General features: G+C 67.2%; 41 protein-coding genes and 3 pseudogenes (1 of these 44 running past the window's edge). 34 read left to right on the top strand and 10 right to left on the bottom strand.

Annotated elements, in window-relative coordinates:
• On the top strand, positions 1 to 1,782 hold the 3' portion of the coding sequence (locus tag ABB28_RS14725) for a M1 family metallopeptidase (protein WP_057509339.1). The gene continues 150 nt to the left of window position 1, outside the view; the window shows 1,782 of its 1,932 coding nt (coding positions 151-1,932); its start codon lies beyond the left edge, outside the window; its stop codon occupies positions 1,780 to 1,782.
• 174 nt (positions 1,783 to 1,956) lie between these two features.
• Here the strand turns inward: ABB28_RS14725 and ABB28_RS14720 are convergent, their stop codons facing one another.
• Positions 1,957 to 2,580, bottom strand: a complete 624-nt coding sequence (locus ABB28_RS14720) for a TetR/AcrR family transcriptional regulator (RefSeq protein ID WP_057509338.1) — start codon at positions 2,578 to 2,580, stop codon at positions 1,957 to 1,959.
• 79 nt (positions 2,581 to 2,659) lie between these two features.
• Here ABB28_RS14720 and ABB28_RS14715 point away from each other — a divergent pair, with 79 nt between their 5' ends.
• From ABB28_RS14715 to ABB28_RS14695, 5 genes and pseudogenes are all read left to right on the top strand, one after another.
• Positions 2,660 to 3,766, top strand: a complete 1,107-nt coding sequence (locus tag ABB28_RS14715) for an MBL fold metallo-hydrolase (RefSeq protein WP_425479558.1) — start codon at positions 2,660 to 2,662, stop codon at positions 3,764 to 3,766.
• Positions 3,767 to 4,129: 363 nt separating this feature from the next.
• A pseudogene (locus tag ABB28_RS14710) lies at positions 4,130 to 7,487 on the top strand (autotransporter domain-containing protein).
• A 187-nt stretch (positions 7,488 to 7,674) separates the two neighbouring features.
• Complete coding sequence (locus ABB28_RS14705) at positions 7,675 to 11,031, top strand: autotransporter domain-containing protein (RefSeq protein ID WP_057509337.1); 3,357 nt, start codon at positions 7,675 to 7,677, stop codon at positions 11,029 to 11,031.
• Positions 11,032 to 11,145: 114 nt separating this feature from the next.
• Complete coding sequence (locus ABB28_RS14700; RefSeq protein ID WP_057509336.1) at positions 11,146 to 11,874, top strand: hypothetical protein; 729 nt, start codon at positions 11,146 to 11,148, stop codon at positions 11,872 to 11,874.
• A gap of 11 nt (positions 11,875 to 11,885) precedes the next feature.
• The gene (locus tag ABB28_RS14695) at positions 11,886 to 12,494 is read left to right on the top strand and encodes an HAD family hydrolase (RefSeq protein ID WP_259169788.1); all 609 of its coding nucleotides are present in this window, start codon (positions 11,886 to 11,888) and stop codon (positions 12,492 to 12,494) included.
• An 85-nt stretch (positions 12,495 to 12,579) separates the two neighbouring features.
• Here the strand turns inward: ABB28_RS14695 and ABB28_RS14690 are convergent, their stop codons facing one another.
• On the bottom strand, positions 12,580 to 13,518 hold the full coding sequence (locus tag ABB28_RS14690; RefSeq protein ID WP_057509334.1) for a carbohydrate kinase family protein: 939 nt from the start codon (positions 13,516 to 13,518) through the stop codon (positions 12,580 to 12,582).
• A gap of 370 nt (positions 13,519 to 13,888) precedes the next feature.
• Between ABB28_RS14690 and ABB28_RS14685 the strand changes: the two genes are divergently transcribed.
• The 8 genes from ABB28_RS14685 to ABB28_RS14650 all read left to right on the top strand — a co-directional run bounded on the left by ABB28_RS14685 (position 13,889) and on the right by ABB28_RS14650 (position 24,074).
• Positions 13,889 to 14,935 carry a rod shape-determining protein gene (locus tag ABB28_RS14685; RefSeq protein ID WP_057509333.1) on the top strand — a complete coding sequence of 349 codons (1,047 nt, stop codon included), beginning with the start codon at positions 13,889 to 13,891 and terminating at the stop codon, positions 14,933 to 14,935.
• Between the two features lie 118 nt (positions 14,936 to 15,053).
• Positions 15,054 to 16,094, top strand: coding sequence for a rod shape-determining protein MreC (gene mreC, locus ABB28_RS14680; protein WP_057509332.1), 1,041 nt, complete (start codon positions 15,054 to 15,056; stop codon positions 16,092 to 16,094).
• Entirely contained in the window at positions 16,091 to 16,576 is a 486-nt protein-coding gene (mreD, locus tag ABB28_RS14675) for a rod shape-determining protein MreD (protein ID WP_042615453.1), read from the top strand. Before mreC ends, mreD begins: the two co-directional genes overlap by 4 nt.
• A 1-nt stretch (position 16,577) precedes the next feature.
• Positions 16,578 to 18,680: a penicillin-binding protein 2 gene (gene mrdA / locus ABB28_RS14670; protein WP_057509331.1), complete on the top strand. Its 2,103-nt coding sequence runs from the start codon at positions 16,578 to 16,580 to the stop codon at positions 18,678 to 18,680.
• Positions 18,677 to 19,789: a rod shape-determining protein RodA gene (rodA, locus tag ABB28_RS14665; RefSeq protein ID WP_057509330.1), complete on the top strand. Its 1,113-nt coding sequence runs from the start codon at positions 18,677 to 18,679 to the stop codon at positions 19,787 to 19,789. The genes mrdA and rodA overlap by 4 nt, the downstream gene beginning before the upstream one ends.
• Before the next feature lie 465 nt (positions 19,790 to 20,254).
• Positions 20,255 to 21,403: a lytic murein transglycosylase B gene (gene mltB, locus ABB28_RS14660; protein ID WP_057509329.1), complete on the top strand. Its 1,149-nt coding sequence runs from the start codon at positions 20,255 to 20,257 to the stop codon at positions 21,401 to 21,403.
• Complete coding sequence (locus ABB28_RS14655; RefSeq protein ID WP_057509328.1) at positions 21,400 to 22,755, top strand: septal ring lytic transglycosylase RlpA family protein; 1,356 nt, start codon at positions 21,400 to 21,402, stop codon at positions 22,753 to 22,755. The genes mltB and ABB28_RS14655 overlap by 4 nt, the downstream gene beginning before the upstream one ends.
• 107 nt (positions 22,756 to 22,862) lie before the next feature.
• Complete coding sequence (locus tag ABB28_RS14650) at positions 22,863 to 24,074, top strand: D-alanyl-D-alanine carboxypeptidase family protein (protein ID WP_057509327.1); 1,212 nt, start codon at positions 22,863 to 22,865, stop codon at positions 24,072 to 24,074.
• A 255-nt stretch (positions 24,075 to 24,329) separates the two neighbouring features.
• Here the strand turns inward: ABB28_RS14650 and ABB28_RS14645 are convergent, their stop codons facing one another.
• Positions 24,330 to 25,391, bottom strand: coding sequence for a lipid A deacylase LpxR family protein (locus ABB28_RS14645; RefSeq protein ID WP_057509326.1), 1,062 nt, complete (start codon positions 25,389 to 25,391; stop codon positions 24,330 to 24,332).
• A 353-nt stretch (positions 25,392 to 25,744) separates the two neighbouring features.
• Between ABB28_RS14645 and ABB28_RS14640 the strand changes: the two genes are divergently transcribed.
• From ABB28_RS14640 to gnd, 8 genes are all read left to right on the top strand, one after another.
• Positions 25,745 to 26,737: a CsgG/HfaB family protein gene (locus ABB28_RS14640; RefSeq protein ID WP_057509325.1), complete on the top strand. Its 993-nt coding sequence runs from the start codon at positions 25,745 to 25,747 to the stop codon at positions 26,735 to 26,737.
• A 237-nt stretch (positions 26,738 to 26,974) separates the two neighbouring features.
• Positions 26,975 to 27,253, top strand: coding sequence for a DUF493 family protein (locus tag ABB28_RS14635; RefSeq protein WP_057509324.1), 279 nt, complete (start codon positions 26,975 to 26,977; stop codon positions 27,251 to 27,253).
• Positions 27,241 to 27,933 carry a lipoyl(octanoyl) transferase LipB gene (lipB, locus tag ABB28_RS14630; RefSeq protein WP_057509323.1) on the top strand — a complete coding sequence of 231 codons (693 nt, stop codon included), beginning with the start codon at positions 27,241 to 27,243 and terminating at the stop codon, positions 27,931 to 27,933. The genes ABB28_RS14635 and lipB overlap by 13 nt, the downstream gene beginning before the upstream one ends.
• Positions 27,934 to 27,974: 41 nt before the next feature.
• Positions 27,975 to 28,988 (top strand): lipoyl synthase, encoded by a 1,014-nt coding sequence (lipA, locus tag ABB28_RS14625; protein WP_042615463.1) that lies wholly within the window; start codon positions 27,975 to 27,977, stop codon positions 28,986 to 28,988.
• A 242-nt stretch (positions 28,989 to 29,230) separates the two neighbouring features.
• Positions 29,231 to 31,408 carry a carboxy terminal-processing peptidase gene (locus ABB28_RS14620; protein ID WP_057509322.1) on the top strand — a complete coding sequence of 726 codons (2,178 nt, stop codon included), beginning with the start codon at positions 29,231 to 29,233 and terminating at the stop codon, positions 31,406 to 31,408.
• A gap of 120 nt (positions 31,409 to 31,528) precedes the next feature.
• Positions 31,529 to 32,116, top strand: coding sequence for a DUF2242 domain-containing protein (locus ABB28_RS14615; protein WP_057509321.1), 588 nt, complete (start codon positions 31,529 to 31,531; stop codon positions 32,114 to 32,116).
• Between the two features lie 2 nt (positions 32,117 to 32,118).
• Positions 32,119 to 33,411 carry a hypothetical protein gene (locus ABB28_RS14610; protein WP_057509320.1) on the top strand — a complete coding sequence of 431 codons (1,293 nt, stop codon included), beginning with the start codon at positions 32,119 to 32,121 and terminating at the stop codon, positions 33,409 to 33,411.
• Between the two features lie 5 nt (positions 33,412 to 33,416).
• Positions 33,417 to 34,322 (top strand): phosphogluconate dehydrogenase (NAD(+)-dependent, decarboxylating), encoded by a 906-nt coding sequence (gene gnd / locus ABB28_RS14605; protein ID WP_057509319.1) that lies wholly within the window; start codon positions 33,417 to 33,419, stop codon positions 34,320 to 34,322.
• A gap of 45 nt (positions 34,323 to 34,367) precedes the next feature.
• On the opposite strand, the gene ABB28_RS14600 is transcribed toward gnd, so the two are convergent.
• On the bottom strand, positions 34,368 to 35,405 hold the full coding sequence (locus ABB28_RS14600) for an oxidoreductase (RefSeq protein WP_057509318.1): 1,038 nt from the start codon (positions 35,403 to 35,405) through the stop codon (positions 34,368 to 34,370).
• A 172-nt stretch (positions 35,406 to 35,577) separates the two neighbouring features.
• Between ABB28_RS14600 and ABB28_RS14595 the strand changes: the two genes are divergently transcribed.
• The 3 genes from ABB28_RS14595 to ABB28_RS14585 all read left to right on the top strand — a co-directional run bounded on the left by ABB28_RS14595 (position 35,578) and on the right by ABB28_RS14585 (position 38,079).
• Entirely contained in the window at positions 35,578 to 35,955 is a 378-nt protein-coding gene (locus ABB28_RS14595) for a BON domain-containing protein (protein WP_057509317.1), read from the top strand.
• 125 nt (positions 35,956 to 36,080) lie between these two features.
• Complete coding sequence (locus ABB28_RS14590; protein WP_148049395.1) at positions 36,081 to 36,440, top strand: hypothetical protein; 360 nt, start codon at positions 36,081 to 36,083, stop codon at positions 36,438 to 36,440.
• 121 nt (positions 36,441 to 36,561) lie between these two features.
• On the top strand, positions 36,562 to 38,079 hold the full coding sequence (locus ABB28_RS14585) for an ATP-binding protein (RefSeq protein WP_057509342.1): 1,518 nt from the start codon (positions 36,562 to 36,564) through the stop codon (positions 38,077 to 38,079).
• Positions 38,080 to 38,141: 62 nt separating this feature from the next.
• Here ABB28_RS14585 and ABB28_RS14580 read toward each other — a convergent pair whose 3' ends face one another.
• A complete protein-coding gene (locus tag ABB28_RS14580) occupies positions 38,142 to 38,882 on the bottom strand; it encodes a proteasome-type protease (protein ID WP_057509315.1) in 741 nt (246 codons plus the stop codon).
• 86 nt (positions 38,883 to 38,968) lie between these two features.
• Between ABB28_RS14580 and folK the strand changes: the two genes are divergently transcribed.
• On the top strand, positions 38,969 to 39,466 hold the full coding sequence (folK, locus tag ABB28_RS14575; protein WP_057509341.1) for a 2-amino-4-hydroxy-6-hydroxymethyldihydropteridine diphosphokinase: 498 nt from the start codon (positions 38,969 to 38,971) through the stop codon (positions 39,464 to 39,466).
• A gap of 113 nt (positions 39,467 to 39,579) precedes the next feature.
• Here folK and ABB28_RS14570 read toward each other — a convergent pair whose 3' ends face one another.
• The gene (locus ABB28_RS14570) at positions 39,580 to 40,317 is read right to left on the bottom strand and encodes a pteridine reductase (RefSeq protein ID WP_057509340.1); all 738 of its coding nucleotides are present in this window, start codon (positions 40,315 to 40,317) and stop codon (positions 39,580 to 39,582) included.
• A 57-nt stretch (positions 40,318 to 40,374) separates the two neighbouring features.
• On the opposite strand from ABB28_RS14570, the gene ABB28_RS14565 reads away from it, so the two are divergent.
• Both ABB28_RS14565 and ABB28_RS14560 read left to right on the top strand, forming a co-directional pair.
• Positions 40,375 to 41,559 carry a class I SAM-dependent methyltransferase gene (locus ABB28_RS14565; RefSeq protein ID WP_057509314.1) on the top strand — a complete coding sequence of 395 codons (1,185 nt, stop codon included), beginning with the start codon at positions 40,375 to 40,377 and terminating at the stop codon, positions 41,557 to 41,559.
• Positions 41,556 to 41,942, top strand: a complete 387-nt coding sequence (locus ABB28_RS14560; RefSeq protein WP_057509313.1) for a VanZ family protein — start codon at positions 41,556 to 41,558, stop codon at positions 41,940 to 41,942. Before ABB28_RS14565 ends, ABB28_RS14560 begins: the two co-directional genes overlap by 4 nt.
• A gap of 34 nt (positions 41,943 to 41,976) precedes the next feature.
• Here the strand turns inward: ABB28_RS14560 and ABB28_RS14555 are convergent, their stop codons facing one another.
• The 3 genes from ABB28_RS14555 to ABB28_RS14545 all read right to left on the bottom strand — a co-directional run bounded on the left by ABB28_RS14555 (position 41,977) and on the right by ABB28_RS14545 (position 48,316).
• On the bottom strand, positions 41,977 to 44,379 hold the full coding sequence (locus ABB28_RS14555) for a family 20 glycosylhydrolase (RefSeq protein ID WP_057509312.1): 2,403 nt from the start codon (positions 44,377 to 44,379) through the stop codon (positions 41,977 to 41,979).
• 120 nt (positions 44,380 to 44,499) lie between these two features.
• On the bottom strand, positions 44,500 to 47,130 hold the full coding sequence (locus tag ABB28_RS14550) for a TonB-dependent receptor (RefSeq protein ID WP_057509311.1): 2,631 nt from the start codon (positions 47,128 to 47,130) through the stop codon (positions 44,500 to 44,502).
• 166 nt (positions 47,131 to 47,296) lie between these two features.
• The gene (locus ABB28_RS14545) at positions 47,297 to 48,316 is read right to left on the bottom strand and encodes a glucokinase family protein (RefSeq protein WP_057509310.1); all 1,020 of its coding nucleotides are present in this window, start codon (positions 48,314 to 48,316) and stop codon (positions 47,297 to 47,299) included.
• Positions 48,317 to 48,679: 363 nt separating this feature from the next.
• Between ABB28_RS14545 and ABB28_RS14540 the strand changes: the two genes are divergently transcribed.
• The 6 genes and pseudogenes from ABB28_RS14540 to ABB28_RS18495 form a co-directional block, all read left to right on the top strand.
• Positions 48,680 to 49,969: a sugar MFS transporter gene (locus ABB28_RS14540; RefSeq protein ID WP_057509309.1), complete on the top strand. Its 1,290-nt coding sequence runs from the start codon at positions 48,680 to 48,682 to the stop codon at positions 49,967 to 49,969.
• A 42-nt stretch (positions 49,970 to 50,011) separates the two neighbouring features.
• A complete protein-coding gene (locus ABB28_RS14535; protein ID WP_042614153.1) occupies positions 50,012 to 51,079 on the top strand; it encodes a LacI family DNA-binding transcriptional regulator in 1,068 nt (355 codons plus the stop codon).
• A gap of 8 nt (positions 51,080 to 51,087) precedes the next feature.
• Complete coding sequence (locus ABB28_RS14530) at positions 51,088 to 52,116, top strand: SIS domain-containing protein (protein ID WP_057509308.1); 1,029 nt, start codon at positions 51,088 to 51,090, stop codon at positions 52,114 to 52,116.
• The gene (gene nagA, locus ABB28_RS14525; RefSeq protein WP_057509307.1) at positions 52,116 to 53,264 is read left to right on the top strand and encodes an N-acetylglucosamine-6-phosphate deacetylase; all 1,149 of its coding nucleotides are present in this window, start codon (positions 52,116 to 52,118) and stop codon (positions 53,262 to 53,264) included. Before ABB28_RS14530 ends, nagA begins: the two co-directional genes overlap by 1 nt.
• Positions 53,261 to 54,328: an acyltransferase family protein gene (locus ABB28_RS14520; protein WP_057509306.1), complete on the top strand. Its 1,068-nt coding sequence runs from the start codon at positions 53,261 to 53,263 to the stop codon at positions 54,326 to 54,328. Before nagA ends, ABB28_RS14520 begins: the two co-directional genes overlap by 4 nt.
• A 76-nt stretch (positions 54,329 to 54,404) precedes the next feature.
• Positions 54,405 to 57,179 (top strand): annotated as a pseudogene (locus ABB28_RS18495) (beta strand repeat-containing protein); the annotation flags it as partial.
• A 276-nt stretch (positions 57,180 to 57,455) separates the two neighbouring features.
• On the opposite strand, the pseudogene ABB28_RS18465 reads toward ABB28_RS18495, so the two are convergent.
• A pseudogene (locus ABB28_RS18465) lies at positions 57,456 to 57,593 on the bottom strand (autotransporter outer membrane beta-barrel domain-containing protein); the annotation flags it as partial.
• Between the last annotated feature and the right edge of the window lie 78 nt (positions 57,594 to 57,671).

The raw sequence follows: 57,671 nt of genomic DNA, 5'->3' as shown, positions 1-57,671 counted from the left end.
TCCTATGCCGAGCCTGAGAAGGTCGTCATCAAGGACATCGCGCTGGACCTGAAGCTGGATTTCGACGCCAAGCAGATCGGCGGTACCGCGACCTACACCCTGGAATGGAAGGACAAGGACGCCAAGCAGCTGGTGCTGGACACCCGCGAGCTCAACGTGGCCAAGGTGGAGGCGGTTGCCGCCGACGGTGCGCGCAGTGCGCTGCCGTTCGTGCTGGCGCCGGTCGACAAGGTCTTCGGCAGCAAGCTGACCATCGAAGCGCCGGCCCAGCCGACCAAGGTCGAGATCAGCTACCACACCGCACCGACCGCCTCGGGCCTGCAGTGGCTGGAGCCGTCGATGACCGAAGGCAAGCAGCTGCCCTTCATGTTCAGCCAGTCGCAGGCCATCCACGCCCGTTCCTGGGTGCCGCTGCAGGACACGCCGAGCGTGCGCTTCACCTACAGCGCGCACGTGACCAGCCGCCCGGACGTGATGGTGCTGATGAGCGCCGACAACGATCCCAAGGCCACGCGCGACGGTGATTACACCTTCAAGATGCCGCAGCCCATTCCGTCCTACCTGCTGGCCATCGCGGCCGGTGACCTGGTGTTCGAGCCGATTTCCGGCCGCTCCGGCGTCTGGGCCGAACCGACCATGGTCGGCAAGGCCGCCAAGGAATTCGAAGACACCGAGAAGATGATCGGCGCGGCTGAAAAACTGTACGGCGAGTATCGCTGGGGCCGCTACGACATGCTGGTGCTGCCGCCGTCGTTCCCGTTCGGTGGCATGGAAAACCCGCGCCTGACCTTCGCTACCCCGACCGTGATCGTCGGCGACAAGTCGCTGGTCTCGCTGGTGGCCCACGAACTGGCGCACAGCTGGTCGGGCAACCTGGTGACCAACGCCAGCTGGAAGGACATCTGGCTCAACGAAGGCTTCACCACCTACGTGCAGGGGCGCATCACCGAAGCGCTGTACGGCAAGGAGATGGCCGAGATGGAGCGCCAGATCGACCAGACCGACCTGCTGGCCGAGGTGAAGGACATGAGCCCGGCCGACCAGGCGCTGGCGCTGCCGCCGTTGAACGAGCGTGACCCGGACGAAGCCCTGAGCCAGGTCGCCTACGTGAAGGGCTCCTGGTTCCTGGAGTTCCTGGAACAGCGCTTCGGCCGTGAAGTGTTCGATCCGTTCCTGCGCGGCTGGTTCAATGACCATGCCTTCCAGAGCGCGAACACCGACCAGTTCGTCGAGTACCTGAAGAAGAACCTGCTGCCGAAGAACCCCAACGCGGTGACCGAGGCTGAACTGACCGCCTGGCTGGACCAGCCGGGCATTCCGGCGTTCGCGGCCAAGGCGCAGTCGCGCAACTTCAGCAACGTGGACACCGCGCGCATCGCCTGGGAAGGGACCGGCAAGCTGCCGACCAACCAGCTGACCGCCGAGTGGAGCACCCAGGAATGGGTGCGCTTCATCGACGGCCTGGGCGCCACGCAGCCGCTGGACAAGCTGGCCGCGCTGGATCGCGTGTTCAAGTTCACCGGCACGCCGAATGGTGAGATCGCCATGCGCTGGTACCCGCTGGCCATCCGCAGCGGTTATGCCGAGGCCACCCCGGCGGCTTCGGCGTTCATCGAGCGGGTCGGTCGTCGCAAGCTGATCATGCCGATCTACGCTGAACTGGTGAAGACGCCGGAAGGCCTGGACGTGGCCAAGGCCGCATTTGAAAAGGCCAAGCCGGGCTACCACCCGATCACCACCGGTTCGGTGCAGGACATGCTGTCCAAGGCCGAAGCCAAGTAAGCGGCCGATCGCCGCGGTAGTGACGGCCGCTGGCCGTCATGCCGTAGCGTCTGGTGGGTGACGACCGTTGGTCGTCACGCCGCAGCGTCTGGTGGGTGACGACCGCTGGTCGTCACGCCGTAGCGTCTGGTGGGTGACGACCGTTGGTCGTCACGCCGTCACGCCGTCACGCCGTCATGCCGTTGCGCGCAGCGCCAGGAACATGTCCACGCAGTCTTCCATCAGCCGCTGCTGCGCCTCCGGCGACAGCGGCGCCTGGCCCATCGTCACCTGCGGCCAGAACGCGAACGCCTTCAACATTCCCTGCAGTTGATGCGCCGCTTCGGCAGGCGTGACGTCCGCGCGCAGCCGGCCATCGGCCTGCGCTGCACGTAGCCACGTCGCCAGCCCTTCTTCCTTCTCCGCCAGCTTGTCCATCATCGCCCGTGCCCGTTCCGGGGCATGCACGAGCTCGGCGATCGCCACCCGCGACAGATCGATGAAGCTGGCATCGGACATCAGGCGCATTTTCTGCCGGGTGAACCGCAACAGCTGTTCGCGCAGCGGCTGTGCCGGCGCGTAAGCCACTGCCTCCACCGCCTGGCTGGCTTCCCACAGTTGCCACAGGATGGCGGTGAACAGCTCGTCCTTGCTGGCGAAATGGTTGTACACCGTGCGCTTGGACACCCCCGCCGTGGCAGCGATGCGGTCCATGCTGGTGGCCGCGAAACCGAAGCTGCGGAACTCGGCCACGGCCGCTGACAGGATGTCGGCACGCTTGCGGTCGGTCAGGCGGGAAGGGCGGATATCGGTACTCATCTCGATATTTTACACCGTTCAGTTTACTTTCCCTGAAATGGAAGTAGACTCGCCAGTGTACTTTTCAGGGCAAGCCCGAATGACCCGTCGCCTGCCGCGCTTCCTCCTTCTTTCAACGGTGTTGATCGCCATGACCCTTGGCCTGCTGACCTGCGGTGCACGTCCTGCCGCTTCCTACGAACAGTCGCCGCAGTTCCACGATGGCCGTTTCCACAATCCTGCCGGCAAGTCATCGCTGGGCTTCGTCGGCACGCTGGGCGTGTTGTGGCGCTTGATGGTGGACAAGCCGAAAGATGCCACCCCGCCTGCCCCGATTCCGGTGCAGCCGCTGACCCGCCAGGCGCTGCTGGATGCGCCGGATGACAGTCTGTGGCGGCTGGGCCATTCGACCCTGCTGATGAAGCTGGATGGCCACTTCTGGCTGACCGATCCGGTGTTCTCCGAACGTGCCTCGCCGATGTCGTTCATGGGTCCCAAGCGCTTCCACGCCCCGCCGCTGGACATCGCGGCGCTGCCGCCGCTGACCGGCGTGATCATCTCCCACGACCATTACGACCACCTCGACCACCATGCGATCCGCGCGCTGGCGCCGAATGTCGAACACTTCGTCACTGCGCTGGGCGTGGGCGACCGCCTGATGGCCTGGGGGGTGCCAGCGGAAAAGATCCAGCAGCTGGACTGGTGGCAGGAGACCGGCGTGCAGGGACTGAAAGTCACCGCCACGCCGGCGCAGCATTTCTCCGGCCGCGGCCTGTCCGACGGCAACCGCACGCTGTGGGCCTCGTGGGTGATCGACAGCGGCAGCAGGCGCATCTTCTTCAGCGGCGACAGCGGTTACTTCGACGGCTTCGCGCGCATCGGCGAACGCTACGGTCCGTTCGACCTGACCCTGATCGAAACCGGGGCCTACGACGCAGACTGGGCCGATGTGCACATGCAACCCGAGCAGAGCCTGCAGGCGCACCTGGACCTGCGCGGAACGGTGATGATGCCCATCCACAACGGCACCTTCGACCTGGCCCTGCACCCGTGGACCGAGCCCTTCGAGCGCATTACTGCGCTGGCCGCGGAACGCGGGGTCATCCTGGCTGCTCCACAGATGGGCGAGCGGCTGGATATCGGTGCACCCGCGCCGTCCGGCCATTGGTGGCGGCAGGCAAGCGGGACCGCAGCACCGGAAGGCTGAGCGACGCGATGCGGTGGAAAGTGGCGCGACAGGTGAACGCGTCGTACTGCTGCAGGCTGCCGGCGTCCAGCCCAGCCAGAGGCCAGGAAGGGGCTTCGGTCGGCGTCACGTGAGGTGTGCCTCTGCAGCAGCGGCGGGCCAGAAAAGCGGAGCGTGGCCTGTCGGAAGCTGCCCCGTGCGTGGGTACGTCGGCCAGCCAGGTCACGCTCCGGAAAGGCCTATGGGGAGGCATCTGCAGCGAAGCCTGACGTTCCGCGTCAGTGCTGTTTGGATCTTGGGCGCTCCTGCGCGTTCTGCTGCGGAAAATCGGTAAGTTCGGCGGCGTCCGCGCGTGGTCGCGGCTCCAACACCGAGGTCGTTGCCATGTCGAGTAACATTCGCGCGCTCCGTTCACATCTTTCCTGTCACATCTCCGCTGCCTTGTTGCTGGCAGGATTCAGTTCCTCCGCCATGGCATCGGCGTCCTTCGTGGGGGACACCGAGCAGCAGCGTCGCCTGCAGTCGGGCTGGAATCGAGAGCTGTCAGGCAGCCGTGTGGTCGACGCAGTCGTGGATCCGCACCTGGAGATACGGTCGGCCGCCAGCACGGCGCGCGCGTCCACCGATCGTACTGCGTGGCAGACCGACGAGTTCGCGTCCAATTGGGGGCTCGGCGCCATCAACGCCGACGCGGCCTACGCACGGGGGCTTACCGGCAAAGGCGTGCGGCTGGGCGTGCTCGATGCTGGCACTGATCTTCTCCATCCGGAATTTGCCGGTAAGGATCATCGCCGCCTGCGCGCGGCATCGCTTCTTCCTGATGGCACGCGGTGTGCGGCGACGGAACCTGCGATCGGACCGATGGCCTGTGCGTTCACCGAAGGCGATCAACCTTTTGTGGACGGAGTGATATTCGCTGATGATGTACCGGATGGCATTCGCCGCAGGATCGGCGAGCAATGGGGTCTGCCTGATGGACATGAATATAATCCACACGGCACCCACGTCGCTGGCACCATCGTTGCCAACCGCGATGGGCACGGTATGCATGGGGTGTCATTCGCCAGTGATCTTGTCGTCGGCAAGCTTCTTGCGGACAGCCTCATCTATGTGGACATGCATGCAGGCCAGGCCCGGGTCCGGGTAGCGCCCAGCGTCCCACGTGGCGACCATCTCGAGCAGATGTACGCGCAGTTCGCGCTGCAGGGGGCGCGCGCGGTAAACCAGAGCTGGGGTTCTGCGTTCCCGGAACCGTCGACAGAGGAAGCAATGGATGCGTTTCTCGCCTCCGAGGACAACCGTGCGCTGATCGACGCGCTGGCAGCAGGCTCCCGCGGCACCGGTGTTCTCCAGGTATGGGCAGCAGGCAACCAGAATGGACAGGATCTCCCACCGGAGGAAAGTCCAGTGGCAGGCCTGCACGCCAGCGCACCTCGCGTTCGCCCGGAGCTCGAACCCTACTGGCTGAGCGTGGTCAATATCAACGCCGACAACGTGCTGCAAGCCTCCATGCGCTGCGGCAACACCGCGCAGTGGTGCATCGCTGCACCGGGCACCGATATTGCCTCCACGGTGCTGGATGCGCATTCGCCCCTGGAATACGCGATTCATGCCACGGGTGATGGCGGGCTGCAGATCGCGCTCGAACGCCTTCCGCTGTATGGGTATGCAACTGCAAGCGGCACGTCGATGGCGGCCCCGCATGTCACCGGCGCGCTGGGCCTGCTGTTCGAACGTTTCCCGTACCTGGACAACGCGCAGGTGCGCGACGTGCTGCTGACCACCGCCACCGACCTCGGCGCCGAAGGCGTGGACGATGTCTACGGCTGGGGCCTGGTGAACCTGGAAAAGGCCATCGAAGGCTATGGCCAGCTGCGGGTGGACACGAACGTGGTGATGAACACCGCGGCCGGCGGCCTGAAGGTATGGGAAGGCGATGCATGGGATGACTGGACCAACGACATCGGCGGCCCGGGTGCGCTGACCAAGTCCGGCATCGGCTGGCTGCGCCTGAGCGGCGACAACAGCTTCAACGGTGCCGTGCTGCGCGAAGGCATCCTGGAGCTGGACGGGGTCAACACGCTGACCGATGCGGTGGTGGTGCAGGGTGGCCAGCTGCGCTTGAACGGCAGCCTGGTCGGCACCGACCTGGACATGCGCGGCGGCAGTGCGCTGATCGCCACTCAGGGTGTCCTTCAGCGCGGTGCGCTTTCGATCGACAATGCAGCGGTTTCCTTCCATGGTGCACAGGTCGGTGGATCGACCCGTGTAGGTATCGATGGACTGCTGCAGGGGGCTGGCACGCTGGGCAGCACCCGGGTCGATGGCACCATTGCAGCGGGCAACTCGACCGGAAGGCCGACGATCAACGGCGACTACGTGCAGACCGCCAGCGGACGCTTTCTGGCCGAGCTGGGGCACGATGAGCGCAGCGATCTTCTGCGTGTAATGGGCCATGCCAGCCTGGACGGTGCGTTGCAGGCGCTGCCGGAGCCGGGAACCTATTATCTGGGCGAGCAGTTCCGGGTGCTGCAGGCAGACGGCGGCGTGCAGGGCAGGTTCGCAGAGGCGGACTTCACGGCCTTCTCGCCGTTCCTGCAGTTCGGCGTGGGCTACGCCAGCAACGGCATCAACATCGAGGTCACCCGTGGCCAGTTGCTGGCTACCGCAGCGACCACCGCCAACCAACGCGCTGTGGCCGGCTCGGCCGATGCGCTCGGCGTGGACCAGGGCCTGCCGCAGCCGCTGACCCTGCTGTTCCCACAGCAGGTCGGTGCAGCACTGGACGGCCTGAGTGGTGAACTGCATGCCGCCACGCCGCTGGCGCTGGTGGAAAGCAGCCGTTACGTGCGCGATGCGGCTCTGAGCCGTGCGGTCGGCGCGCGTTCGCCGCAGGACGACGCCAGCCAGGCCACCGGGGCGTGGGTGCAGGCCATCGGCGGCAGCGGCAAGCTGGATGGCGATGCCAACACGGCACGTACCCAGTCCAACACCAGCGGGTTGCTGGTGGGCATCGATCGTGACATCGGCGGCTGGCAGCTCGGCCTGCTGCTGGGCAATGGCCGCACCGACACGAAGCAGGCGCAGGGAAGGTCGGCGAAGGCGCGCATCGACAACACCCACGTGGGCCTGTACGCCGGCCACAGCTGGGGCGCGTTCGGCCTGCGCGGTGGCCTCCGGTTACAGCCGCCATGACATCGACAGCAGCCGCCAGGTGGCCTTCGCCGGCTACAGCGACGGGCTGAATGCCAGCTACGACGCCAAGACGAAGCAGGCCTTCCTTGAAGCCGGCTACCGCTTCGGCGGTACGCAGGGGGGACTGGAGCCGTACCTGCAGCTCGCCCGTGTCGAAGTGGACGTGGACGATGTGCGCGAGCAGGGCGGTGCCGCCGCGCTGACCGGCCGGGTGGCCGACACCGCGACCACCGTGGCCACCGTCGGCGTGCGTTTCGACAAGGGCCTGAAGGCCGCGTTCCAGCAGGATGCGTGGCTGCACGTGGTGGGCGGGGTGGGCTATCGCCGCGCTTCCGGTGACCGCGATGGACTGGCGCAGCTGGCCTTCGATGGCGGCAGCCGCTTTGCCGTCAGCGGCGCGCCGATCGCCGACAGCGCGGTAGTGGCCGAACTGGGCCTGTCGGCCTGGCTGAGCCCGCGCCAGCAGCTGGAGCTGGGCTACACCGGCCAGTTCGGCGATGAGAGCCGTGACCACGGCGTCACCGCGCGCTGGTCGGTGCGGTTCTGAGCAGGCTTGCCGGCCAGCGGCCGGGCTTACCCCAGGATATGCCACCGATGTTTTCGAACCTCGCCTGACGCCGCTGCTACTGGTGTTGGCAATGAGCGAAATCCGTTCGTCCACTCGAAGATCCACTGGCTAATGTCGCGGGCAGTCGCACGCCTGTGCGGCCTTCTCATCTCTCGAGGTTGTGTTGATGCTGTCTTCCTTTCCGCTCTCCCGTTCGCGTCTTTCTTTGCACATCGCTACCGCACTGATGCTGGCCGGCTTCAGTCCTGCTGCGATGGCCTCACCTTCTGCCGCGCTGGAGGCGGAGCAGCAACGCAGGCTGCAATCGGGGTGGAGTCGAGGTACGCCTGCGGTCACCTCATCCAGTACCGCGCCCCCTCTTTCATCCCCTTCGTCGCCTACTGCAGCAGGAGTATCGCGCGCCAGCCTGGACCGCAGCGCTTGGCGCACGGAGGAATTCAACGCCGACTGGGGGCTGGGGGCGATCAACGCCGACGCAGCTTATGCCCGTGGACTCAGCGGCAAGGGCGTGCGGCTGGCGGTACTTGACACGGGAACCGATCTCACGCATCCGGAGTTCGCAGGCAAGGATCATCGCAGCCTGCGCCTGGCCCAGCTTCTTGCCGATGGCAGCCGATGTGCCGCGACACGCACGTCGATCGGACCGGACGCTTGTTCCTACACCGAAGGAGATGAGGTGTTCGTCGAACTGACGGCGTTTTCCAAGGACATGCCGGAAAGTGTTCGCAGGGAGCTGGAGCGCGATGGCTGGCACGAAGGCTATGAGCTCATACCGCATGGTACCCATGTGGCCGGTACGATCGCCGCCAACCGCGATGGCGTCGGAATGCACGGGGTGTCCTTCGGCAGCGATCTGGTCGTGGCCAAAGGGGAGCCCGATCACCTTACCTACATCGCCATGCAGGATGGCCAGGTCCGCATCAGCTCATCGCCTGGCGACCTTGTAGACCAGTTTCTGCCGCAGTTCTACGACTTGCTGGCACAACAGGGCGTACGTGCCGTCAATCACAGCTGGGGCTTCACCAAGCCACAGCCCGAAACCGAGGCCGGGATGGATGCATTCCTCGCCTTGCCAGAGCACCAGAGCCTCATCGATACCTTGGCGACAGGATCCAAGCGTGCTGGCCTGATACAGGTGTGGGCGGCGGGCAACCACGACAACGACGGCGCTGAGCCCGAAGAGAGTCCGGTGGCAGAGCTGCACGCCAGCGTCCCCCTTGTGCGGAAGGAGGTTGAGCCTTACTGGCTGAGTGTGGTCAATGTAGATCGCAACAACCGTCTTGATGGATCCATGCGCTGCGGCAACACGGCGCAGTGGTGCCTTGCTGCACCCGGCACCGACATCCTGTCCACCGTGGTGGATGAGCACTCTGGTCTGGAATACAGGATCGAGGCCGGTGCTGACGGCGGTGTGGAGGCGGCTACCAAGCGCATGCTGGAGCACGGCTACGTTGCTGCGAGCGGCACCTCGATGGCGGCCCCGCATGTCACCGGGGCGCTGGGCCTGCTGTTCGAACGTTTCCCGTACCTGGACAACGCGCAGGTGCGCGACGTGCTGCTGACCACTGCGACTGATCTCGGCGAAGAGGGCGTGGACAAGGTTTACGGCTGGGGCTTGATGAACCTGGAAAAGGCCATTGAAGGGTACGGCCAGCTGCGCGTGGACACCGATGTGGTGATGAACACCCGGGCCGGCGGCCTGAAGGTGTGGGAAGGCGATGCCTGGGACGACTGGACCAACGACATCGGCGGTCCGGGCGCGCTGACCAAGTCCGGCATAGGCTGGCTGCGCCTCAGTGGTGACAACAGCTTCAACGGCGCCGTGGTGCGTGAAGGTATCCTGGAACTGGATGGCCGCAATGCGCTGGCGCGTGAGGTGGTGGTGGAAGGCGGCCAGCTGCGCGTGAATGGCAGCCTGGCAGGTGTCGATCTCGACGTGCGCGGCGGCAGTGCACTGATCGCTGCCAGCGGCGTGTTGGAGGATAGCTCGCTGGCGGTCGACAACGCGGCCGTGGTGTTCAATGGCATGCAGCGCGGTGGCTCCACCTGGGTGGGTGTCAACGGTCTGTTGCAGGGCACCGGTACGCTCGGCGATACGCGTGTTGCCGGCATCATCGCGCCGGGCCATTCGATCGGCACGCTCACCATCAACGGTGACTATGTGCAGACCGCCAGCGGCCGCTACCTGGCTGAGCTGGCGCCGGGGGAGCGCAGCGACCTGTTGCAGGTCAGCGGCACGGCGACCCTGGGGGGCACGCTGCAGGCGCTGCCGGAACCGGGCATCTATTATCTGGGCGAGCAGTTCCGCGTGCTGCAGGCCGATGGCGGCGTGCGGGGCAGGTTCGCCGATGCGGACTTCACGGCCTTCTCGCCCTTCCTGCAGTTCGCGGTGGGCTACGCTGCGAACGCCGTCAACATCGACGTCACTCGCGGGTTGCTGCTGGCCAGCGCGGCCAGCACAGCCAATCAGCGCGCCGTGGCCGGCTCGGCGGATACGCTGGCCATACACCAGGGCCTGCCGCGTCCGCTGACGATGTTGTTCCCAGAGCAGGTCGGTGCGGCACTGGACGGATTGAGTGGCGAACTGCATGCGGCCATACCCCTGGTGTTGGTGGAAGCAAGCCGGCATGTCCGCGATGCCGCGCTGGGTCGTGCCGTCGGCGCGCGTTCGCCGCAGGACGAGGCCAGCGAGGCCAGCGGGGTGTGGGTGCAGGCGATTGGCGGCAGTGGCCAGCTGGACGGCAGTGCCAACACCGCGCGCACCCGCTCCAACAGCACCGGCATGCTGCTGGGCATCGAGCATGAGGTCGGTGGATGGCAGCTGGGCGCGTTGCTGGGCAACGGCCGCACCGATACCCGGCAGGCCCAGGGACGCGCGTCGAAGGCCCGCATCGACAACAGGCACGTGGGGCTGTACACCGGCAATCAGTGGGGTGGCTTCGGCTTGCGCGGCGGGGCTGTCTACAGCCGGCATGACCTTGATACCGCTCGTCAGGTTGCCTTCGCTGGATACAGCGATTCGCTGACGGCCCGTTACCGGGCGAAGACCACGCAGGCGTTCATCGAGGCTGGCTACCGGCTGGGCGATGCCAACGCCTCGCTGGAGCCCTACCTCCAGGTCGCCGGGATAAAGGTGAAAGCGGACGATGTGCGCGAGGCGGGCGGGGCGGCTGCGCTGCGTGGCAGGACAGCGGATGCCCGCACCACCGTGACCACCGCCGGGGTGCGGTTCAGCAAAGGGCTGGCAGCCTCGTTCCAGCAGGATGCCTGGTTGAACGTGGTCGGCGGCGTAGGCTATCGCCGCACCGCAGGTGACCGCAACGGGCTGGCCCAGCTGGCCTTCGATGGCGGTAGCCGCTTCGCTGTCAGCGGTGCGCCGATGGCCGATCACGCGGCAGTGGCCGAACTGGGATTGTCGGCATGGCTGAGCCCGCGCCAGCAGCTGGAACTCGGTTACAGCGGCCAGTTCGGCAGCGACAGCCGCGACCACGGCGCCAACGCGCGCTGGTCGTTGCGGTTCTGAGCAGGGACGGGGTGATGGCAGCGTGCCGTCACCCCGGCTGCACGGCCGAAAATGGACGTGCAGCGGACGAATGTCGGCTCTACAGTAGCAGGCCATCCTTTCTGCGGAGCCCGCATGAAACACCTGATCCTCGCCGTTGCCTGCGCAGTGTCCCTGGCCGCCTGCAGCGATCCTGAAGCCGAACGCCAGGCGCAGCAGGCCGCCGAGGCCGCTGCCCAGGCGCAGAAGGAGGCCAAGGCTGACGACGTGGCAAAGCAGTACGACACCGCCGTCGCGGCCAAGGACTGGGAGCGTGCGCGCATGCATGGCGGCTCGCTGCTGGACATCTACAAGGGCACCGCAGCGGCAGCGCGGATCGAACCGGGCTTCGCCGACGTCAAGGCCCAGTCGGACCAGGCGCGCAACCTGCGCCGCATGCAGGGCCTGTGGCAGTACAACCAGATCCCGGTAGGCACCAAGGGCACGCAGCGCTCTGCGTCGATCTACGGCAAGGAGCGCGTGGATGTCGACGGCAGCGGTCCCAAGCCCGTGCAGTTGGTGTTCCGCGACCATCCGCAGTGGAAGCAACACGCCTATCTGGTGCTGCAGGCCGGGGATTTCCGCTGCCCCGGCGGCTGCCGGGTGCAGGTGAGCGTGGACGGTGGCAAGCCGCGCGCGATGGCCGCGTGGCGCCCGGACACGGACGAAGCGATCGCCATGTTCATCACCGACCACGCTGCGCTGTGGAAGCTGGCGCGGCAGGCACAGGCGGTCAGCATCGAGTTCCCGGTGAAGGCCGGTGGCACGCGCACCGTGGTGTTTGAAACCGGCGGCGTGGACGCCAGCCAGATGCCATGGAAGTGAGGCCGCACGCGGTGCGGGCTACGCAGCCGGGACTGGATGAAGTGCGCCACTGGGTGTTCGACATGGACGGCACGCTGACCGTGGCCACGCACGATTTCGCGGCGATCAAGCGCGCGCTGGACATAGCCGCGGACGAGGACATCATCGCCCACCTGGCGGCGCTGCCCGACCCGCAGGCGCGCGCCAAGCGGGCCTGGTTGTTCGAGCACGAGCGCGCGCTGGCCGAGGCGGCCGTAGCGGCAGAGGGCGCCGTGGATCTGCTGCGCGCGCTGGCCGGGCAGGGAAGCCGGCTGGGCATCCTGACCCGCAACGACCATGCGCTGGCACAGCTCACGCTGGATGCGATCGGGTTGGGTGATCTTTTCCAGGCTGCGGACATCATCGGTCGCGACGAGGTGGCCCCGAAGCCGGCGCCGGACGGGCTGCATTACTTCCTGGGGCGCTGGGGCATCACGGCCGCGCAGGCGGTGATGGTGGGCGATCATCGGATGGACCTAGCCGCCGGGCGTGCCGCCGGCACCCCTACGGTGCTGGTCAATACGCCGGGTGATCCGTGGCCGGGCATGGCCGACTGGCGCTTTGCCGATTGCCGCGCGCTGCACGCAGCGCTGCAACGGTGACACGGTAGCGCCGAGCCATGCTCGGCGAGCGCAGCGGCGCTTCGGGCATTGCGCCGAGCATGGCTCGGCGCTGCCGGACTCCGGGTCAGGCGTTCAGCGCGTAACCGAACTGCTGCTTGAACTGTTCGTTGAACTCATCGAAGGTGAAGCGCTGGTTCTGGGTGCCCGGGTGTTCCACCTTCAGCGCGCCCATCAGGTTGCCCATGCGGCCGATGGTCAGCCAGTCGAAGCCCTTCTGGATGCCGTAGATCAGGCCGGCGCGGAACGCGTCGCCACAGCCGGTCGGGTCGACCACGCGGCGCTCATGCGCCGGCGGGATGTCGTAGCTCTTCTCCGGGGTGTGGATGACCGCACCCTTCGGACCGCGGGTGGTGATGTAGGCCTGCACCCGGCTGACGATTTCCTTTTCGTCCCATCCGGTGCGTTCCTGCAGCAGATTGGACTCGTAATCGTTGACCACCACGTAGTCGGCCTGTTCGATGAAGGTGCGCAGTTCGGGACCGTTGAACAACGGCATCGCCTGGCCCGGATCGAAGATGAAGGGAACGCCGTCTTCATGGAACTCCAGTGCGTTCTGGATCATGCCTTCGCGGCCATCCGGGCCGACCAGTCCAAGGCTGACGCCGGGCACGTCGCGCACGTGGTTTTCATACGAACGCATCATCGCGCCGGGATGGAAGGCGGTGATCTGGTTGTTGTCGTGGTCGGTGGTGATGAAGGCCTGCGGGGTGAACAGTTCTTCGATCACGCGCACGCGCGACAGGTCGATGCCCAGCGCGTCGAAATGCTCGCGGTACGGGCCGAAATCGGTACCCACGGTGCCCATGGGGATCGGGTTGCCGCCCAGCAGGTGCAGGTTGTAGGCGATGTTGCCGGCGCAGCCGCCGAACTCGCGACGCATGCGCGGCACCAGGAACGAGACGTTCAGGATGTGCACTTTGTCCGGCAGGATGTGGTTCTTGAACTGGTCCGGGAACACCATGATGGTGTCAAAGGCAAGAGAACCACAGATCAAAGCGGACATCGATGTAAGCCTATGCGGGAATGAGTGGAGTGCTGGCCGCAGCGGTGGGCAAGCAAACGGCGCCCATGGGCGCCCGACGGCGCAAAGGTTACCGGCTGGAGCCGCCGAAGGGTAGCGCCGGACCGTGCCGGGCGGGTCATCGGCCGGTGCCGGGGCACGCGCCGGGCGCGCCGGCCGGTGCGCGGTCCCGCTGGCGTGCGGGATCGCCGCCCAACCTGTACCAATCGTGCCGAAAGCTAGTGAATACGCGGCTCCGGCTGGAAATATCCTTGCCCGCACGGGGGCGGGTTGTTAGGCTTGTCTGTCTAAATTTTGCCCACGATTCCCCATTCCAGGCCGGAATTGCGCACCCCTCAGGATCACCACCTCGATGTTGAAGAAACTCCGCGGCATGTTCTCCAATGACCTGTCCATCGACCTGGGCACGGCCAACACCCTCATCTATGTGCGCGGACAGGGAATCGTCCTGAACGAACCGTCCGTGGTCGCCGTGCGCCAGGACCGCGCCATCGGTGGCACCCGCTCGGTGGCTGCCGTCGGCGCCGAAGCCAAGCAGATGCTCGGCCGTACCCCTGGCCACATCACCACCATCCGCCCGATGAAGGACGGCGTCATCGCCGATTTCACCTACACCGAGGCCATGCTGAAGCACTTCATAAAGAAGGTGCACAAGTCGCGCTTCCTGCGCCCGAGCCCGCGCGTGCTGGTCTGCGTGCCGGCCGGCTCGACCCAGGTCGAGCGCCGAGCGATCAAGGAATCGGCCGAAGAGGCCGGTGCGCGCGACGTGTTCCTGATCGAAGAGCCGATGGCCGCCGCGATCGGTGCCGGCATGCCGGTGACCGAAGCCCGCGGCTCGATGGTCATCGACATCGGCGGCGGCACCACCGAAGTGGCGGTGATCTCGCTCAACGGCATCGTCTATTCGGCTTCGGTGCGCATCGGCGGTGACCGCTTCGATGAATCCATCACCAACTACGTGCGCCGCAACCACGGCATGCTGATCGGTGAAGCCACCGCCGAACGGATCAAGGTGGAGCTGGGCTGCGCCTACCCGCAGGCGCAGGTGATCGAGATGGAAATCTCCGGCCGCAACCTCGCCGAGGGCGTGCCGAAGATGATCAAGATCACCTCCAACGAGGTGCTTGAAGCCCTGCACGAGCCGCTGTCCGGCATCGTCAGCGCGGTCAAGCTTGCCCTGGAGCAGACCCCGCCGGAACTGTGCGCCGACGTCGCCGAGCGCGGCATCGTGCTGACCGGTGGTGGCGCCCTGCTGCGTGACATGGATCGCCTGATCTCCGAGGAAACCGGCCTGCATGTGCAGGTGGCCGACGATCCGCTGACCTGCGTGGCCCGCGGTGGTGGTCGTGCGCTGGAGCTGGTGGACATGCACGGCAACGAGTTCTTTGCGCCGGAGTAAGTCCCCCCGGTGGTACGTGAGCGCCGCGCCCTTCCGGGGTGCGGCCCGCCTGCGCGGCGGGCCGGCACCGGCAGGGCGCCGTCGTGTTTCTCCTTTGATTCCTAGCTGAAGCTGCATCGTGCCGCCCTACGCCGGACCTCCCATTGCTTCCCGCTCCGGCGATGCTGCCAGCCCGCTGCGGCTGCTGGCCTACCTGGTGCTGGCGATCACCCTGATCGTGCTGGACGACCAGGCCGGTTGGCTTGCGCGCCTGCGCGACCAGGCCAACGTGCTGGTGCAGCCGGCCTGGAACCTCGCCGGCCTGCCCGGGCGCCTGGGCAACCAGGTGCGCGACAACGCGGCCAGCCATGGCCAGCTGGTGGCCGAAAACCGCCAGCTGCGCAACAACCTGCTGGTCGCCAACGCGCGGCTGACCCGCCTGCAGACGGCGGCGCTGGACAACGCGCAGCTGCGCGAATTGCTGAACGTGGCCGAGCGCAGCGGGCTGGACGTGCAGCTGGCGCCGATCCTGGACATCGACCTGGACCCGGTGAAGCAGCGGCTGGTACTGGCTGCCGGCAGCCGCGAAGGCGTGCACGTGGGGCAGGCGGTGATCGATGCCGGCGGCCTGATGGGGCAGGTGATCAGCGTGACCGCCAGTACCTCCACCGTGCTGCTGCTGACCGACCCGGACCATGCCGTGCCGGTGACGGTGGCGCGCAACGGTGTGCGCCTGATCGTCTACGGGCGTGGCGATACGCTGGAACTGCGCGACATTCCGTTGAGTGCCGGGGTGGAAGTGGGCGATGAGATCGTCACCTCCGGGCTCGGCGGGCGCTTCCCGGTCGGCTTCCCGGTGGGCAGCATCGCCGCCCTGCGGCCCGATGATACGCACGCCTTCCTGGTGGGTGAGCTGAAGCCTGCTGCGGCGCTGGATCGCGGTCGCGATGTGCTGCTGCTGCGGCCGGGTTCGCCGATCCGGATCCCCCCGGAACCTGCCGCGCAGGGCGGTGACGACCAACAGTCATCACCCACCTCGGCAGCTGCTGCTCTGGTAGCGCCGAGCCATGCTCGGCGGGAACCGGCCAGTCAACCTGCCAATGCTGACGGCCAGCGGCCGTCACTCCCTTCATCGGCTGACGGCCAGCGGCCGTCACTCCCCCCCGAGGTGCGCCCGTGAGCCGCCTGCGTGACAACCGCTGGGTGCTGCCGCTCAGCCTGGTGGTGGCGCTGCTGCTGGGGTTGCTGCCGCTGCCGGCGCTGCTGCAGCCGCTGCGCCCCTACTGGCTGGCGCTGGTGCTGGCCTACTGGGTCATCGAAGCGCCTGACCGGGTAGGCCTGGGCGTGGCCTTTGCCAGCGGCGTCATCGCCGATTTCCTGTACGGCGGCGTGCTCGGCGAACAGGCGCTGCGGCTGGTGATCATGGCCTTCATCCTGCAGCGCTTCCGCGCCCGCATCCGCTTTTTCCCGATGTCCCAGCAGATCCTCGCCATCGGCGGCCTGCTGTTCAACGACCGCATCGTCAGTGCGGTGGTGCACGTGGTGGTAGGCGAGCCGACCCTGCCGTGGGCCTACTGGTGGGCACCGCTGTTGGGCATGGCGCTGTGGCCGCTGGTGTTCGTGCTGCTGGATGCCGTGCGCTTCGGACGGCGCGGACGCTGACATGAGCTCGCGCCGCGCGGTCAAGAATCCGCATGCCGAAGCCGAGCAGTTCCGCCGTCGCGCGGCACTGGGGTTCCTCGGCGTGCTGCTGTGCCTGGGGGGACTGGGCGGCTGGTACTTCAAGCTGCAGGTGATGGACCACGAGATCTACGCCACGCGTTCTGAAGCCAACCGCATCAAGCCGCGTCCGGTGGTGCCCGGCCGCGGCATGATCTACGACCGCAACGGCCGCCTGCTGGCCGAGAACGTGCCGGCGTTCCGCCTGGACGTCACCCCGGACAAGGTCAAGGACATGGACGCCACCCTGGCCGGGCTGGCGAAGATCTTCCCGCTGAGCGAGGAGGAGATCGAGGCGTTCAACAGATCGCGAAAGGCGCGTCGCAGCTTCCTGCCGGTCACCCTGAAACTGCGCGTCAGCGAAGAGGAGATGGCACGCTTCGCGGTGGATCGCTGGCGCTTCCCCGGCGTCGAGCTGGAGCCCTACCTGACCCGCCGCTATCCCTTCGGCGACCTGTTCGCGCATGTCATCGGCTATGTCGGTCGGGTCGATGACAAGGACCTAGAGATGCTGGGCGAGGGCAACGCGGCGCTGACCCACATCGGCAAATCCGGGCTGGAACGCTACTACGAACAACAGCTGCGCGGCCGGGTCGGCTACGAACAGGTGGAAACCAACGTGCAGGGCCGCGCGATCCGCACCGTAGGCCGGGTGGCCGCGCAGTCCGGCACCGACCTGCGGCTGTCCATCGACGCCGACCTGCAGCGGGCGATGGTGGCCGCCTTCGGCATCCAGGAAGGCGCGGCGGTGGCGATGGACCCGCGCACCGGTGAAGTGCTGGCGATGGTCAGCCTGCCTTCGTATGACGCCAACCTGTTCGTCAACGGCATTTCGCATACGGATTTCCGCGCGCTCAACGACAACCCTTCGCGGCCGCAGTTCAACCGGCTGGTGCTGGGCGGGGTGGCTCCCGGTTCCACGTTGAAGCCGCTGATCGGCCTGGCCGGTCTGGATTCGGGGGTGCGCAAGCCGGAGGACAGAATCCTGTCCACCGGCATGTTCTACCTGCCCGGCACCAGCCGTGGCTGGGGTGATGCCAACCGCGGTGGCCATGGCTGGACCGACCTGCGCAAATCCATCGCCCAGTCGGTCAATACCTATTACTACCGGCTGGCGCTGGACCTGGGCATCGAGCGGTTCGACCAGTACATGGGCAGTTATGGGTTCGGCGCGCCGACCGGCATCGACCTGACCGGCGAGATCGGCGGCATCCTGCCTTCGCCGGCCTACAAGGCCAAGACCCGCAAGGAACGCTGGTATCCCGGCGACACGGTGAATGTGAGCATCGGCCAAGGCGACTGGAAAGTGACGCCGCTGCAGCTGGTACGCGGCGTCAGCGGCATCGCCAATGGCCAGCTGCGCACGCCGCACCTGGTGATGCAGCAGCGCGCCGGCTTCGACAGCGACTGGACCCTGGCCCCGGCGGGCGAAACCCGGCCGATCAGCCCGAACCCGAACAATCTGCAGGCGGTGCGCGAAGGCATGATGGCGACCATGCAGCCGGGCGGCAGTGGCGCGCGCATGGCCGCCGGGGCGCCTTATGTCATGGCCGGCAAGACCGGTACCGCGCAGGTGGTCAGCCGCAGGGGTACGGCTGCCGTGGACCCGCGCAGCCTGCCCCTGCACCTGCGCCATCGCTCGCTGTTCGTCGGTTTCGCGCCGGCCGACAACCCGGTCATCGCCATCGCGGTAGCGGTGGAGGGCGGCGGCTACGGGGGTTCGGCGGCCGCGCCGATCGCGCGCAAGGTGTTCGATGCGTGGCTGCTGGGCAAGATGCCCGAAGGCGTGCTTCCGCTGGACGTGGAGCGTGGCAGCGTGGCCTTCGGTCCCACCGCCTTCGACAACGAAGACAGCAGCGCACGCGCCAATGGCGATGCCGCGGCGATGGAGGCCGGCGAGCTGCCGGTGCAGGTAGGGCCGCCGGTCGCGGCGCCCGCCACCCCGGTAGCGCCGAGCGATGATCGGCGGATCCCTTCCCCAGCGCCCGCCGCCCCGGTAGCGCCGATCCATGATCGGCGGACGCCCTCCCCGGAGCCTGCCCGATGAAGGACTTCCTGCGCTGGGCCGGCGAGATGCTGGTGCGCTTCTTCAGCACGCTGGACTGGATGCTGTGCGCGGCGCTCGGCGCGTTGATGGTGATCGGCCTGGCCACGTTGAAGAGCGCTGGTGGCGATGGTCTGGTATTCGCCCAGGGGGCGCGTTTCGCCGTCGGCCTGGCGGCGATGTGGGGCATTTCGCGGGTGCCGATCCTGCGCATCCGCTCGGCCACGCCGATGATCTACGCCATTTCGATGATCCCGCTGCTGGCCGTGTTCGCCATCGGTACCGGCAAGTACGGCCGCCAGTGGCTTGACCTCAAGCTGTTCTACCTGCAGCCGGCCGAGTTGTTGAAGGTCAGCCTGCCGATGATGGTGGCCTGGTACCTGCACCGGATGCCGCTGCCGCCGCGCTTCAACACCGTGCTGATCAGCCTGCTGATCATCGGTGCGCCGACGGCGGCGGTGATGCTGCAGCCGGACTTCGGTACCGGCGTGCTGATCGCCGCCAGCGGCGTGTTCGTGCTGCTGCTGGCCGGCCTGCCCTGGTGGTGGGTGGGGCTGGGCGTGGGAGGCGTGGCTGCGATCGCGCCGGTGGCCTGGTTCTGGCTGCTGATGCCGTACCAGAAAGACCGCATCATGATGTTCCTGGATCCGGAAATGGATGCGCTGGGCGCGGGCTGGAACATCATCCAGTCCAAGATCGCGATCGGATCCGGAGGGCTGGATGGTAAAGGCTGGGGGCAGGGCTCGCAGTCGCACCTGAACTTCATTCCCGAGCAGACGACGGACTTCGCATTTTCGGTGCTGAGCGAAGAGTTCGGCTGGATCGGCGTGGCGCTGGTACTGGCCCTGTATCTGGTGGTGATCGGCCGCTGCCTGTGGATCGCCAGCCAGTCCCGCGATTCCTATTCGCGCCTGCTGGCCGGTGCGACCGGGCTGGCGTTCTTCGTCTATGTGCTGGTCAACGGCGGCATGATTTCCGGCCTGCTGCCGGTGGTGGGCGTGCCGATGCCGCTGATCAGCTACGGCGGCACCTCGGCGGTTTCCCTGCTGGCCGGCTTCGGCCTGGTGATGGCGGTGCGCAGCCACAACCCCGTGCACGGCGGCTACCGGTAACGCCCGGTAGCGCCGAGCCACGCTCGGCGATCGCAGCGGCGCGTCAGCATCCCGCCGAGCCACGCTCGGCTTTGCCGCAGTCCGATTCGTTTCCCCTCGATGAAGATTTCACACTTCAAGTGCGAATTGCGTCACAGTTCAGAATACTGTTGATCCGAATCAATGGATTTGACGCAAACGGCCTGCACAATGGCGCCCGTCAGGCAGGGCGCGTTCATTTACTACGCCGACCACCTGACGAACCGCAGCACGACCTCACGTTTTGCCACCTGCCCTGGGGAGATGCAGGGGGCAGCATTGGATGGTCCGTCAGGCCGGTTGCGCCCATCGGGGGATGGGGGCGCAACCGGCTTGCTCGTTGCCGGTTTTCACGCAGGTTTTACAAAGCAGCGGTGGATTAACCAATCCTTTGCTATTCATGGTGTTAGGGGTTTTATTTCATCCATGACCTGCTAACCTGCGGCGATGATCCGACGTACTCTGGCCTGCATGCTCACCCTCGGCCTGGTCGCCTGCGCGACCCAGCCGTCGAGTCCTCCATCGCCTTCGCAGGCAACCGTGGCGCCGCACAAGCCGGCATCCGGACAGAACAAGGGACCGGCTGAAGCCGCGCCCGAATCGGCTGCGTCCAGCGCACCGCCGGTCGACCTCACACCGGTGCCGTTCGAAACGGCGCGCGCCAACTTCATCCGCGACACCGCCGCCGCGCACAGGCTCGATCCCGCCTACATCGCCAGCGTGCTGGACCAGGCGCAGGTACGCCAGCCGATCATCGCCGCCATGTCGCGCCCGGCGGAGCGGGTGAAGCCGTGGAACGAATACCGTCCGATCTTCATCAGCCAGGCGCGCATCGACGGCGGGAAGAAGTTCCTCGCCGAACACCGCGATGAACTGATGCGCGTGCAGCAGCGCACCGGCGTGCCGGCCGAAGTCATCGTGGCCATCATCGGCGTGGAAACCAGCTACGGCGGCAACACCGGCAACCACCGCGTGCTGGATGCGCTGTATACCCTGGCCTTCTATTACCCGCGCAGCGGCGACCCGGCCAAGCTGGAACGCGAAGTGCGCCGCGAACTGTTCTTCCGCGACGAACTGGCCAAGGCCTTCGTGCTGGCGCGTGATGAAAAGCTGGACATCACCACGCTCAAGGGCAGCTATGCCGGGGCGATGGGCATGGGCCAGTTCATGCCCTCCAGCTACCTTGATTTCGCCGTCGATGGCAACGGTGACGGTCGCCGCGATCTGTTCAACAGCTACGACGACGTGTTCTCGTCCATCGCCAATTACTTCGTCAAGAAGGGCGGCTGGGTACGCGGCGGACAGGTGGCCGTGCCGGCCACGCTGGCGGCCGGGCGCGAAGAATTCAATCCGACCGAATGGACGCCGAGCTGGTCGTTGCAGGACCTGGCCGCGCGCGGCTACACGCCCAACGCGGCCGTGCAGCCCGGCGCCACCGCCACCCCGATAACCCTGGAAGGCAGCACCGGCAAGCAGTACTGGCTGGGCTTCCAGAACTACTACGCCATCACCCGTTACAACATCTCCAAGATGTACGCGATGGCGGTGTTCCAGCTGTCGCAGGCCATCGCAGGACAGGAGCTGCCACCGGCATGAACATCAGATGGTGGGTCCCCGGAGCGTTGATCCTTGCGCTGGCCGCATGCAGCAGCGCGCCCAAGAAACCCGGTGGAACCGCCAGCACGGGCGGCAAGCCGGCCACCACGGTGGTGCAGCAGGGCAAGGGCGGCAGCCGTCCGGCGCACTGCCCGGAAGGATCCCCGTACGCGGCCGCGTCGGAAGACCTGGCCACCCGCGGCAACTACACCGCCGGCGGCCTGTACAAGCCGGGGGTGAAGGACACCACGCCGACCTATGTCCCCAACGTGGCCTGCATCCCGGAACCGGAAGTGCAGGACCTGGCGCGCTCGGCGATCGGCAACAAGACGCCCTATGAAGTGCTGGGCAAGCAGTACAAGGTAATGGACAGCACCCGTGGCTACGCCGAACAGGGCACCGCCTCGTACTACGGTGCCAAGTTCCATGGCCGGCTGACCTCCAACCGCGAGGTCTATGACATGTACCAGTTCACCGCCGCGCACAAGACGCTGCCGCTGCCGAGCTTCGCCCGGGTGACCAACCTGGACAATGGTGAATCGGTGATCGTGCGCGTCAACGACCGTGGCCCGTTCCACGATGGCCGCGTGATCGATCTCAGCTACGCGGCCGCCGTGCGCCTGGGCATCACCCAGCGCGGCACCGGCAACGTGGAAGTGCGCGCGCTGCAGCCGGGCGAGGGCAACCTGCTGGCCGATGCCAAGCCTACCCGCGCCGAACGCCGCGCCACGACCATGGTGGCTGCCACGGCGGCCGCGCCGTCGGCCATCGATGCCCTGGTGAACCGCCTGCCGGCACAAGCGCCCGCCGCAGCCACGCCCGCCCCGGCGCCTGCAGCCGCGCCGCGTGCGGTGGCTGCCGCCGCAAAAACGCCCACCGGCGCCGAGGCCTACCGCTACCGCGTCGCCGACAGCGCCAAGCCCGGTTCAGCCGACAACTTCGACCGCTGGATGCGCGACAACAATGTGCGCGTGGCCACCGGCAAACCCGCTACCCCCGTCGTGACGGCCGCTGGCCGTCAATCCGATAAACCATCCGCAACCGCCCGCCCCGCCGCGATCGCAGCCACTGCTGCGCCCCTCGCCGCCCCCGCATCGGCCACCCTGTCCCAGCAGGTTCTCGGCAACGTCCTGCTGCAGGTGGCCAGCTTCGCCAGCCGCGACAATGCCACCCGCGCCCAGGGTCAGTTGACCGCTGCCGGCATCGTCGGTGCGACCATCAGCGACATCGCCGCCGGCGGCCGCACGCTGTGGCGCCTGCGGGTGCCGGCCAACGACCACGCCAATGCCGCGGAACTTGCCGGCCGCATTGCCGGTCTCGGATTCGGCTCCCCGCAGATCGTCAAGGAATGACGCCCGGCGGCGCGGCCTGACGGCCCGCCGCGTCCCGCTTGCCGACCGCCTACAATGGCGGTCGTTTTCCCCTTCCGACCTTGGCCGCTCCAGGAGCCTGCCCTCCCATGAAATTCCGTTTTGCCGCCACCGCGCTGGCCGCCACCCTGCTGGTGGGCCTGGCCCACGCCCAGACCGCGCTGCCGACCCCGGCCGCTCCGGCTGCGGCCTCTGCCCCGGCCACCGTCGCCACGCCGCCCGCGCCGGTGCCCAGCGTATCCAAGGCCTGGATCCTGATGGACTACGCGTCCGGCCAGATCCTCGCCGGCGAGAACGTCGACGCCCAGCTCGCCCCGGCCAGCATCACCAAGGTGATGACCAGCTATGTGATCGCCGCCGAAGTGAAGAACGGCAAGGTCAAGCCGGACGACCAGGTGATGATGAGCGAACGCGCCTGGCGCGAAGGCGGCGCCGGCACCGATGGCAGCTACAGCGGTTTCCCGGTCAACCAGACGGCACGTCTGGAAGACATGGAAAAGGGCATGGCGATCCAGTCCGGCAACGATGCCGCGATCGCGCTGGCCGAGCACGTGGCCGGCAGCGAAGAAGCCTTCGCTTCGCTGATGAACAGCTATGCCGCCAAGATCGGCATGAAGAACTCGCACTTCCTCAATGCCCACGGCCTGACCGCCGAAGGCCACCACAGCACCGCGCACGACCTGGCGCTGCTGGGTCGCGCGTTCGTGCGTGATTACCCGGAAACCTACGCCTACAACAAGGTGAAGGAATTCACCGTGGGCAACATCAAGCAGCCCAACCGCAACCTGCTGCTGTGGCGCGATGGCAGCGTGGACGGCATCAAGACCGGCCACACCGCCGCTGCCGGCTACTGCCTGATGAGCTCGGCGCAGCGCGGTGACCAGCGCCTGATCGCGGTGGTGCTGGGCGGTGCTTCCGAAAAGCAGCGTGCCGATGACAGCCTGGCGCTGTTGAACTGGGGCTTCCGCTTCTTTGAAACCCATCGCCTGTACGAGCCGGGCAAGGTCGTGGCCGAGCACAAGGTGTGGAAGGGCACCACCGACACCGTGCAGCTGGGCGTGGCCCAGCCGATGCTGGTAAGCCTGCCGCGTGGCCGTTACAACGATCTGAAGCCGAGCATTGACGTGCCGAAGTCGCTGGTGGCGCCGTTCACCGCCGGCCAGCAGATCGGCACGTTGAAGGTGACGCTGGATGGCAAGGTGGTCGCGCAGGCACCGCTGGTGGCGATCGCTGCGGTGGAAGAAGCCGGCTTCTTCAAGCGCCTGTGGCACAGCTTCTGGATGTGGTGGGAATCGGAATAACCGACGGCGGTAGTACGGCCGCCGGCCGCATCCTCCTGGTCTTCCCGGAAAGCCCGCGATGCGAATCGCGGGCTTTCTGCTGCGGCGGTGCGCCGGGCCGCGCTCGGCGAGCGCAGCGGGAGACGTCAGGAGCATGACGGCCAGCGGCCGTCGCTACCGGATCAGTCGCGCCTGATGGACGAGGCGGCCCGCTTGCGTAGCATGGGTGGTCGAGGGGGCGGCAGGTGGGTATCCGCCGGTGGCCTTCCCACCGGCTTACAGCGAACGGCTGATGGTGAAGCTGCCGAAGATCGGCGACTGGCGCTGTCCGTCGAATTCCTTGGTGCTGTGGTAGCGCGCCAGCGCGAACTTCCAGCGCCCGCGCATCACTGCCACACCGTAACCGCCCTGGGCCACCACGGCTTTCTTGTCCACGCTGTGGCTGTTGCGGAAGGTGTTGCCATCCAGGGTGATATCGCGGATCACCCAGGCCGCGTCGGTGGTGGCGAACAGGTGCCACGACCATCCACTGGGCCGGCCGCCGCGCGATGGCGCGGTGTTCTCGCCCGCCGGGCGCAGCGGCGTGCTGCCGAAATCGTCCGGCAGTTTCCAGCCGAAGCGGACTTCGCCACCGGCATTGAGGTGGGTGGCCAGGTTGCCGACGGCACCGCCGTAGTGGCTGATCGCATCCCACCCCCAGCCGCTCGCGTTGTCGGTGGCATCGCGCGGCCAACGGTTCATCCGCTCGTGGGTCAGCATCACCACCGGCTCGTTGTGCAGCTGGTTGTCCCAACCCTGGAATTTGTCGTCGTCCAGCAGGTCATGTACCGCGTCCTGCACTTCCTTGCCCTGCGCCCACGGACCGACCACGCCCAGCGTCAGCTGGGTGGTCTGCAGGTAATTGCCGCGCCGCGCGTTGTACCCGAAGCTGCCGACCAGCACACCGGCATACGGGCGATCATCTTCGATGACGTCCCTGCGGGTGAAATCGGTGGGCGTGAAGATGCCCTGGGCCACGCTGAAGATCATGTTCTGCTGTTCGAACTCACCCGGATGCAGTGCCTCCAGGTGGCTGTTCACCCAGCGCGCCAGCCGCGGCAGGCACGGGTCGTTGGTGAAGTCCACCAGGTTCGGTGAAACGAAGGTGATCTGCGCTCCGTTGGTGTACCCCTGGTCCTGGTCGGCACCACCGAACAGGTCATTGTCCACGCGGAAATTGATCTGCGGGGGATGATCGGCCAGCGCACTCTGGCTGCATTGATCGGCGGCATGGGCGGGGAGGGCAAGGGCCATCAGGCTGGTCAGCCCGAGGGCTGCCGCGATACGCGTGGGGTGCATGGAAGTCCAGAGGGCTGTTTTGACGTTTTTCTCCTAAATACGGTAGCGCCGATGTGAATTCGGGTCGACGTCCGTGGCCGGTCTGATCCGTTCCGTACGTGGACTTCTGCGCCACGCGTTCGTATCGTCCCGCTGGCGGGCCGTAAAACGTGACGAGCATCACGGCTCCGCGGGCCCGCGCCCGCTGGATTGGACCGTTGTTCAGCTGCGGTTGCCGTCGGCAGAGCGGTGTTTTATCCTCTGCGCCGGCGCCAGAGGGCGCTGTTCAAGGATTCCGGCCTGCCACCACCGGCCTCTCTCAAACCAATGGATTGCGCGCCGCCTGCAACGGGCAGGCGCGCTGGACAACAGACATGACCCAACAGAATTCGTTCGCCACCCTCGTGGTCACCGCCGTGCTGGGCGTTGGCCTGATGGCTGTCAGTGCGCCTGCCTCGGCCGGCCTGCGCGACAGCTTCAGCTCCAGCCGTACCTCCGCGCAGGAGCAGAGCAAGCAGGGCCAGGCGCAGATCCCGGTGTGCACCAAGCCGCTCGGCTCGATTTCGGTGATCGAACCGGAAGACGTGGTGAACTGGTGGACCGGCCAGCAGCTGCCGGCGCCGTCCAAGCTGATCAAGGTGTTCGTCAACAAGTCCAAGTGCTTCACCCTGGTCGACCGTGGCGTCGGCATGGCCGCGGCCCAAGCCGAGCGCGCGCTGGCTTCGGAAGGCGAGCTGCGTGGCCGTTCGAACATCGGCAAGGGCCAGATCCGCGCGGCCGACTACGTGCTGGTGCCGGACCTGATTTCGCAGAACAACAACGCCAGTGGCAATGCGATCGGTGGTCTGTTGGGCGGGTTGATTGGCGGCAAGGCCGGTGCGGTGGTGGGCGGGCTGAACTTCCGCAGCAAGACCGCTGACGTCACCCTGACCCTGACCGACGTGCGTTCGTCCGAGCAGGTCGCGATCGTGGAAGGTAACTCGAAGAAGACCGACCTGGGCTGGGGCGCCGGTGGCGGCCTGTTCGGCGGTGGCGGCATCGGCGCGATGGGCGTGGGCGGCTATGCCAACACCGAACTGGGCCAGGTCATCACGCTGGCCTACCTGCAGGCCTACACCAACATGGTGAATGAACTGGGCGGCCTGCCGGCCGATGCGTCCGCTGCCAACAGCAGCCAGGCCGTGACCATGCTGAAGGCCGGTCGCCTGCTGTCCAATTCCAAGGGCACCGGCGCGGCCGTGCGTGACCTGGAACCGGGCATGCTGCTGTACCCCACCGGCCAGAAGGACGGCACGATGTGGGAAGTGGAAGACGAAATGGGCAACAAGGGCTGGGTCAACTCCACGTCCATGCAGTTGGCCAAGTAACAGGGGCAGTGACGGCCGCTGGCCGTCATCCACCGGTGCCGGTCAGAACGGCCGGCACCGCCGTGCGCGGCGAGCGCCGGGGCAGGTAGCGCCGACCCATGGTCGGCGAGCGCAGCGGCAGGTAGCGCCGACCCATGGTCGGCGAGCGCAGCGGTGAGAAAACATGACGGCCGGCGGCCGTCACTGCCGCTTCGCCCACCCCTTGGGTTTGATCCGCTGCGGCCCGATAATGGGCGGATGGAAATCAAGTCCGACAATCCCGAACACGGCTTCCAGTTTCCCGGGCAGTTCGAGCTCAGCGCCATGGGCGCGGCCAACTCCGGGCTGGAAGTGGAACTCCCCAAGCTGCTGATGGCCGCTGGCATTGACGTGCTCAACGAGCAGATCAGCTGGAAGCACTCGTCCAACGGCAAGTACGTTTCGGTGCGCGTGGCGTTCACCGCCCGCGACCGCGCCCAGTACGACCTTGCCCACGAGGTGCTGCGCGAGCACCCGGAAGTAAAGTGGACGCTCTAGCACCGGTAGTGACGGCCGCTGGCCGTCAGCTTCCGTCCGCGATCGTCCGCGACCTCGGCCGCCAGCCCTACGAGCCGGTCTGGCGCGCCATGCAGCGGTTCACCGACCAGCGTGACGACGACACCGCCGACGAACTGTGGGTGGTCGAACACGACCCGGTGTTCACCCTGGGCCAGGCCGGCAAGCCCGAACACGTGCTTGCCCCGGGTGACATCCCGGTGGTGAAAGTGGATCGCGGCGGGCAGGTGACCTACCACGGCCCCGGCCAGATCGTGGTCTACCCGCTGCTGCGCCTGCCGCGGCTGGGCATCGGCGTGCGTGATTACGTATGCCGGATCGAACAGGCCATCATCGATACCCTTGCCGAGTGGAATATCGGCGCTGAACGCCGGGACGGCGCCCCGGGCGTGTACGTGGGCGGGGCCAAGGTGGCCGCGCTGGGCATCCGGGTCCGCCGCGGCTGCACCTTCCATGGCCTGGCCTTCAACGTAGCGATGGACCTGGAACCCTTCCGCCGCATCAATCCCTGCGGCTACCAAGGGCTGCAGGTGACCACGATGGTAGACTTGGGCGGGCCTTCCGGCATGGCAGCCGTCAAGCCCGTCCTGCTGGACCACCTGGCGCGCCAGTTCGGCCTGCACCTGCAGCCGTCCTCCACGCAGCCGGACCTGTCTGCCTGACCGAACCCATACCACGCGGCCCTGTTGCCGCCGGGAACACCATGACCGAACAGACTGCCCGCACCATTCCCCTGCAGATGCTGCAGGGCGATTCCGCTCCCGCCGCCGCGCCGTTGCAGGCCGGCGTCAAACAGCTGGGTGGTGACAAGATCAACCGCTCGCCGGTGCAGTTCGCCGACGCGCCGGTGCTGCGCAAGCCGTCGTGGATCCGCGTGCGCATTCCTTCCGGCAATGCGGTGCAGAACCTGAAGGCCAAGCTGCGCGAGAACCGCCTGGTGACGGTCTGCGAAGAGGCCAGCTGCCCCAACATCCACGAGTGCTTCAGCCACGGCACCGCGACCTTCATGATCCTCGGCGAGGTCTGCACCCGCCGCTGCTCGTTCTGCGACGTGGCCCACGGCCGTCCCAAGCCACCCGATGCCAACGAGCCGGCCACCCTCGGCCAGACCGTCGCCGACATGGGCCTGAAGTACGTGGTGGTGACCAGCGTGGACCGCGATGACCTGCGTGACGGCGGTGCCCAGCACTTCGTCGACTGCATCACCGCCATCCGTGCGAAATCGCCGGGCACCCGTATCGAAGTGCTGACCCCGGACTTCCGCGGCAAGGGCCGCATGGAACGCGCGCTGGAGATCCTGGCGCAGAACCCGCCGGACGTGTTCAACCACAACATCGAAACCGTGCCGGACCTGTACCGCAACGTGCGTCCCGGTGCGGATTACCAGTGGTCGCTGACCCTGCTGAAGAACTTCAAGGCGCAGCACCCGGGCGTGCCGACCAAGAGCGGCATCATGCTGGGGCTGGGCGAGGAATTCGAGCAGATCAAGGCCACCATGCGCGACCTGCGTGCGCACGACGTGGACATGATCACCATCGGCCAGTACCTGCAGCCGACCGCGCACCACCACCCGGTGCTGAAGTACTGGACCCCGGAAGACTACAAGGCGCTGGAAGACTACGGTTATGCGCTGGGCTTCAGCCACGTGGCGTCCGGCCCGATGGTGCGCTCGTCGTACCACGCCGACGTGCAGGCCAAGGGCGCCGGCGTCGCCTGACCGGGCAGGGACGGCCGCGCTTGATCCGGTAGGGACGGCCGCTGGCCGTCCGCTTCAAATGCCTGACGGCCAGCGGCCGTCACTACCCTGCTGTTCCTCATTCACATCCTGCTACAGGCCCCCGTCTAGGCTGGAAACACGCGTTCCATGAACGCGGGTGACAAAGCGCGCAACTTTCGGCACTGTCGTGGTGTCTGAAACGCACGCAGTCTTCCTTTCGGCAAGGTGCCCTGAGCAATTCCATGAAATTCAAAGCCCCCGCACTCCTGATTGCCCTGGCACTCACCGCACCGCTGGCGTTGTCGGCGCAGGCCGATGGCCCGGCCCTGCCGGCCGCCGCCACGGCCGACCAGGCGACCACCTCCAAGCTGGTGTACGGGCTGCTGTCCGACAGCCGTTACGCCTACCGGCCGCGCGCGCTGGACGAGGCCACCTCCAAGGACGTCTTCAAGCGTTACCTGGAGACCCTCGACGGCGGCAAGCAGTTCTTCACACAGGCCGACGTGGCGAAGTTCGCCCCGTTCGAAGCCGGCATCGCCACGGCGATCCGGGGCGGCGAGCTGGAGCCGGCCTTCCAGGTGTTTTCCGTCTACAAGCAGCGCGTCGGCCAGCGGGTCGGCTATGCACGCAACCTGCTGAAGCGCGAACCGGATTTCAGCACCGATGAACGGTTCGAGTACGACCGCAAGGACGTACCGTGGGCGGCCAGTGATGCCGAGCTGGACGAGCTGTGGCGCAAGTCGGTGAAGAACGATTGGCTGCGCCTGAAGCTTGCCGGCAAGAAGCCGGACGAGATCCGCACCACGCTGGACAAGCGCTACGCCACGCTGGAAAAGTCGGTCAACGAGCTGAAGGGCGAGGACGTGTTCCAGTTCTTCCTCAACGCCTATACCAGCGCCGTGGACCCGCATACCGATTACTTCACCCCGCGCACCGCCGAAAACTTCAACCAGGCCATGTCGCTTTCGCTGGAAGGTATCGGCGCGCAGCTGCAGCGCCAGGACGACATGGTGGTGATCCGCGAGATCATTGCCGGTGGTCCGGCGGCAGTGAATGGCAAGCTGAAGCCCGGTGACCGCATCGTCGGCGTCGGCCAGGGCACCTCCGGCCCGATCGAAGATGTGATCGGCTGGCGCATCGACGACGTGGTGGCCAAGATCCGCGGCAGCAAGGACACCCAGGTCCGGCTGGAGTTCATCCCGGCCGAAGAAGGCGTGGACGGCAAGCACCACACGCTGGTGCTGACCCGCCAGAAAGTGCGCCTGGCCGAGCAGGCAGCCAAGGGCGAGACGCTGACCATCCCGGCCAAGGACGGAGCGCCCGAGCGCAAGGTCGGCGTGATCAAGCTGCCGACCTTCTACCAGGATTTCGAAGGCCGTCGCCGCAACGCGACCGACTACGCGTCCGCTACCCGCGACGTGGCCAAGCTGCTGGCCGGTTTCAAGACCGACAAGCTCGATGGCGTGGTGCTGGACCTGCGCAACAACGGCGGCGGTTCGCTGGATGAAGCCATCGAACTGACCGGTCTGTTCATCGAGCAGGGTCCGGTGGTACAGGTGCGCGAGTCCGGTGGCCGCGTCACCGTCAACAGCGATCGCAGCGAAGCGGTCGCCTGGGACGGTCCGCTGGCGGTGCTGATCAACCGCGGCTCGGCCTCTGCCTCGGAGATCTTTGCCGGCGCCATCCAGGACTACGGTCGTGGCCTGGTGATCGGTGAGACCACCTTCGGCAAGGGCACCGTGCAGAACATCGTCGACCTGGACCGCTGGCCCAGTGGCGAAGCCCAGCGCTTCGGCCAGGTCAAGCTGACCATCGCCCAGTTCTTCCGCGTCAGCGGCAGCAGCACCCAGCACAAGGGCGTGGTGCCCGACCTGGCCTTCCCGGCCAGCGTGGACGCCAGCGAGTTCGGCGAAAGCACCTATGACAATGCGCTGCCGTGGACCCGCATCGCCGCCGTGCCGCACACCCAGTACGGCAACTTCGGCCCGCTGCTGCCCAAGCTGGAAAGCCGCCACGATGCCCGGATCGCCGCTGACAAGGAGTTCCAGTGGTGGAACGAGGACGTGCAGCAGTTCCGCGAAGAGAAGGCAAAGAAGTACATCTCGCTCAACGAAGCCGAACGCCGCACCGAACGTGAGCGTCAGGACAAGCAGCGCGTGGACCGCCAGGCCGTGCGCAAGGAACTGGGCCTGGACCTGGATCCGCTGGCCGACGACAGCAACGATGATGGCCTGACCGGCAACGAGCGCGACATCGTCAAGGATGCCGCGCGGGAGAAGGCTGCCGAAAAGCGACCCGACCCGCTGCTGCGCGAATCGGCGGCAATCCTGGCCGATGCCGTGAACCTGCTCGAAGAGGACCGCCCGCTGTCCGCCCAGGTGCTGCCGCAGTCCACCGGGGCAGGTCGCTGGGCCGACTGAGGCGGGTGCTGAACCCGCACCAACCCGTAGCGCGGTGCCGAGCATCGCGCCACGGCTGTAAACCTGCCGCTTACGCCAGGCGCGCTATGCTGCGCTGAGTCAATCTGTGCAGGAATGTCCATGCGGACTGCGGTCTTCCTTACTCCCGTGTTGCTGATGGCCGGCCTGTCCGGCTGTGGTGGACGTGCGGCCGACAGTACGTTGCTGCGCGAATCCTTCGACTCCGGTGACATGTATTCGCGCACCGTCGATGGCTCCGCCGCCGAGGCCTGCGAGGCCGCCCGGCGCACCCTGCTCAGCCAGGGCTATGCGATCGCCCGTGCCGACGGGACCGGCGTGGAAGGCAGCAAGAATTTCCAGCCCCGCGATGACGACCACGAACAGCTGGTGCTGCGTATTTCCTGTGCGCCACGCGGTGAGCAGGCGCTGGTGTTCATCAGCGCGGTGCAGGACCGTTACGCGTTGAAGAAGAGTCCGACCTCGGCCAGTGTCGGCGTAGGCGCGCTGGGCTCGGTGTCGTTGCCGTTCGGCAGCAATGACGATTCGCTGGTGAAGGTCGCCAGCAGCACGGTGCAGGACGGCGATTTCTACGGCCGGTTCTTCCAGCGGCTGCAGCAGTACCTGCCGGTGGTGGCTGCGCCGGCAACGGCGCCCGTGCCCGCAGCGGATCCACCACCGACCGACAGCACGGACGACGGGCTGCGCTGAGCATGCGCGCAGTCGCTGCGCTGCTGGGGGCCCTGCTGGTCCTTCCGGGGACGGCGCTGTCGGCCGCGCCGGATTGCACGCAGGGGCTGCTGGAGCGTCTGGGATGGCGATTCGCGTCGGCTGCGGTGGCGGTGCCCGATGTGCACGGCGGCCCCGTCTGTACCCGCGAGGATCTACGGCAGGCGCACGCGCAGGGCGATCTGCGCGCCACGCTTCCGCGCGACTGGAAGCCTGCCGAGCGCGCGGAATTCATGCAGCGCCTGCTGGACGACCCGGCCAGTGTCTGCGCCTACGCGATGCGGGTGGGCGAAGCAGCGCGGCGTGCGGCGCGCGCGCTGGAAAGCAATCCGGGCTATCGGTTCTCCGGGCTGCAGCTCGGCTGGATCGGTTTCGGCGCGCGCGGGGCACAGGCGCAGGGCTGGCAGCGTACGCGCAGCCTGGGGCGGGGGTACCAGCCTGCGGCCAGCAACAGCCAGGCGCTGGCAACTTTCTACACCGGCAAGGTGCGCAGCGAATGCGGCGTCGGCCGCCAGGTCGCCCAACTGGCCACCCAGCGCGAACTGCACGGGGATGCCTCGTTCGACACTGCGTTCGACCACGATGAACTCGGCATCGGCACCTTCCTCGGCCTGCATGACACCGACAGCATCCTGCTCGGCGCGCACGCGGGCGAACTGTTCGCCGACGGCAAGGCCGTGCGCACCTCGGCGATGGGCCGGCAGGCCTTCATGGGGGCGCCGGGTTACATCACCCACGCGCTCGGCCGGGAAACGCTGGACGACCTGAACAACCAGGCCGAGAATTTCATCGTGGTGGACGTGGGCGCGGAGGCGGCCGACGCGCTGCGCCGGCACGGTGGATTCGGCTGGTACGACCAGCGCAACCGGGAACTCTGGGAACTGTCCCGGCAGCTGCCGCGGCGCGGGGTGCGCTTCTTCGAACGACTGCTGGCCGATCAGGATCCCTCCCTGCGCGCATCGCTCACCGATGATGAGGCAGCGCTGGTGGCGCGCATGGATGGCGTGCTGGACGATCCGTTCTACCGGCAGTTCCTGATCTTCGTGCACCCGCGCGGTATAAAGCCCATCGGCTTCCATGTCGCACGCCTGCTGGACCGCAATCCACGCACGCCGTTCACGGTGGAGCTGACGGTGCACAATCTGCATACCACGCTGTACCGGCGCTGGCAGCAGGCGCAGTTGCGCCACTGCGCGGCGACCGGGATGCCAGGCAGCCTGACTTCTGATTCCGGACCCGGTGGCGATGCCGTCCGCGGTTCCTCAACGCAAAGGTGAAACAGATGGATATCGCAATGATCGGCCTCGGCCGGATGGGCGCGAACATGGCCCAGCGGCTGCAGCGTGGCGGCCACCGCGTGGTAGGGCATGACCCGATGGAAGCGGCGCGCGCGCGCGCGGCGGAGTCCGGCCTGGAGGTGTTCGCCACGCTGGCCGAGGCGGTCGCCGCCCTGCCGGTACCGCGCGTGGTGTGGCTGATGGTGCCGGCCGGCGATACCGTCGACCAGACGTTGGCGCAGCTGGTCCCGCATCTCGCCGAAGGCGATGTGGTGATCGATGGCGGCAACTCCAACTACCAGGATTCCGTGCGCCGCGCGCGTTCGTTGGCTGACGATGACATCTTCTACCTGGACTGCGGCACCAGTGGCGGGGTGTGGGGGCTGCAGGAGGGCTACAGCCTGATGATCGGCGGCGATGCGGCCGCCGTGGAGCAGTTGGCGACGGTGTTCCAGGCGCTCGCGCCGGCTGCCGACCGCGGCTGGGCCCGGGTGGGGCCGAGTGGGGCAGGGCACTACACCAAGATGATCCACAACGGCATCGAGTACGGAATGATGCAGGCCTATGCCGAAGGCTTCGCGCTGATGGAGCGGAAGGAAGAGATGGAACTCGACCTGGGCCAGGTTGCCGAGGTATGGCGGCACGGCAGCGTGGTGCGTTCCTGGCTGCTGGACCTGAGCGCACAGGCGCTGCAGCGCAATCCGGCGCTGGACGGCATTGCGCCCTACGTGGAGGATTCCGGCGAGGGCCGCTGGACCGTGGCCGAGGCCATCGCGCTGGACGTGCCTGCGCCGGTGATCACGCTGGCGCTGCTGGAGCGGCTGCGTTCGCGCCAGTCCAACAGCTTCAGCGACCGCCTGCTGGCGGCGATGCGCAACGAGTTCGGCGGCCACGCGATCAAGAAGATCTGATCGCCATGGTGCAGCGCCGTGCGATGCCCGGCGCTACCCGGACCTTTACAGTGCGATGGTGCGGCGCTCGCGCGCACTGAGGCGGCCCGCATCCAGCAGCTGCATCAGCTGCACCGCCTGTTGCGGGGTGACCTCGGCAGGCGCTTGGCCATTGATCGCTGCAGCGAACGCGCTGTACAGCTTCCGGTAGTCGCCCGGCAGGTTGTCCACGGTGGTGTGCTGCAGCTGGCCCTCGGCATCGAAGGCCGAATGGACGCCATGGTGCGGATCCAGGCCCCAGCCGGGCGCACCGGGTGCCTTGCCGGCGGCAAGCTGGGCTTCCTGCACATCCAGTCCGTGTTTGATCCAGCTGCCTTTGCTGCCATGCACGGTGAAGCGCGGCGCCGCGGCAGCCACCAGCGAACCCGCATGCACGATGGCGCGCATGCGCGGGTAGTGCAGCACGGCATGCAGGTAGTCGGTGCTGCCTTCGCCGCGCTGGCAATCCAGGTCGGCGGTGATCGCCTGCGGCCAACCGAACAGCTGCAGCATCTGGTCAAGCAGGTGCGGACCGAGGTCGTACCACAGACCACCGCCAGGCTGGTCGCGCTCGCGCCAGCGGTCGCGCACGTGCGGGCGGAAGCGGTCGAAGTGCGAATGGCATTCGGCGATGTCACCCAGAGTGGCGCTGGCCAGCAGCTGCCGAAGCGTAAGGAAGTCCGCATCGAAACGCCGGTTCTGGAACACGGTCACCACGCGTGCGTGTTCCTCTGCGGTACGCAGCACGGTCTCCGCCTGCGCGGTGTCCAGTGCGAAGGGCTTGTCCACCAGCACGTGCTTGCCTGCGCGCAATGCGGCGATGGCCAGCGGCGCGTGCTGTTCGTTGGGCGTTGCAATGACCACCGCATCCACTGCGGGGTCTTTCAGCGCCTCGGTGGGCGCGGCGCGCACGTGCACGTCGGTGAAGTGGCGGCGCAGTTCATCTCGACGCGAACTGACCACGCTGTGCAGGGTAAGTCCCGGCGTGTGCTGGATCAGCGGCGCATGGAAAACCCGCCCGGCAAGGCCATAGCCGATCAGGGCAACCTGCAGGTCGACAGGCATGGGGCGCTCCGCGTTGGGGTGGGGGTGACCAGCCTAACGGCTCGTCCACGGAGTGCAAAACATGAACGGATGTCGCATGCAGCATCTCGGTTCACCCCAGCATGACGGTACCGGCACGCCGGCTGGACGCCTGTTACGGGACACTCCATCCACCAACGAGGAGGACCGTACGATGAAGACGAATTCCAAGCTGCTTACCGCGACCATTGGCCTGGGCATGCTGCTGGCTGCACCGCTGGCCATGGCCAACGACCCGGCCAAGAAGGACGCCACGATGGCCCACGACCGCACCCATGCGGCGAACCACGACTCCAACGAGCCAGTGACCGATACGTGGATCACCACCAAGGTCAAGGGTGACCTGGCGGTCAGCAGCAATGTGCCGGCCACCGATATCAACGTCACCACCGTCAACGGCGTGGTGACCCTGAAGGGCAACGTGGCCAACAAGGCCGAGCATGACAAGGCGGTCAACACGGCGAAGGGGATCAAGGGCGTTACCCGCGTCGATTCCACCCAGCTGAAGGTCGCCAGCACCGCGTCGAAGTAATCCTGCGCGGTGGCATGACGGAAAGGCAGAGGCGCCCGCTGTGGGCGCCTTTGCCGTTTCTGGCTCTGGCACGGCAGGGGCTGCACTGCTGCACTGTCACGCTGGCTTCCTTCATGGATGGACTGATGATCCGCGCGCCCGACCCGGCTGTCTCGATACCCCTGCAGGCCATTGCCGTGACCCGCCCGCTTGGTGCCGCCGAGACAGGCGCGCTGCTGCCGGTGCGCTTGGGCAACACGGCCCTCCCCGGCGCCGCAGGCGGGGTGGCGCCAACGGCTACCGGGGCCGTCAGTTGGCGCAGGATCCTGGTGGCGGTGGGCACGCTGGTGGCACTCGGCTCGGTCGCCTACTGGACGTTCGGCCAGCCCGTGTTCTCCATCGGATCCCGTTCCCATGGGCGTGCGCCCGCGCCGGGGCCAAGCGGGGGGACCCGGGGCGTCGACTGGGAAGCGATGGATCGGATACTTCGCAAGTCGGTTGGTTGAAAGCAGCGATCCTGGACTATAGTGGCTTCACGCGCCCTTCGCGGGCGTCGTGGTGGTGCGGCGTGGGGGCGGCGTTCTGGAGTGTGCTGGGGGATCGGCAATGTGGGGAGCCAGGGTGAGCATGCCAGTGAAAACCGAGGCGGGCGAGCTGCGTATCCTGCTGGTCGAGGATGTGCCTGAGGATGCCGAGCGCGTCATTGCGCAGATCCTCGCCGCAGGCATGCGCGCAAGCTTCCAGCGCGTTGACGAAGAAGGCCAGCTGCTGGCTGCGCTGCAGGCCTTCCAGCCCGACGTGGTGCTGGCCGAGCTGAACATGGGCGCTTTTTCGGGTTTCCAGGCCCTGGACATCGTGCGCCAGGCGCAACCGGACGTGCCGTTCCTGTTCCTGTCCAGCACGCTGGGCGAAGACGCGGCGGTGGCCGCACTGCAACGCGGCGCCAGCGACTACATCCTCAAGCACCACCCCGCGCGGTTGCCTTCGGCGGTCGCGCGCGCGGTGCGCGATGCGCGGGCCACGGGCGAACGGCAGCGGGTGGAAGGCGAGCTGATGCGGGCGCAGCGGCTGGAAAGCCTGTCGCTGCTCGCGGCGGGCCTCAGCCATGACCTTCGCAACATCCTGCAGCCCTTGCTGATCGTGCCGGAGCTGCTCAAAGTGCGCACGCAGGATCCGCAACTGCTGCACATGGCCGAGGTCATCGCCGAATGCGGGCGGCGCGGCCACGAGATGGCCGAGTCCATGCTGTCCTTCGTGCGCGGATCACCCCGGCCCAGCGAGCGGGTCAAGGTTCACCACCTGTTCGAGGCCGTGCAGTTGCTGCTGCGCGGTACGCTGCCCCGCGACGTCGAACTGCAGGTGGAGACGGCGGGCGGCGCGCTGGCGGTCGATGGCAACTACACCGAGCTGCAGCAGGTGCTGCTGAACCTGGCACTCAACGCGCTGCAGGCGATGCCCGGTGGCGGCACGCTGACCCTGCGCGTGGACCTTGGTGGTCTCCACCACGGACGGCAATGGCTGGTCATTTCCGTGATCGACTCCGGCATCGGCATGGATGCGCCCACCCTGGAAAGGCTGTTCAGTCCGTTCTTCACCACCAAGCCGGATGGCACCGGGCTGGGCCTGGTGTCCTGCAAGCGGATCGTGGAAAGCTGCGGCGGCCGCATCGCAGTTACCAGCGCACCGGGCGAGGGAACACGCTTTGACCTGCACCTGCCGGCCAGCGAACAGGCTGAACTGCCGCAGCCGCCGATCCAGCCAATGGCGGCCGGCACCGGGCAGTCGATCCTGGTGGTGGATGCCGAAGCGACCCGCCTGTCGTTGCTGGGAAATGCCTTGTCCAGCCAAGGCTATCTGCTGCAACTGGCGTCCGATGGTGCCGCCGCGTTGCGGGCGGTGGAGCCCGCCGACGCCATGCCGGCGCTGGTCATCCTGGATGGCGGGGCGCAGTTGTTGACTGCCGGCGCGCTGCTGTCGGAGCTGTCGCAGCGGGGGTTCCGCGGCGCCGCCCTGCTGCTGTGCGATGAGGCCTGCATGCCGCCTGTGGAAGCGCCAGCGGGCGTGTCCCTGCACGTGCTGCGCAAACCCCTGGAGATGCAGCAGGTGTTCCGTTCGGTGGCCAAGGCGCTGCGCACACACGGGTAGTGACGGCCGCTGGCCGTCAAGCCGCTGCCGCGGCGGGCATGACCAGGCGCCACCGGACCGGGCTACGCCTGCTGCTCCCACGGGAAGCGGGGCAGCGCGGCGACTGCCTGTTCCAGCCGGTGCGCCCAGTTGCGGTGGATGTCCGCATACAAGGGCGAATCGCCACTCAGGCGCAGCTGTCCGCCGATCCGCAGCTCATCGCGGCGCACCAGCGCAAGGTCCAGCGGCAGGCCCACCGACAGGTTCGAGCGGATGGTGGAATCCAGCGACACCACCGCGGTGCGGGCGGCATCGTCCAACCGCGTGCGCGGGCGGATGATGCGGTCCAGGATCGGCTTGCCGTACTTGGATTCACCGATCTGCAGGTACGGCGTTTCGGGCGAGGCGGAGATGGCGTTGCCAAGCGGATAGATCATGTAGAGGCCGGGCCGTTCGCCGGCGATCTGTCCGCCGAGGATCAACGTCGCCTGGGTGTTCACCCCGTCGTGACCATGTTCCACATCGCGGCATTTGACCTGGCTGTCCACCAGCAGCGCGCCGACATACTCGGCGACCTCGAACAGGTGGCGCAGGCTGCGCAGGTTGGGCGTGCGCTGCTCTTCCACGTCGCGCTGCAGGCGTGAGACCAGCAGTTGGGTGGTCGCCAGGTTGCCGCTGGCCATCAGCACGAACACGGCCTCGCCAGGGTATTCGAAGGCATGCAGCTTGCGGTGGACGCGTACATCGTCCACCGACGCGTTGGTGCGGGTGTCGGCGGCAAAGACCAGCCCCTCGTCCACCTCGATTCCGACGCAATAAGTCATTGGCATCGTCCCATCAAGTGCGGTCCAATGGTACGGGTGATGCCGTGATGAAGCCATTACCTCCCCCCTGCCACCCGATGACCCGCATGACCACCGTGCTCCTCAGCCTGGGCAGCAATGTCCAGCCCCGCCGCCACCTGCATGCCGCCGTGGCCGCCCTGGCCGAACGTTTCGGCAGCATCACCGTCTCTCCGGCCTATCGCACGGCGGCAGTGGGCTTTGACGGCCCGGCGTTCCTCAACAATGCGGTGGCCATTGAAACCGACATGCCGCTGGAGGCCCTTGATGCCTGGGCCCATGCGCTGGAAGACCGGCACGGGCGCGATCGCAGTGGTCCGCGCTTTTCCGACCGGACCCTGGACATCGACGTGGTGTTCTACGGTGACCTGATCGTGGAGGGGCCGGGACATCTGCGGATTCCCCGCCCTGAACTGAAGCACGCCTTCGTGATCAAACCGCTGGCGGATATCGCGCCGGACTTTGTCGATCCGGTCAGTGGACTGACCCTGGATGCGCTGTGGCGGGCCCACCGCCAGGTGGGCGATGCCTTCGAGGTGGTGGAACTGGGGCCCGGTGCCGATTGAAGGGCAGCGCGGCTCCATGCTCGGCGAGCGCAGCGGCAGGAGCTGACGACCAGCGATCGTCACTACCGAGCAGACGTTGACGACCAGCGGTCGTCACTACCGAAGCCGGTGACTCAGGACAGCGTGCGCCCGCCATCCAGCCGCAGCGTATGGCCGGTGACGAAGCCGGCATCGGCGATCAGCCAGCGCACCGCTTCGGCGATTTCCTCCACCGTGCCGATGCGCGCCAGCGGAGTGCGCGCCAGCAGCGCCTCGCGCGCGAAATCATCCTTGCCGGTTTCCGGCCACAGGATGGCCCCGGGCGCCACCGCGTTCACCCGCACCTTGGGCGCCAGTTCCAGCGCCAGTGAGCGGGTCACCATTTCCAGCGCGGCCTTGGCCATGCAGTAGGCCGGATGGTCGCGCATGGGCTGGCTGCCGTGCAGGTCGGTGAGGTTGATGATGCTGCCGTGGCTGCGACGCAGGTGGGGTGCAGCGGCCTGGGCCAGGAGCAGCGGCGCGCGCGCATTCACCGCGTACAGGTCATCGACCGCTTCGGCGGTGATCTGCCCGAGCGGGGTGGCGAAGAAGTTGGAGGCATTGTTGACCAGCGCATCCAGCCGGCCGAAATGGGCCACCGCCTGCTCGACGAGGTCGGCCAGGGCGTCGCTGTCGCGCAGGTCGGCCTGCAGCGCCAGCACACTGCCTGGCCGCGCCAGTTCGAAGGCGAAGGCTGCCTGCTGCAGCTCGTCGCTGGAGCGATTGGCATGCAGCACGATGTTGTACCCGGCCTGGTGCAGATGACCGGCGATGGCTGCACCGATGCGGCGCGCGCTGCCGGTGATCAGGGCCACGGGGGCGGTGGGGGTCATCGGGTACTCCATGGCTCGGCTATCCTGTGCACCATTGTCACCGCATTTGAAGACGCCATGCAGTCCACCCTTCCCCTGCCCGATACCGACGCCCTGGCCCACAGCGAACAGCTGGCGGCCGCATTGCGCGATGAAATCCGCGCGCAGGGCGGCGCGATCCCGTTCTCGCGCTTCATGGAACTGTGCCTGTACACCCCGGGATGGGGTTACTACAGTGCCGGCGCCAGCAAATTCGGTGCCGGTGGTGATTTCACCACCGCGCCGGAAATGGGCGGATTGTTCGCCGCCACCGTGGCCAATGCACTGGCGCCGGTGTTCGGCCAGCTGGGGCCGCAGGCCCGCCTGCTCGAACTCGGCGGGGGGACCGGTGCCTTCGCCGAAGCGCTGCTGCTGCGGCTGGCGGAGCTGCAGGCACTGCCGGCGCGCTATGCGATCCTGGAGCCCAGCGCCGACCTGCGCCAGCGGCAGCGCGAACGCCTGCAGCAGAACCTCCCGGCAGAGATCGGCGGGCGCGTGGAATGGCTGGACCGGCCGTTCGATGACGACTGGGAAGGCGTGGTGTTCGCCAACGAAGTGATCGATGCGCTGCCCACCCCGCGCTTCGTGATCCAGGCCGGTGAGGTGTACGAAGAGACCGTGGCGCTGGATGCCGATGGCCAGTTCGTGCGCGCCACGGCACCGGCGGACATGCTGCTCAACGGCGCGGTACGGCATCTGGAGCGTTACCTGGACACGCCGTTCGCCGATGGCTACCGCTCCGAGCTGCTGCCGCAGCTGCCGTACTGGCTGCAGGCGGTGGCCGGCGGACTGAAGCGCGGCGCGATGCTGTTCGTGGATTACGGCTACAACCGCGGTGAGTACTACCTGCCCGAGCGCGATGACGGCACCGTGCGTGCGTTCTACCGCCACCACGTACACAACGACGTCCATCTGTGGCCGGGCCTGCAGGACATCACCGCTTCGGTGGACTTTACCGCCATGGCCGAAGCCGGCATGCACGCGGGGTTCGACCTGGCCGGTTACTGCAGCCAGGCCAGTTTCCTGCTCGGCAACGGGCTGGACCAGGTGCTGGCGCTGGCTGATGAGCGCACCGACGACGTGGGCCGGGTGCAGCTGCGCGAGGAGGTCAAGAAGCTCACCCTGCCCAGCGGCATGGGCGAGCGCTTCCAGGTGATCGGCCTGCAGCGCGACGTGGATTTCGAACCATCCTTTGAACTGGGTGACCTGAGCTGGCGGCTGTGAGCGGCGGGTGGCTCAAGCCACTGCGCCATCCGCGGTTGTGGCTGGGTGTGTGGCTGGCCGCAGTGCTGACGGTGATCGTGGTCTGCCTGATCCCGCCGCCGCCGCTGGCGCTGCCCCAGGGCAGTGACAAGGTGGAGCACTTCCTGGCGTATTTCCTGCTGGGGGGGAGTGCGGTGCAGCTGTTCCAGCGCGGCCGCGCGCTGCTGTGGATAGCGGTGGGGCTGGTACTGATGGGTGTTGGCATCGAGTTCGCCCAGGGGGCGCTGACCGAAACCCGGATGGCCGACCCCGCCGACGCGCTGGCCAATACCGTCGGGGTGGTGGTTGGCCTCGCCACGGCACTGACGCCGTGGCGGGACCTGTTGCTGCGCCTGCGCGGCTGAGGGCTGACACGGGCTACCGGGTCTGCTGCGCTCGTTACCGCGCCAGGGTGACTTCGTCCAGCACCCACATCGCCGGCCGGGTGTCACCGGTGAAGCTGATGCACAGATCGCCCTTGCCGGTCGTCTGCTTGGGCAAGGTGGCTTCCAGGGTGACGAATCCATCGGCACCGACGCTGGCGGGCAACGCCACTTCGGCCATTGCCGGGCCGCTGCAGTCGCCGCGGCGGATCTTCATTTCACCGTGTGCCCGCGTGGCCGCTTCGAACCTGCGCTGCGGTTCGTCGTGGGCCAGCTGGAAGTAGTACGGAATACGCCCCGCACGGACCTTCAGCGTGCCGATGCCGGTGAGATCGGCATCGGTCCAGCGCCAGCACGGGTTGAAGATGTTGACGTTGAACACCGCACGGGGGCCGTCGGCCGGGCCATCGTCTTCCAGTCGCAGCAACAACTGTCCCGGGCCGGGGCAGGTCAGCAGTTCGTCATCGCGGCGGGTCAGCAGCGACTGTGCGGTGAACGCGGCCACGCTGGGCGCAGCAGCCAGCGGCTGGCCGTTGAAGAACGCGGCAGCGTGCACGGTCACCGGCACGCGGGCCTGCAGCGGTGCCTGGTACAACGGCGAAGCCGCAGTGACCGGCTGGCCATCGGTGCGATAGCGCACTTCGTAGCCCAGCGGATTGGCCAGGCTGACCTGCACGCTGCCGGCGCGCCGGTCGTCCTGATGCGCGACTGCCACCTCGAACGGCGTCTGTGCATAGGCCAGGCCCCACGCGCGGTAGCGCTGCAGCTGTGCCGGCAGGCGGGCCAGGAAGTCGCGGAAATCGCGCTGCTGCACCGGGCTCCAGCCGGTTTCTGCAACCGCGGCCAGGCGCGGGAACAGGTTGTGCTGCAGCCGGGCGTAGCTGCGCGTGTGTTCGGTGAACATGTTGGCCTGCAGGCCGAGGATGTGGTGCTGCTTGTCCGCTGCCAGCGTGGCCGGCACCGGCTCGAAAGCGTAGGTACGTGCCAGCGTGGTGAGCAACGGACGGCCCGGCGGTTCGTTCGGCGATGACGTCTGCAGATAGTCCATGTACATGTCGGTGACCGGCGACATCACCACGTCGTGGCCTTCGCTGGCAGCCTTCAGGCCACCTTCGGTCCCGCGCCAGGACATCACCGTGGCCTGCGGCGGCAGGCCGCCTTCGAGGATTTCATCCCAACCGATCAGGCGCCGGTCGTGCTGTTCCAGGAAGGTTTCCAGACGCTTGATGAGATGGCTCTGCATCTGCATCTCATCACTGGCACCCAGTTCGCGCATGCGCTGCTGCACACGTGCCGAGGCGATCCACTGGTCCTTCACCGCTTCATCGCCGCCCACATGCACGTAGGTCGACGGGAACAGCGCGATGACTTCTTCCAGCACGTTTTCCAGGAAGGTGAACGTGCTTTCCTCGGTGTTGAACAGGTTGGGGAACACGCCCCATTCGCTCAGCGGTTGCAGCGGCGTATCCAGGACGCCCAGCTCCGGGTAGGCGGCAATGGCGGCCGTGGCGTGGCCGGGTACGTCGATTTCCGGGATGACCTGGATATGCAGCGCGGCGGCATAGGCGATGACGTCGCGGATCTGCTGCTGGGTGTAGAAGCCACAGTACGGACGGGGTGCGCCGGTGGCCGGGTCACGGCCACCGTCACCGGCCGGGATGCGGCAGCTGCCGACCTCGGTCAGTTTCGGGTAGCGCTTGATCTCCATGCGCCAGCCCTGGTCATCGGTGAGATGCCAGTGGAACGTGTTGAGCTTGTGCGCGGCCATTGCATCGAGCACCTGCTTGATCTCGTCCAGGCTCTGGAAATGCCGCGCCGAATCGAGCATCAGGCCGCGCCAGCTGAAACGCGGGGCGTCTTCGATGCGCACCGCCGGGATGTGTCCATCGCTGCCGCCGGTAGCCAGCTGGGCCAGCGTGGCGGCGCCATAGAACAGGCCGGCCTCGGTGGCAGCGCGCACGCTGATGCCGGAGGGTCCCACCTCCAGCGTGTAGCCCTCCGTTGCCGTGGCCGCGGCCGGTGCATCCGGTGGCTGACGACCTGTGCCTGATGGGTGACGACCTGTGCCTGGTGGGTGACGACCGTTGGTCGTCACGCTCTCCAGCACGAAGCGGACCCCACCGGCCGCCTTGCCTACAGACGGTACCAGTGTCGGACCGCCACTACGCGCCAGCAGCGCGGAAAACTGGGCGGCCACGCGCCGGGCGGCGTCGCCCTGGGCGGACAGCGGCGTCGATGCGGTAAGCGTGAAGCCTGCGCCCTGCGTGCGCTGCACGTGGGCCGGGGCGGGAATGAGCGGCAGGCTGCCGTCGCGCAGCAACGGGCCGGGGGCGTTGTCGATGGCCGGTGCATCGGCGGCGCGTGCCAGCGGCGCAATGGCCAGGCACAGCAGCAGCGGGGCCAGGGAGGTGAAGCGCATCAGGTGACTCCTGTGGTGGAGGGGCGCCGACCATCGGCCGGCACCATCCGTTTACCGTCCCCATCATGCAACGGGCCCGGATGACCGGGCCCGTTGCGATGGGACATTGCCAGCTGCAGCTTAGAACTTGAAGTGCACCGTGGCCATGTAGCGGCGGCCACTCTTGTACTTGCCGGCCAAGTGCTCCTTGTCGCCCAGGTACTGGAAGTAGGTCTCGTCCAGCAGGTTCTGAGCGTCGATGTTGAGCGACCAGTTCTCGTTGAAGGTGTAGCCGATGCTCGCACCCAGTTCGGCGTAGTCGTCCACGCTGGCCGGTGCGGCGCCGGCCACGTAGCCGCCGGCCAGGTAGCTGTCACGCCAGTTGTAGGTCAGGCGGGCATTCAGCGGGCCCTTCTCGTAGTAGGGGCTGAAGGCCACGGCGTTGCGCGACTGGTAGGGCAGCGGATCACCGGTGTTGTTCTCGCCGTTGGCGTAGGTGTAGTTGCCGGTCAGGCCGAAGCCGCTTTCGCCGAAGGGCTGCTGGAAGCTCAGGTTGAAGCCCTTGACGTGGCCGCTGCCGGCGTTGCGCGGACGCTGGATGCTGTAGTCGCAGTAACCATCGGCGGTGCAGCCGTTGGTGCCGACGATGCTGTCCCAGGTCAGCGGCGAGGTATCGCGGATCGAGTTGTACTGGCGCTCGATGGTGGCCGAGGTGTCGATGTAGTTCTCGATCTTCTTGTAGAAGATCGACCACGCCACGACGGCCTGCGGCGCGAAGTAGTACTCGGCCGAAGCGTTGAAGTTCCACGACTCATACGGCGACAGGTTGGCGTTGCCGCCCGAACCGGTCAGCTGGGTATCGTTGAGGAAGGTGTTGTTGACCATCTGGTTGTACGGTGCCCAGGCGATTACCTTCGCGCCGGAGAAACGGAACACCCAGTCGCTGTCGGTATCCCAGGCCAGGCTCACCGACGGCAGCACGAAGTCTTCCTTCTTGGACTGGGTCTGCCACTTGCTGTCCAGGTCGGTCAGGGTCGGCGTGCCGCCGTAGACGAAGCCGCTGCCGTCGGTCTTGGAATCGACGTAGCGCACGCCCACGTTGCCGCGCAGCGGGCCGTTGGAGAAGTTCAACTGCGCATAGGCCGCGTTGTTGGTCTGCTCCAGCGCCCAGCTGTTGTTGAGGTAGCTGGACGGATCCGGATTGGCGAAGTCCAGCGGGCTGCCTTTGACCCAGGCCAGCACGTTGTCACGGCCGACCTGGATGTGGCGCGACTGGTCGTCACCGAAGCCCTGGATACCGTCGGTCAGGCCGATGGTGCCGACGTCGGCCAGGGTGCCGGTGCGCACGCCGCCGTACACGTTGAGCTCGAAGTTTTCTTCGTGCTTGCCGTGGCGCACGCCGAACTGCAGCTGGTTGAACACGCTGTCGAACTGCACGTTGAAGTCCAGCTGCGCGTAGGTGTCCTTGCTCTCGGTGGCGAAGATGCCGTTGTTGCCGAGCCAGCCACCGGGAGCGCCCCAGTTGGCCGGGTCACGCGCGCCTGCCGGATCATCGAAGGTCAGGCCATCATCGACATTCCAGCTGTAGCCCCCGTTGTACACCGGCTCGATGAAGTACTGTGCCAGGTTCTTGTTTTCCGACTTGCTCTGGCCGACCTGGCCGTTGACGCCCCAGCCTTCGCCCTTCCAGGCGCCACGCAGGTCCAGGCCCTTGGTGGTGACTTCGGATTCGCGCACGTTGTTGTCATAGATGACCGTGCCGCTGGTGGCATCTGCGTTGGCAGTGGAATGGCCGCTGGTGGCCACGCCGTTGCGCACGTCGCCGAGCTGGTCGATGGCGTTGCGCGTGCCGTCGTTCCAGGTCAGGAAGGAATACATCGACTGGTTGTAGTTGTCGAAGTTTTCCTTGATGTACAGGCCGCTGAGGTTGAACTCCAGTTCCTCGGTCGGCTTGAACTGCAGGTTGACCACGGCGCTGTCGCGCTTGCGCTCCTGCTGGAACCAGGCGGCGTTGATCGAGTTGGGCACGTCGACATCGCCCGCCACCCCCGGTGCGTTGGTGAAGCTGCTGGCCTTGGCGTAGCCGAAGACCTCGATGCCCTGGCGGTCGATCGCTTCCTCGTAATGCTGCGCGGACACCGCGATGCCGAACGTCTCATCGTCGTTCTTCCAGCTGTACAGCGCCGATGCGTTCGGCTTGCCTTCGCTGGCCTGCTGGCTGTAGCTGTAGCCCACCGAGGCAGCCACTTCGTTCTTCTTCAGGTCCAGCGGCTGGCGGGTGTGCATCAGCACGGTGCCGCCGAGGCTGCCTTCGGTCAGGCGGGCTTCGGAGGACTTGATGATCTCCGCGCGTCCGAGGATCTGCGGCGACAGCAGGGTGTAGTCGAAGCCACGGTTGGGCTGTTCGCCATACAGCCAGATCGCCTGGGCGACCGGGTGGCCATCCAGGAAGGACAGGTTGAGGCTGGGGTCGGTGCCGTCGATGCTGACCCGCTCGCCCTGGCCGAAGCGACGGTCAAGGGTGACGCCGGGAATCTGCGACAGTGCTTCAGCCACATTGGTGCTGGGGAACTTGCCGATGTCCTCGGCGGTGATCGCTTCGGACACACCGACGTTGTTGCGCTTGGTGTCCAGGGATTTTTCCAGGCTGGCGCGGATGCCGACCACGGTGATCGTGTCCAGGTCCTGCGGGGTCTGGGTCTGCTGGGCGTGGGCACTGAAGGCCAGGCAGCCGACGATGGCGGCCGAAAGTACGGACTTGCGGGTGTTCATGATGTCTCTCCTCATCACACGAAGTTTCGCCGCGTCGGCGCGTGGTTGTTGCTGTCGTACGACCTCGCCGCGGCCGGCGGGTCGGGTGTTCCGGGTACAGCGTGCCGCGTGTTCCGGGTACCGCGTCGTTCGTCCAGACCGCCGCGCGCTGCAGCGCGCTGCAGCCTCAGCGGGGCTGCTGGCCGAGGTACCAGCTGGCGGCGCCGATGACGCCCAGCTGGCCGTGCTCGACCACCTTCACCGGGATCCGCTGCAGCGCTTCGCTCATCGGGCCCTTGTTGAGATAGCGCGCGACGAAGGTGCTGTCGCGCAGGTAGTCGCGGATCTTCGGCAGGATGCCGCCGGCCAGGTAGACCCCGCCATGGGCGCCGTACATCAGGGCCATGTCACCAACGGTGCTGCCGAGCAGGCCGCAGAACACGTCCAGCGCCCTGCGCGCCAGCGCATCGGTGCCCGCGATGGCCGCAGCGGTCACCGCATCGGGGCTGCCCAGCAGCGCGGGCCGGTCTTCCAGTGCGCACAGCGCGGTGTACAGGTTGATCAGGCCGGGACCCGACAGCGCATGCTCTACCGACACATGGGAACGGCCGCGCAACATGTGGCGCAGGATCGCCATTTCCAGCGCGTCGCTGGCGGCGAGACTGGCCTGGCCGGCTTCGGTCGCAAGCACCACGGGACCGTGCGCGGTCGGAATCCACAATGCCGCTCCCAGGCCGGTGCCAGGGCCCACCACCAGGGTGGGGCCGATGGGCGCGCTGTGGGGCCCGCACAATTGCAGCACGCCGCTTGCATCGACCTGGGCCGCCGCGTGGGCCACGGCTTCGAAATCATTGACGATGTGCACGTGCTGCACGCCGACCTCGGTTTCCAGCTGACGAGCGGACAGCGGCCATGGAACGTTCGCGGTGATCACCGTGCCGTCTTCACGGGCGTAGCCGGCGGTGGCCACCACGCAATGCGCCGGCCGCATGCCGTCGCCGAGGAAGTCGGAAAGAATCGCGCCCAGGCCAGGGTGGTCCGCATTGCGGTACTTGCGGTAGTCCAGCACGCGCACCGGATGCGCTGCATCGCCGCTGGCCTCGACGCGGGCCACCCGGACATGGGTTCCACCCACGTCTGCGGCCAGGAAGCCCGGCGCTGCAGTGGAGAGGGCGTGGGTAGGTGCGGGATGGCTGGCAGCGGTCACGCGGGCTCCTGCGGAGTGCGGGCCATGATTGACCCGCCGGTGAGCGGAATATGAAGCTGTGTTGACAACGATGTCAACGACCTGGTGAATTTTTCGTTGCTGCATTGCAAGGGATGGTTTCCGCAGAAAACGATTACATGTCGGCTCTCCGGCGGGCGGGTAAAGCCCCGCCGCGCAGGCGCTCCAGCAGTCGCGCGCATTCAGCGCCTCCCGCATCCGAACACATGCGGCAATGCAGCAAACAGAGCGCTGCGGATTTTGTGAGTTGACAAAGTCCCCTTGGCCGTCGAAAGAATGTGACAACGTTGTTCCCAGCCACTCGTCGACGACGCCCCGTGCGACGTCGCAGCAGGAGCCTTGCCGATGTCCGCCGTCCACGCTGCAGGTGCGCGTACCAGCGTCACCACGTCCATCGCCATCGTCGGCGTGCTGTTCTTCCTGATCGGTTTCTTCACCTGGCTCAACGGACCGCTGATCACCTTCGTCAAGCTGGCTTTCGAGCTCGACGAAGTCGGCGCGTTCCTGGTGCTGATGGTGTTCTACCTGTCCTACTTCTTCCTGGCGCTGCCGTCCTCATGGATACTGCGCCGTACCGGCATGAAGAAAGGGCTGAGCCTGAGCCTGCTGGTGATGGCCGCCGGTGCAGCGACGTTTGGTGAGTTCGCCACCCAACGTTGGTACCCGGGCGCGCTGGGCGGTCTTTTCATCATCGGCAGCGGCCTTGCCCTGCTGCAGACCGCGATCAATCCGTACATCAGCATCCTGGGGCCGATTGAAACCGCGGCACGGCGCATCGCGCTGATGGGTATCTGCAACAAGGTCGCCGGCATGCTCGCGCCGGTGCTGATCGGCACCCTGGTGCTGCATGGCGTGGGCGACCTTTCCACCGCGGTGGAGCAGGCGGACGTTGCAACGCGCGCGGCACTGCTCAACGACTTCGCCGCCAAGATCCATGCGCCTTACCTGGGCATGGCGGCGCTGCTGGTGGTGCTGTCGGTGGCGGTCCTGTTCTCGCCGCTGCCCGAACTGAAATCCTCCGAGGCCAACGCCGCACCGGCGGGCAAGGGCGGGATCGAGCGCAGCAGCATCTTCCAGTTCCCGCACCTGTGGCTGGGCGTACTGTGCCTGTTCGTCTATGTGGGCGTGGAAGTGATGGCCGGTGATGCCATCGGCACCTACGGCCACGGATTCGACCTGCCGCTGGACCAGACCAAGATGTTCACCTCGCTTACCTTGGGGGCGATGCTGGTGGGCTACGTGGTGGGCCTGCTGCTGATCCCCCGTTTTGTTTCCCAGTCGCGCTACCTGAGCATTTCCGCCTCGCTCGGCGTGTTGTTCTGCGTGGGCGCCTACTTCACCCATGGGTATGTGTCGGTCGCCTTCGTGGCACTGCTGGGATTCGCCAACGCGATGATGTGGCCAGCGATCTTCCCGCTGGCGATCCGCGGCCTGGGCCGCTTCACCGAGACCGGTTCGGCCCTGTTGGTGATGGGCATCGCCGGCGGTGCGATCATTCCGCAGGCCTTTGCCGTGCTCAAGCAGCATGTCGACTTCCAGCTGGTGTTCCTGCTGCTGATGGTCCCCTGCTACCTGTACATCCTGTTCTATTCGACCATCGGGCACCGCGCGGGCCTGCCACGCGACGCTGCCTGATCGGCGATCATGGGCGCCACGGATCAATCGCAGGGAACGGCAATGCGCAGAGCCACCATCAAGGATGTCGCCGAAAAGGCCAAGGTCTCGCTGAAGACCGTGTCGCGCGTCATCAACAACGAGCCGTCGGTGATGCAGGCCACCCGCGCGCGGGTGCTGCGAGCGGTGGCGGAACTGGATTACGAGCCGGATCCTTCGGCGCGCAACCTGCGCAGCGGCACCACCTTCGTGGTGGGTCTGGTGTATGACAACCCCAACCCGTACCACATCATCGGCGTGCAGAACGGCGTGCTGGCGGCCTGCCGCGAAACCGGCTTCGGGCTGCAGATCCACCCCTGCGATTCCAGTTCGCCGCTGCTGGCCGAGGAGCTGGCCGACTGGGTGCAGCGCTCGCGGCTGGCCGGGCTGGTGCTGACCGCACCGATGTCCGAGCGCCGCGACCTGGTGCAGGCATTGACCGCGCGCGGCATCAAGCTGGTGCGCATCATCGCGGCCACCGAAGACCCGGCCGATGGGGCGTGCGTGTTCGTGGACGACCGCGAGGCCGCCTACGAGGTCACCGAGCACCTGATCCAGCTCGGCCACCAGCGCATCGGCTTCCTGTGGGGCGGCAGTTCGCACCGATCTTCGGTGGAGCGCCACGCCGGTTACGAAGCCGCGTTGAAGGACTACGGCATGACCGTGGACAAGCACCTGGTGGTGCAGGGCGACTACACCTTCGACGACGGCTTCCGCGGTGCACGGCGCCTGCTGGCGCTGCGCGAACCGCCGACCGCCATTTTCGGCTCCAACGACGAAATCGCCGCCGGCGTGCTGGCGGCAGCGAAGTCGGCCGGCATGAACGTGCCCTATGACCTGTCCATCGCCGGCTTCGAGGACAGCCCGTTCTCGCGCCAGTCCTGGCCACCGCTGACCACCGCCAAGCAGGCCACCGAAGACATCGCCCGGCATGCCGCGCGCCTGCTGATCGCACAGCTGCGCAGCGATGCGTATGACGATGCGCCGTCGCCGCTGCACAACCAGGGCTTCGTGCCGCAGCTGGTGGTGCGCGGTTCGACCGCGCCGATGCGTCCGGCCGCCGCGCGCGCCCTTCCTTCCGATCCCCCTTGAGTACCGCCATGACCCTGCCAGCCCCTGCCGACACGTTGATGTTCCGCGAAGCCGCCGAGGCGGCCGATGTCATCGCAGCCCAGTTCGCGCGCAACCATGGCGTGATGGAGACGCTGGCTGCCAGCCTGCGCGCTGCGCCGCCGCCGTTCGTGGTGACCTGCGCGCGCGGCAGCTCCGACCATGCCGCCACCTATGCCAAGTACCTGCTGGAAACCCAGCTCGGGCTGGTGGTGGCGTCCGCTTCGCCATCGGTGGGTTCGGTGTATGCCGCGGCGTTGCACCTGCGCGGTGCATTGTTCATCGTGATCTCCCAGTCCGGCAAGAGCCCGGACCTGCTGCGCAATGCCGAAGCGGCCAAGGCCGCGGGCGCGCGCGTGGTGGCGCTGGTCAACGTGGAAGATTCGCCGTTGGCGCAGCTGGCCGATACGGTGCTTCCGCTGCACGCCGGTGCCGAGCGCAGCGTAGCGGCGACCAAGAGTTATCTCGCTTCGCTGGCCGCTGTGCTGCAGCTGGCCGCGTACTGGAAGCAGGACAGCGCGCTGCGTGCGGCACTGGACGCGCTGCCGGCGGCATTGCGCCAGGCCTGGCAGGCGGACTGGAGCACGGTCACCGAGGGCCTGGTCGAGGCGTCCAATCTGTTCGTGCTGGGGCGTGGCCTGGGCCTGGGCGCGGCGCAGGAAGCGGCGCTGAAGTTCAAGGAAACCTGTGGCCTGCATGCCGAAGCGTACAGCTCGGCGGAGGTCAAGCACGGGCCGATGGCGCTGGTCGGGCCGGGCTTCCCGGTGCTGGCCTTCGCCCAGCCCGACGAAACCGGTGCCGGTACGCGCGCGGTGGCCGACGAGTTCGCCGCCCGCGGTGCGCAGGTGTGGTTGGCAGGCGCTGGCGGTGACCTGCCGGTGGCAGCGGCGCCGCATCCGCTTTGCGCGCCGTTGCTGACGGTGCAGAGCTTCTACCGCGCGATCAACGCGCTGGCGCTGCGTCGCGGGCACAACCCCGACCTGCCGCCGCATCTGAACAAGGTCACGGAGACCGTCTGATGAAGCAGGTGCTGCGCAATGCCCGCATGCTGGTGGGCGACGAATTCCGCGATGACCTCGCGCTGGTGATCGAAGACGGTCGCATCCTTGCGGTGCTGCCCGACGCGGCGCCGCAGCTGGGGCAGGCCGACGAGCAGGTGGACCTGGGCGGTGGGTGGCTGCTGCCTGGCTTCATCGACGTGCAGGTCAATGGCGGCGGCGGTGCGCTGTTCAACAACACCCCGGACGTGGCGACCCTGCGCACGATCGCCGCGGCGCATCGCCGCTTCGGCACCACCGCGCTGCTGCCGACGCTGATCAGCGATGACCTGCAGGTGATGCGCGCGGCGATCGCCGCTACCCACGATGCCATCGCGCAGCAGGTGCCCGGGGTGATCGGCATCCACCTGGAAGGTCCGTATATCGCGCCGGCGCGCAAAGGCACGCACGACGTCAGCAAGTTCCGCGTGCCGGACGCCGATGAAATCGCGTTGGCGGCATCGCTGGACAATGGCGTGACCCTGCTGACGCTGGCGCCGGAGCGGGTGCCGCTGGAGACCATCCGCGCGCTGGTGGAGCGTGGGGTGATCGTGGCGGCCGGGCATACCGCAGCCAGCTATGAAGAAGTGCGTGCCGGGCTGGATGCCGGTATCCGTGGCTTCACCCACCTGTACAACGCGATGTCACCGCTGCAGGGCCGCGAGCCGGGTGCGGTGGGGGCCGCGCTGGAAGACCGCGACAGCTGGGTCGGCATCATCGTCGATGGCGTGCACGTGCATCCGGGCAGCCTGCGCGTGGCGCTTGCCGCCAAGCCGCGCGGCCGACTGCTGCTGGTGACCGATGCGATGCCGCCGGTCGGTGCGGATGACCCCAGCTACGAACTCTACGGTGAGATCATCACCGCCGTGGACGGCGTGGTGCGCAACGCGGCCGGTTCGCTGGCCGGTTCGGCGCTGGACATGGCCACGGCAGTACGCAACACCGTGCAGCTGCTCGGCCAGCCGCTTGCCGAAGCAGCACGCATGGCCTCGACCTATCCCGCGCGCTTCCTCAACGTCGATGATCGCCTGGGTCATATCGCCGAGGGCTTCCAGGCCGACCTGGTGCTGCTGGACGATGCCCTGCAGGTGCGCGGTACCTGGATCGCCGGGCAGTACGAAGCAGCATGAGCATGGCCGCCGGCGCGCGCCTGGCATCGATCGATGCACTGCGCGGGATCACCGTGGCGGCGATGTTGCTGGTCAACAACCCGGGTGACTGGGGCCACGTGCATGCGCCGCTGCTGCATGCGGCGTGGCACGGCTGCACGCCCACCGACCTGGTGTTTCCGTTCTTCCTGTTCCTGGTCGGCGTGTCGATGGCGTTCAGCGTGGTGCCACGCGCCGCGGACGCGGTGGCGCGGCCTGCGTTGACGCGCGGCGTACTCACCCGCGCGCTGCGGATACTGGTTGCCGGCCTGCTGCTGCACGCGCTGGCGTGGTGGCTGCTGGCGCTGCCGCACTACCGTTTGTGGGGCGTACTGCAACGCATCGCGGTGTGTTCGGCGCTGGTCGGCCTGCTGGCGGTGCACGCGCGTGCGCGGCTGCAATGGACGGCGCTGGTGGTGCTGCTGGCCGGCTACGCGGGCCTGCTGCTGGCCGCAGATACGCTGGCGCCGCTGCACAATCCGGTCAGTCGGCTGGACACGGCGCTGTTCGCCCCGTGGATCTACCAGTACGACCCGGCGACCGGGCTGGGCCATGATCCGGAAGGGCTGGCCAGTACGCTGGGTGCGCTGGCCAGCACGCTGCTCGGGCTGCTGGCGGGGCAGATGCTGCGCGCCGGGCAGACGCTGCGGCTGGCCTTCGGCGGCGCGCTGTTGCTGGCGATCGGCCTGGTGGCAGCGGCGTGGCTGCCACTCAACAAGCATCTGTGGACGCCCCCGTATGTGCTCTGGACGGGGGGGCTGGCGATCATCGCCCTGCTCGCCGCGCACTGGCTGGTCGACCAGCACGGCTGGCCGGCGCTGGGGCGCCGCTTCGGCGTCAATGCCATCACCGTGTACCTCGGCGCATCGGTGATGTCGGTGCTGCTCGGCGCCAGCGGCCTCTGGCAGGCAGCCTGGAACATGGCCGCCGGCGCACTGCCGACGCAGCTGGCAACGGCCTCGATGCTGATCGCCGTGGCCTTCGTCGCTGCATGGTGGGCGGTGGCCTGGTGGCTGGACACCCGCCGTATCTACCTGAAGATCTGAACCCGTTCAGTGATGTTGCAGAGCGGTGAGAGGCGCGCGTATTCACGCTTAATACGTGAAATGCATCACATTTAAAATGTGGAAAGTACCTAGGCCGCAGTGTCAGACTGCGGCCGCAGGACCCTCACGGTTACTGGCGCAGGGGACAGTCCGGGGACAACCGCAGCAGGCGGGCGGGGCACGGGGTGGGCGTCGATGCCGGCACGTTCAGTCGCATTTCGCTTCTTCCGATCACCATGTTGGAGAACGTCCCATGCACCGTCCCGTTCCTTCCCGGCTTGCATTCAGCATCTCAACGCTTCTCCACTCGCGGACCATGGCAGGCACCGCGCTGCTGCTGGCCACCCTGAACGTCAGTGCCGACTGCATCACCACCGGCACCAGCACGGTCTGCGACGCCACCCCGCCCACGCCATGGACCAGCACGCTGGGCACCGGCAACAACGCAGCCGAAGACAACCGTTCGGTGCAACTGCAGCCCGGTGCCACGGTTGCCGTGGGTAACGCCAACGCGATATCGCTGCGCGACAACGCGACCGTTTCGATCGGCGCCGGCAGCACCGTCAGCGCCACCGCAACCAGCGTCGCGGGGTTGTTCAACACCGGTGGCAACACCGTGGAGGTGCGCAGCAACGGCATCATCAACGTGGCAGCTGGCGGGCAGATCCTCGCGCAGGGCACACAGGGCAGCGCCGAGGCGATCAACTTCCAGGGCGCGGGCAACGTGGTCACCAACAGTGGCACGATCCGCGCGAGCAACTCGGTCGCCATCTGGTCGCAGAACACCAGTGGCCTCAACACCGTCATCAATACCGAGACCGGCATCATCCAGGCCCCCGGCACGGTGATCGGCGGGTCCGGCAACGGCGCGCTGGATTTCACCAATCGCGGGCAGGTGATCGGCAACGTGTCGCTGGCCGGCGGCGATGACATCCTGCGCCTGTTCACCGGCTCGGTGATCACCGGCAACTTCAGCGGCGGCGCCGGTACCGATGCGATCTTCCTCAGCGGCACCGGCGATTCCACGCTGCCCGGCAACTTCGTCGGCTTCGAAGCGCTGACCAAGAATGACAGCGGCCGCTGGACGCTGTCCGGCACCATCACCGGGGTCACCCTGGCAACCGTGCAGGCGGGCACGCTGGCCTTGACCGGCAACAACGCGCAGTACACCGGGCAGGTGGTGGTGGAGCCGGCGGGCACGCTGGAAGCACGCGCGCAGAGCCTGCCACCGACGGTCACCAACAACGGGCTGGTGCGCTTCGCACAGGCCGACGACGGCACCTACGTGGGCGCCATCAACGGAACCGGCGCGCTGGAAAAAACCGGCGCGGGCGTGCTGACCCTGGCCGGCACGACGAACGCAGGCGGGGCGACATCGCTGCTGGGCGGCACGCTGGTCGCGGCCAGCGCACTGCAGACCGCAGGCGTGTCGATGGCCGGCGGCACTACGCTGCGGCTGCAGAACGTGCTGCAGACCCAGGCCGGCGGCGCCGCCAACGTCAGCGGTGATGCGGGCGCGCAGCAGGTCTTCATCGACGCAGGCGGCACGCTGAGCGGCGCCATGGCGCTCGGCGACGGTGACGATCTGCTCGATCTGTCCGGCAGCATCGCCGGCGCTGTCGACCAGGGCGGCGGCAATGACACCGCCATCCTGCGCAGCGGCGGCCGCATCGGCGGGGCGCTGGCGCAGGGCGCGGGCAACGACCGGCTGGAGGTGCAGGGCGGCAGCGTGGCGGGCGTGGCCACGCAGGGCAGCGGCGACGATGTGGCGGTGCTCAGTGCAGGCAGCCTGGCCTCGCTGGACCAGGGCGACGGTGCCGACAGCCTGCAGGTCAGCGGTGGCAGCATCACCGGCACCGTGCAGCAGGGCAACGGCATCGACAGCTTCCTGATGACCGACGGCAGCATCGGGGCGCTGCTGCAGGGTGACAACTACGATTCCTTCCGCATGACCGGCGGCCGTATCGTCGGTGCGTTCGAAGATGGCGACTACGCCGAGATGACCGGCGGCCGCATCGGCCGGGTCAACATGAAGCTGGACAACAACGTGTTCGACATGTCCGGCGGCACCATCGATGGCAACCTGGTCACCGGCTTCGGCCGCGACACGATCATCCTGTCCGATGGCTACATCGGCGGCAACATCAGTGTCAGTGGCGGCGATGACAGCGTGACCCTCACCGGCGGCACGGTGCGCGGCGAAATCCGCATGAGCGTGGGCAATGACACGCTGGACTGGAGCGGCGGCGGGGTGGTCCACGACCTCATCGACATGGGCGAGGGCGACGACATCGCGCGGCTGTCCGACCTCAACGAATCGCACCTGGGCGCGGTGCCGCGGCTGGATGGAGGAAGCGGCACCGATGCGCTGGCGATGGACAACGTCAAGACCACTGCGGTTGCGCGCTACACCGGCTGGGAACGCATCGCGCTGGCCAACGACAGCCAGATGACCTTCGATGGCACGCTGGTGCTGGGTGATGCGGGCACCGCCACCGGGACGCTGGATATCGATGCCACCAGTGCCTTGTTTGCCAGTGGGGCCACCGGGGTGTCCGCCTTCACTGCCGGCTCGTTGGCAAGCGTGCTCAATGCCGGGCGCATCGACATGAGCAGCAACGATGCGGCCGGTGATGTGTTCACCATCAACGGCAACTACACCGGCAACGGCGGTGGCCTTTACCTCAACACCGTGCTGGGTGACGACCGTTCGGCCAGTGACCGCCTGGTGATCTCCGGTGGCGCCGGCACCGGCACCACCGGCATCGGGGTGATCAACGCCGGCGGCGGCGGTGGCGCGACGATCGCCGATGGCATCCTGCTGGTGCAGGCAGGCAACGGTGCCACCACCAGCGCGGATGCGTTCGCGCTGTTCTCGCCGGTGGCTGCCGGTGCCTACGAGTACTTCCTGTTCAAGGGTGGGGTCAGCGGCGGCACCGCCGAAAACTGGTACCTGCGTTCGACCATCGTGGCCAGCGTGGACCCCGCGCCGGCACCGCCGCCGACCACCCCACCGTTGCCCGAGCCGGCCCCGCCGGAAGACCTTGGCACGCCGCCCCCGGTGTCTGCCGCCGGCCCCGCCGCCGCCGCCGGCGTTGATCACCCCGATGCCGGTGGTGCCGGTGCCGGCGCCACCGGAGATCACCAGGCGGTCACTGGCCGAACGGTCGTCACCCAGCACGGTGTTGAGGTAAAGGCCACCGCCGTTGCCGGTGTAGTTGCCGTTGATGGTGAACACATCACCGGCCGCATCGTTGCTGCTCATGTCGATGCGCCCGGCATTGAGCACGCTTGCCAACGAGCCGGCAGTGAAGGCGGACACCCCGGTGGCCCCACTGGCAAA

This window comes from Stenotrophomonas chelatiphaga (genome assembly GCF_001431535.1).
Lineage (GTDB): Bacteria > Pseudomonadota > Gammaproteobacteria > Xanthomonadales > Xanthomonadaceae > Stenotrophomonas > Stenotrophomonas chelatiphaga.
The sequence above is the reverse complement of the archived record's forward strand: the minus strand, read 5'-3'. Positions and strand labels throughout refer to the sequence as shown.

Excerpts from the sequence above, each read along its gene's own strand:
- lipA (WP_042615463.1), top strand. The coding sequence starts at position 27,975 with ATGACCGAACAGACTGCCCGCACCATTCCCCTGCAGATGCTGCAGGGC.
- ABB28_RS14720 (WP_057509338.1), bottom strand. The coding sequence starts at position 2,580 with ATGAGTACCGATATCCGCCCTTCCCGCCTGACCGACCGCAAGCGTGCC.
- ABB28_RS14535 (WP_042614153.1), top strand. The coding sequence starts at position 50,012 with ATGCGCAGAGCCACCATCAAGGATGTCGCCGAAAAGGCCAAGGTCTCG.
- ABB28_RS14640 (WP_057509325.1), top strand. The coding sequence starts at position 25,745 with ATGACCCAACAGAATTCGTTCGCCACCCTCGTGGTCACCGCCGTGCTG.
- rodA (WP_057509330.1), top strand. The coding sequence starts at position 18,677 with ATGAAGGACTTCCTGCGCTGGGCCGGCGAGATGCTGGTGCGCTTCTTC.
- ABB28_RS14580 (WP_057509315.1), bottom strand. The coding sequence starts at position 38,882 with ATGACTTATTGCGTCGGAATCGAGGTGGACGAGGGGCTGGTCTTTGCC.
- ABB28_RS14700 (WP_057509336.1), top strand. The coding sequence starts at position 11,146 with ATGAAACACCTGATCCTCGCCGTTGCCTGCGCAGTGTCCCTGGCCGCC.
- ABB28_RS14655 (WP_057509328.1), top strand. The coding sequence starts at position 21,400 with ATGAACATCAGATGGTGGGTCCCCGGAGCGTTGATCCTTGCGCTGGCC.
- ABB28_RS14590 (WP_148049395.1), top strand. The coding sequence starts at position 36,081 with ATGATCCGCGCGCCCGACCCGGCTGTCTCGATACCCCTGCAGGCCATT.
- ABB28_RS14715 (WP_425479558.1), top strand. The coding sequence starts at position 2,660 with ATGACCCGTCGCCTGCCGCGCTTCCTCCTTCTTTCAACGGTGTTGATC.
- mrdA (WP_057509331.1), top strand. The coding sequence starts at position 16,578 with ATGAGCTCGCGCCGCGCGGTCAAGAATCCGCATGCCGAAGCCGAGCAG.
- ABB28_RS14650 (WP_057509327.1), top strand. The coding sequence starts at position 22,863 with ATGAAATTCCGTTTTGCCGCCACCGCGCTGGCCGCCACCCTGCTGGTG.
- ABB28_RS14610 (WP_057509320.1), top strand. The coding sequence starts at position 32,119 with ATGCGCGCAGTCGCTGCGCTGCTGGGGGCCCTGCTGGTCCTTCCGGGG.
- ABB28_RS14585 (WP_057509342.1), top strand. The coding sequence starts at position 36,562 with ATGCCAGTGAAAACCGAGGCGGGCGAGCTGCGTATCCTGCTGGTCGAG.
- ABB28_RS14600 (WP_057509318.1), bottom strand. The coding sequence starts at position 35,405 with ATGCCTGTCGACCTGCAGGTTGCCCTGATCGGCTATGGCCTTGCCGGG.
- ABB28_RS14615 (WP_057509321.1), top strand. The coding sequence starts at position 31,529 with ATGCGGACTGCGGTCTTCCTTACTCCCGTGTTGCTGATGGCCGGCCTG.
- ABB28_RS14635 (WP_057509324.1), top strand. The coding sequence starts at position 26,975 with ATGGAAATCAAGTCCGACAATCCCGAACACGGCTTCCAGTTTCCCGGG.
- gnd (WP_057509319.1), top strand. The coding sequence starts at position 33,417 with ATGGATATCGCAATGATCGGCCTCGGCCGGATGGGCGCGAACATGGCC.
- ABB28_RS14555 (WP_057509312.1), bottom strand. The coding sequence starts at position 44,379 with ATGCGCTTCACCTCCCTGGCCCCGCTGCTGCTGTGCCTGGCCATTGCG.
- ABB28_RS14570 (WP_057509340.1), bottom strand. The coding sequence starts at position 40,317 with ATGACCCCCACCGCCCCCGTGGCCCTGATCACCGGCAGCGCGCGCCGC.
- nagA (WP_057509307.1), top strand. The coding sequence starts at position 52,116 with ATGAAGCAGGTGCTGCGCAATGCCCGCATGCTGGTGGGCGACGAATTC.
- ABB28_RS14565 (WP_057509314.1), top strand. The coding sequence starts at position 40,375 with ATGCAGTCCACCCTTCCCCTGCCCGATACCGACGCCCTGGCCCACAGC.
- ABB28_RS14690 (WP_057509334.1), bottom strand. The coding sequence starts at position 13,518 with ATGTCCGCTTTGATCTGTGGTTCTCTTGCCTTTGACACCATCATGGTG.
- ABB28_RS14540 (WP_057509309.1), top strand. The coding sequence starts at position 48,680 with ATGTCCGCCGTCCACGCTGCAGGTGCGCGTACCAGCGTCACCACGTCC.
- ABB28_RS14645 (WP_057509326.1), bottom strand. The coding sequence starts at position 25,391 with ATGCACCCCACGCGTATCGCGGCAGCCCTCGGGCTGACCAGCCTGATG.
- ABB28_RS14620 (WP_057509322.1), top strand. The coding sequence starts at position 29,231 with ATGAAATTCAAAGCCCCCGCACTCCTGATTGCCCTGGCACTCACCGCA.
- ABB28_RS14595 (WP_057509317.1), top strand. The coding sequence starts at position 35,578 with ATGAAGACGAATTCCAAGCTGCTTACCGCGACCATTGGCCTGGGCATG.
- ABB28_RS14530 (WP_057509308.1), top strand. The coding sequence starts at position 51,088 with ATGACCCTGCCAGCCCCTGCCGACACGTTGATGTTCCGCGAAGCCGCC.
- ABB28_RS14520 (WP_057509306.1), top strand. The coding sequence starts at position 53,261 with ATGAGCATGGCCGCCGGCGCGCGCCTGGCATCGATCGATGCACTGCGC.
- mltB (WP_057509329.1), top strand. The coding sequence starts at position 20,255 with ATGATCCGACGTACTCTGGCCTGCATGCTCACCCTCGGCCTGGTCGCC.
- ABB28_RS14705 (WP_057509337.1), top strand. The coding sequence starts at position 7,675 with ATGCTGTCTTCCTTTCCGCTCTCCCGTTCGCGTCTTTCTTTGCACATC.
- ABB28_RS14685 (WP_057509333.1), top strand. The coding sequence starts at position 13,889 with ATGTTGAAGAAACTCCGCGGCATGTTCTCCAATGACCTGTCCATCGAC.
- folK (WP_057509341.1), top strand. The coding sequence starts at position 38,969 with ATGACCACCGTGCTCCTCAGCCTGGGCAGCAATGTCCAGCCCCGCCGC.
- ABB28_RS14550 (WP_057509311.1), bottom strand. The coding sequence starts at position 47,130 with ATGAACACCCGCAAGTCCGTACTTTCGGCCGCCATCGTCGGCTGCCTG.